We start from the raw sequence: 57,671 nt of genomic DNA on the forward strand, positions 1-57,671 counted from the left end.
CCAAAAAAAGAGGAAATACCCATGGCAAAGGCCAAGTTTGAACGCAGCAAGCCACACGTCAACGTCGGTACCATCGGACACGTTGACCACGGTAAAACCACACTAACCGCCGCTATCGCAACCGTAGCAGCAATCACCTCAGGTGGCGAAGCCAAAGACTACGCGTCTATTGACTCAGCCCCAGAAGAAAAAGCACGTGGCATCACCATCAACACCTCACACGTAGAATATGACACCCCATCACGTCACTACGCCCACGTCGATTGCCCAGGTCACGCCGATTATGTTAAAAACATGATCACCGGTGCAGCCCAAATGGACGGTGCAATCCTAGTCGTATCAGCGACCGATGGCCCAATGCCACAAACCCGTGAGCACATCCTGCTATCACGTCAGGTTGGCGTACCATACATCGTCGTATTCATGAACAAGTGCGACGTTGTTGACGACGAAGAACTGCTTGAACTCGTAGAAATGGAAGTTCGTGAATTACTAAGCGACTATGACTTCCCAGGTGATGACACCCCAATCATCCATGGTTCTGCTACTGAAGCCCTAAAAGGCTCACAAGAAAAATACGGCCAACCAGCCGTCGTAGAACTACTAAACGTACTAGACACCTACATCCCAGAGCCAGAGCGTGACATCGACAAAGCATTCCTAATGCCAATCGAAGACGTCTTCTCAATCTCAGGTCGTGGTACCGTTGTGACCGGTCGTGTTGAATCTGGTATCGTTAAAGTTGGTGACGAAATTGAAATCGTTGGTATCCGTGACACTCAAAAAACCACCTGTACGGGTGTAGAGATGTTCCGTAAACTGCTTGACGAAGGTCGTGCAGGCGAAAACTGTGGCGTACTACTACGTGGTACTAAGCGTGAAGACGTCCAACGTGGCCAAGTACTCGCTAAGCCAGGTTCAATCACTCCTCACACCAAGTTTGACGCTGAAGTATATGTGTTGAGCAAAGAAGAGGGTGGTCGTCACACACCATTCCTAAACGGCTATCGTCCACAGTTCTACTTCCGTACTACTGACGTAACTGGCGCAATCCAATTACAAGACGGTACTGAAATGGTTATGCCTGGTGATAACGTTGAGATGGGCGTAGAGCTTATCCACCCAATCGCTATGGACAAAGGTCTTCGCTTCGCTATTCGTGAAGGCGGCCGTACTGTAGGCGCTGGTGTTGTTGCTAACGTATTGAACTAAGATTTAACCTATCAGAGTCATCTGAGACAGTTGATCAGTTCGTGAAAAGCCATCCTTGAGAAAGGGTGGCTTTTTTTTTGGGTGGTGATAAATGCAAGTTGGCTGTAGGGTGCGCCCCGCGCACCGATTATTTGTTATATTCTAATGCTATCTACGGGCTGGCTATCTGTCGTAGATACGCTGTGGTAAATCAATCTAAGTGCATTAATTATTAATATTTTACGACATCAATAGAAATTAAGGTCATACCTCTTAGCAAAATCGATAATAAGGTAAAGAAATGAAACTTAATACTCCTGAGAAAGTATCACTGCTAAGCGGTTTTGATATTGACTTTGAATATGATGAAGTTAGAAATCTCGATAATTTCGATTATATTTTGGTGTTTAGTAAAGAGAGACTATCTACTAAGACAAGTTTTGTAGCAAAAGTATACGACAAGAAGAGTAGCTTCATGTTCGTCATACTTTTTTCTGATGTGGAAATTGAGAATAAAAAAATAACTCTAATATATGCTTGGTCTTGGGAAATTGATAACGAATTGAGAATAGTGTTTAATACGAATGACACTCATATGCGCGACTTTTGGTATGGATTCGATTTAGTACAACGTAAGTATACAGGTCATGGTAGAGCTTATTAAAATCAGATGGTGAGTTACGTTTTATCTTTACTCTTTGAAAGATTTTGAAAAACTAACGCGACCTACGCGACTGAGATAAATTGGTTTTGCGGTTATAGTTATTGTTGCGTGGAACGCACCCTACAAAAGCTCCACAAATTTGCAGATATGTGTAATAAAACTAGAATCAGGAATAATAATGCTAACCCTAGATTTACTCAATAAACAATCATCCGAAGCTCAAAGCATTATTCAAGCCGTTGCCAATATTGAAACTATTATCCAATCGCAAGATGCTTGGGGTTATCAGACAATAATAGAATTGCTTGCACAGGATAGTATTGATTTATTGGTCGTTTATCAAAGCGATAAAGTCGTTGGCTACTGCCTCTATCAAGTGGTTTTTGAGCAAGCAGAAATCCTGCGCATCGGCACGCATCCTGCCTACCAACGCCAAGGTATCGCCTCGCAATTTTTTGCGAAATTAAATGCAGAGCTAATGAGTAATCAGGTAGAGAGCTTATTGTTAGAGGTGCGCGCAGATAATGTAGCGGCTATTAATTTATATGAGCAGCAAGGATTGGCAGTGATTCATCGGCGGAAAGGCTATTACCAGATTCCTCATCACCCAGCCATTGACGCATTAATTATGCAGCGTGTGTATCTTTAATAGTCATTAGCAGCACACATACTATTGGATTAATAAGTATTATAAATGAGAACATGCCCTAGATTACTCGGGTATTGTTTTTTTGCACACTTCAATATCGAGCTCATAGTCACTATCTGCTTTCATTCGCTCAAGCACTTCAATACGTTCGCTTAACAGCTCTATCATGACATTGATATTGGCTTGTTGTTTTTTGACTTGTGCCAGTTTTTGCTGTGTGAGCGTCAGTTGTAAATCGATATCTAGCTGCCCATCATAATAGTCATTAAGACTGTCTCTGATTTCAGTAAGGGTAAAGCCAATGGCTTGTGCGCTTTTAATCAACTCAATACGCTCAATGCATTCGGGATGAAACTCAGTATATAAGCGTGAGCCGGCCTGACGTTTGCGAGACTTGAGTAGCCCTAGCTCATCATAATGACGTACGGTGTCTTTGGTTGTATTGGCTTTGATGGCCAGTTTTCCAATTAACAAAAATGATGTATCAGGAGCCATAATAACCTCGTAAGTAAGATGTTCGATTCGATTATTATCTACAATCCAGTTTGAGTCTGCACTTATAACTGTGGCTGCCAAGGCTCTGCGGTATCTAGTAACGATACGGCTAAAGGTTTATGAGAGTCTTTGTGCCATTTGACTGAACGGCTGGCTATCAGTGTGTCTAATTGGTTAAGAAATTCAGCACGTGGTAGGGTCGTTGCCCCCAAGCTCATCAAATGCTCATTGGGTAGTTGGCAGTCCACAAGCGCGACATTGCTTTGCGCGCATAAGCGCATCAAGCCCCAAAACGCCAATTTAGACGCATTAGAAGCACGGTGAAACATCGATTCACCAAAATAGATGTTGCCTATTTTTAGCCCATATAAGCCGCCGATTAGTTGGCTGTTATTGTCCCAAACTTCAATACTATGCGCAAAGCCTTGCGCATGTAGCTTGGTATAAGCTGCAATCATCTCATCATGAATCCACGTGTGCTCGCCCTCAGGCAAGCCGTCGCTGCGCGGCATACTACAAGAGTGAATCACTGCATCAAAGTCTTGGTTGAGAGTGAGTTGCCAACGTTCGCGGTGGGCTTGTTTGCGTAGGGATTTACTCGGTTGATAGTCAGTTGGCAGCATCACACAGCGCGGCTCAGGACACCACCAAGCGATAGGTTCGTCTTCATTAAACCAAGGAAATAAGCCCTGCGCATAAGCAGAAATCAGCGTTTCAGATGCTAGATCTCCGCCCACAGCGACCAGCCCAACCCCTTCAGGATCGACGGAAATAGGATTGGGGAAATCATAAAGCCCAAGACTTTTTAGAGTCTCAGGCTTTATATGAGCGTCAGTATCGATATGATTATCGACACTGACGCTTGGGTTAGCAGTTTTAGCAGAGTGGCTCATTTAGACTTCTTTATCAGCAGTGAGCGTTGATGCATAAGTATGATCGGTCGCCACGGTTTCGCCTAGCGAGTCTAGATATTTTTCTGCATCGAGGGCTGCCATACAGCCAGTGCCCGCAGAAGTAATCGCTTGACGATAGACATGATCTGCTACATCACCAGCGGCAAAAACCCCTTCAACACTGGTCTGTGTCGCATTACCATTGAGGCCACTGTTGACCACAATATAGCCGTCTTTCATATCCATTTGGCCTTTGAATAGCTCGGTATTTGGCTTGTGTCCAATAGCAATGAATACCCCAAACACATCTAGTTGCTTGGTGCTGCCATCGATAGTAGACTCTAACACCACGCCATTGACGCCCATCTCGTCGCCTACCACTTCTTTGACGCTATGGTTCCACTCGATTTTGATATTACCGTTTTTGGCTTTTTCAAACAATTTGTCTTGTAATATTTTCTCAGAACGTAGACCATCACGGCGATGCACCAGCGTGACTTCAGCTGCGATATTTGATAAGTATAAGGCTTCTTCAACGGCGGTATTACCACCACCAATAACCGCTACTTTTTGGTCTTTATAAAAGAAACCATCGCAAGTTGCGCAAGCTGATACACCCAAACCTTTGAATTTTTCTTCTGATGCCAAGCCCAAGTATTGCGCTGAGGCACCGGTTGAGATAATCAAGGCATCACAAGTGTAGTTGCCGTTATTGCCCGTTAATTTAAAGGGACGCTCTGTTAAATCGACATCATTGATATGGTCATAGACCAATTCTGTACCGAAGCGCTCGGCGTGCGCTTTCATACGATCCATCAATGCAGGACCCGTTAAGTCATGCGCATCGCCCGGCCAGTTGTCGACTTCGGTGGTGGTGGTGAGCTGTCCGCCCACTTCTAAACCAGTGACCATAACAGGTTTTAGGTTGGCACGCGCTGCATAAACAGCAGCAGAGTAACCAGCAGGACCTGAGCCTAGAATAATGAGTTTTTCGTGGCGTGGAGTAGGGTTGTCAGTTGCCATGTTTTTTCCTTGCTAAATATAAGAATGAAAAGAGCTAATAATCAATATGATAAGAAATAATCACCAAAAATATGCGTTAGTATAGTTTTTTTAATTGCTGTGTGATAATAACATAAGGGCAGACGGCAAAAAGTGCAAGTTTGCTAAAACAAACATGGGTATCATTAGAATTAAAGCATCTATAGGAATGCTTAACATGCGCAAACACAGCCTAAGAACGGCTGGGTATTTTAAAGCGTTTAGGTAAGAAGTTTAAGCGTTTTCTGTGAGTCATATCGGTTAAATGTGGCAGATTTTTGCCCAAATTGTCTATTAAGAGGTTTTCTTGCACGCTTTCTTTATAACACTGTCGCCACCGTCCCTATCTATTTGTTATTATAGGAGGTTATGCCCAGTGTCATGACGCTTGTCCGCGTCAATTATTCGATGGACAAACGATAGCAAATGACAAATAAGGGCAAGTGATAAAGCACATGTTTTATCTTATCAATGAGGCTAAACTCCTTTTTACACAAGGTTTAGCCTGATGCGCTTCATCATAAACACTGCACTAGGTAAATGCATATCAGCACTTTATATTGGTGCGTTATATCAGAATTTTATGTCAGCATGGTTAGGCTTAGTCATGCATTGGCGACCAATTAGTATTAATAACAAGGCAGATCTTACGTGATATCAGCACCGCTTATTGAGTATTTGAAAAAAGGAATATTTACCCTCCTTGGGTTGATACTGGCAGTTTATCTGTTTGTTATTTTACTGACCTATACCGGTAATGATTCAAGCTGGTCGCATATCAGTAGTGATATGACGACCATCAATAATATGGGTGGTGAGACAGGTGCTTGGTTATCTGACCTGCTTTATAGCTTTTTTGGCTTTGGCGCATGGTGGTTGCTGGCGTTTGTGGTCTATGAATCTATTCTTATTTGGTGGGACAATAAGCCGACGTTTTGGTTGCTGCGCTTGGTTGCTTATGTGTTTTTAATCCTAAGTGCGAGTGCTTTATTCGCGCAACTGGTCGCTTTAGTGCAGCAAGTAGCCGATCCGGTCGCCACAAGCCTCAAAGGGGTAGCGGGTGGTATTATCGGGCTTGAGCTGCAAGCGCGTTTGGCTCAATTATTATCGCAGTGGGGGAGTGTGATTTTTTTAACGGTGTTCGTGATTATCACCGCGACCTTTGCCTTTAATATTCATTGGCTGGCGATATATCAAAAAATCATGACCCTATCATGGCTTGGTTCTGGTGTAAGAAAGCAAGATAACGAGCGTGATAGTGTGCAGGCAACTAAAGAACGTCATCAACAGCGTGATGATGACAGTCGAACTGACGAAGAAGCCGCGCAAGCGGTAGCAGAGTATGAGCAGCTGCCCCTTGAGCTGCAAGCTACTGAGGACACTGCGCATAAGCAACAAGCAGATAATAGTGGTCGTTTCAGTCATGTACTGACTGATTTTTTAGCGACTTCTGGGTTAGGTGCTAGCGTCAAGGCTTCTATGGCAGCAGCGACGCCAGTATCCGCGAGGAATGATAGTCAGAGCGAGCATTTATCAAGCGCCGCCGTCACGCCTAGCAGCACCAGCGTAAATGCCTCTAGCACCTTTAGCGAGAACAAGGTATCTACTACCTCAAACCCTGTCACGACGTCTACCCGTAAAGTGGAGCCGAGCTTTGCTTGGAATGATGCCAATACCGTTGATGACCTATTGGCCAGCGACTTTGCTATTCACGATCAAAGTATTCAAGACAGTAATCAGTATTCTGACGCTGCTGCACCTACTTATATGAATCATACTGAGTCACCAACTGAGACCTCAGTAGCCACAGACGCGGTAACAGAAACGGCAATGCTAGAGACACCAACAGCAAGCTCTACTGTTAATTACCAACCAAACAGCGTCGAGCAGGCAGTTGTAGGGGCAGCAAGCAAGCAAATCGCGCCTCATCTTATGGATGAGCCTCAAGCTGCAACGTCAGATGACAGTCATACAACGCATGAAACGCATGAAACAGTTGATACATTGGCAGAGTCTTGGTTAGCAGAGCATGCGCCTGTTTCACCACCTTCTCAAGAAACAGAAGAAGATACTAATAAACCTGAACAGCCAGCACTAAAGCCAGCAGTAGAGAATACTTATGACGCCTCTGCTGGGTCATCAGACAAGTTAGCAGACAAGTTATCAAATGAAGAGCAATGGAAAAGCCCATTGTCAATACAAAGTCCTGCTCCAGAAGAGGATGATGTAAGTATCGTCGCACCAGTCGCTGATATGACCCCGACCAATACGCCACCGGCTAATCCTAAACTGCCGCCTACAGTAGAAACTACCGTCACAGCGCCAGCTATTGAACCGATAGTTGCGTCTAAACCAACGGTAAGCTTTGCCGTGCCAGAGGGTGATAGCGGTAACCATATTGCTGATATGATGCCAGAAGATGACAGTCGAGCTGACGACACTGACCTGCCTGTGATGCCTCATATTAGTGATGATGCCGCCTTTAGCCAAAAATCTCGTTCGATGCAAACGGCTGCCTATCGCAGTAGTCTGACGCCTATCCCTGAGATCTCTATTTTAGATAAACCAGATCCTGATCGTAAGCCCAGTTATACTATTGCTGAGCTTGAGCAATTGTCTGAGTTATTAGAGATCAAATTGCAAGAGTTCAACGTCAAGGCTGCTGTGGTCAATGCTATTCCGGGTCCCGTTGTCACGCGCTTTGAAGTGGAGCTTGCCGCTGGCGTAAAGGCCAGTAAGGTCACCGGTATTTCACGCGATTTGGCGCGTTCGCTATCAATGGCATCTTTGCGTGTGGTCGAAGTCATACCGGGCAAGCCCTATATCGGTATAGAAGTGCCAAACAAACAGCGCGAAATGGTGCGTTTGATTGAGCTATTGAATACGGAGAAATTCCAAGATCCTAAAGCTCAAATCAGCATGGCGATGGGTAAGGATATCGGTGGTAATGCTATTATTACTGACCTTGCACGCGCGCCGCATATGTTGGTTGCTGGTACTACAGGCTCTGGTAAATCGGTATTGGTCAACTCAATGCTACTGTCGATGCTACTCAAATATACGCCAAATGAGCTGCGTCTTATCTTGATTGATCCAAAGCAACTTGAGCTTGCCAACTACAACGATATTCCGCATCTGCTAACGCCAGTCGTCACCGATATGACCGAAGCGGCCAGTGCCTTGTCATGGTGTGTGGCAGAGATGGAGCGCCGTTATCAGCTGATGAGCTTATTAAAAGTGCGTAAGCTTAATGAGTTTAATAAAAAGGTCATTGCTGCTGAGAAATCGGGCAATCCGATGCTTGATCCTTTGTGGCGACCTAATGACAGCGTGAGTATCAGTCAAGCGCCGAAGCTAAAAACCTTACCGATGATTGTCATTGTCGCGGATGAGTTTGCCGATATGATTATGCAAGTCGGTAAACAAGCTGAAGAACTGATCACGCGCTTGGCGCAAAAATCACGCGCGGCAGGGATTCATTTGATGCTTGCCACCCAGCGTCCATCGGTCGATGTCATTACTGGTTTGATTAAAGCCAATATCCCCGTTCGTGCAGCGTTACGAGTGAACTCAAAAGTGGATTCGCGAACGATTCTAGACAGTGGCGGTGCCGAAGACATGCTTGGTAACGGCGATATGCTATTTTTAGGACCTGGTCAAATTGAGCCGGACCGTGTGCATGGTGCGTATGTCAGCGATGAAGAGGTCAACCGTGTTTGTGATGCGTGGCGTGAACGCGGTGCGCCGGATTATATTGATAATATGGCAGGCAACTTTGAACTGTCTAGTCCTAGTGGCGGTGGTAGTACGGCGAATGCCTCTGGTGAGGACGATGACCTTTATAACGATGCTGTGGCGTTTATTATGGAGACGCGAAAAGTCTCTGCCTCTAGTATTCAGCGCAAGTTTAGCATCGGTTATAACCGTGCTGCTCGTATCGTTGACTCAATGGAAGAGGCTGGCTTGGTCAGTTCGATGGGTAAAAGTGGTAAGCGTGAGTTATTGATGTAGCATTTAGATTATATTAAACAATAAAAAAGACGAGTCACGAGAGTGGTTCGTCTTTTTTAATTATCAGGTCTGACATTGAAAATCACATAGTGAACGTTAAAATATTTCATTGAAACTTAAAGGTTACTCCTGTATAAAATAGTGAACATTAGTTTTTTATAGCCAAATTGAGTGTGTCGTCATGGAGGACGCTGATAGTGCATATGCGAAGTATAAAAGGTATTAAGAATATAACGAGATTCTATGAAAAGTATAGACTTGGTGTTTTTAGTATAATTTTACTAGTCGTATTAGTGTTTAACATAGGGTTTTTGCCCTATTGGCTTTATGGTTTAGGACACAAATATATCGTTAGTCTGACTCCGATAAACACTCTATTCGGTGTCGTTATATTAGGCTTAATTCCTACGCTTATCGCTAGCGTAATTTTCGGTATCTATTTCTCTAAAAGGTATGATGAAAAATTAATGGCTAAATATTTATATTTTTTAGAAGATATTGCTTCGGGTGTTTATAGTGTTATTTTATTTTTATTAGCTGCGATCATATTAATTGATATGTTGAGCGTACCATTTTCAGATGCTTTTTATATTAGTATTTTTATTATGGGTTTAGGTCTTACGTTTTTTGAATCTTATTATAAATACTATTATAAATAACTGAATATGTCATTTATGAGTACATATGTATCGGAGTAGAACAATGGAAAATAAAATACATCTTGATAGTATTGCTAATAAGAAAATTGAATTTACTGGTTACCGACTTATCATCCTTAGTTTTACTGTCATATTAGCTGTTTTTTTAATGTTCGCTCTTCTTGTCTTTCCAGTTTTTAGTATATTAACTCTACTGTGGAGTATCATTGACTACTTTGCACTTTCATTAGAAAAGATAAAGGTTCTTTTATTAATACTGTTAGTTGTATTCTTCTATGGTTGCTGGTTTTATTTTAAAAGCAAGAATGAGCAAATAAGTGAAAAAACAAAAAGTACCGAAGCCGTGTTATTTCTTGGTCTGCTGATGACTAGTTTTTTGGTAGTCACCTTTGGTTATCTAAATATTTACATTATTGATTATAAGATTAATGATGTGACTTCTTACTGTATATTTTATGCTAATTTACATATCTATTTTAAGTTAAAGTCACAATGAGTTTATGCCTGATACCTAAATGAGAAATCATGAGAGATATAATTTTTAGAGGGTTGGCTATTTTGGTTGGCTTGCCAATGATGTTGCTAGGAGCTGTCTCACTGTTTGATCCAGAGGGTTTTGAGCTGATGTACTCTATAGGCTCTTTGGCGATTGGCATTATTTTGAGTTGGTATGGTGTCGTTGGAACAGTATTGCTTATAGGAGATAGTTTCAGCGGTTATAATGACTCTCATACAATATCGACTCACAATCAAGTATTTTTTGAAAAATTGTTGATATTTCTATTAATAACTATCTTCACCATAAGAGTGATCATAGATATTATCGATGGCAGAGCGAGTTGGTTAGAAGTCATCTACTTATCTACGGCTTTATTTATAGTCATTGCTATAGGCATGGCCAAAATAATGCAAATAGAATCCCTTGCGAAGGCTACCCTAGGGTATTGGTTAGTGCTTATTTTGAATTTTATTTTTACTATTATTATTTTGATTACGGCATTTTATAATATAGGTATCAATATATTCGGTAGTTAAGCCAGATAATAAACTTGAAGCATATGTTTAGATGAAAACTTTATGGAATTCTTTAATTACCAAGAAGTAGTAGGTTTGCACTGGCTACCTGTATTGTTTACGCGATACAATCAAGTAATCCATCCAGCAAGGACGCTACTATGTTTAAAGAATACACCCAATACGATGCCCTAGGTTTAGCCAAGCTTGTCAATTTAGGTGAGGTCAGTGCCAAAGAGCTATTAGACGCTGCGACTCATCAAGCCAATACACTCAATCCTAAGTTAAACGCGATTATTCATCGTTTTGATGAGCGTGCTTATGATGCCGCGCAAGCAGAATTGCCAGCAGGTGCATTTAATGGTGTGCCGTACTTACTCAAAGACCTATCATTTTATTTTGCTGACGAACCCATCACGATGGGCAGTCGTAGTGTAAATGTCGTGCCAGAAAACGATAGCGAAATCGTTAAACGTATGAAAGCGACGGGTGTCAATACCTTTGGTAAGACCAATACGCCAGAGTTTGGTTTAATCATCACCACTGAACCCAAAGCGCACGGTGCCACCCACAATCCATTCAAAAAGGGCTATAGCTCTGGTGGCTCATCGGGTGGTAGCGCGGCGGCGGTGGCGAGCGGTATCGTACCGATGGCAGGTGCTGGCGATGGTGGCGGCTCAATACGTTTTCCGGCAGCATGGTGCGGAGCGTTTGGATTCAAACCCAGTCGTGGACGTAACCCCATAGGCCCCTCATTCGGGGAAGGTTGGGAAGGGGCAGTTGCCGATCATGTGATTACTCGTAGCGTACGTGACAGTGCCGCTATGCTCGACGCTACCAGTGGCGCTGAGATTGGCGCGCCTTATGTGATTGCGCCACCTGATGGGACATTTTTACAAGCAGCGATGCGCGCCCCTCGGCAATTAACGATAGCTTTGCACCAGCAGCCACTAGTCGCCAATACCGTAGTAGACAAAGAAGTTTTGAACGTTCTGGAGCAGACGGCAAAGCAATTAGAAGCTATGGGACATCGAGTGGTACCTGCCGAGCCAAATATTAATATCGAGCAATTTTGGCATGATTTTTTAGTGGTGGTTTGCACCCATACCGCCTTTACCATTGATAATATTGAACGCACATTTGGCTCGGAACATATAAAGAATCTAGAGCCGCAAACCTATAACATGGCGATGTTGGGACGCTCGCTCTCTGCCGTTGACTTGGCGCATGCTAAGCAGGGCTGGCATGACAGTCAATATCAAACGGGTCTATTACTCGACATCTACGATATGATTCTGTGTCCGACCGTACCGACGCCTGCGGTTAAGCATGGCGTGCTACCACCAAGTCGTATGGATGAGATGCTCATGCGCAGCGCAGGCTTACTCAACAAAGGCATCGATATGGGTAAATATGCCTTTAGCTCAGGGATGATTGAAAAACTTAGTCAGCCTGTACTGGGCAAAATGGCCTTTACTTTGCTGGGCAACGTCACTGGACTGCCTGCCATGTCGTTGCCAGTAGGTATGAGCAAAAAGGGTTTGCCGATTGGGGTGCAGTTGATTGGGCGTATGAATGATGAGACGACGCTATTTAGTATTGCTGGCGAAATGGAGCGCGCTGGGTTGTTTACCAAAGCTGCTTTTGAAAAGTAATTGTATTTTTGCTATCGCTATGGCTTGAAAGTTGCTTAATCAAAGCGAAAGATATCCATTCCTAAGCTGTGGTGCGCCATACTTTGATGCACCACCGAGACGCGTTGACCAGCTCCTAGGGCAAAAAATAGTGGTAATAGATGCTCATCGCTCGGATGTATGCTTCGATAATTAGGATATTGCTGCCAGTCTAATGCTGCTGGGATGTCTGTTTTGAGCTGCTGGAGTAACCATAGCTTAAAGTCTTGTGCCGTCTCATCTATGCTATCAGCTTGCCAGCGTAGGGCTTGCAGATTATGAGTGATATTGCCTGAACCAATGACGAGGATTTGCTCACGACGCAGCTGCGCCAGTTGCGCGCCTAGCTGATAACAGGCAACACTGTCATAGTGCCGTGGCAATGATATCTGGACGACAGGCACATCGGCCAGCGGATAGAGGTGTATAAGCGGTGCCCAAACGCCATGATCGCAGACGCGCATCGGATTGACGCTACAGGCGATACCACGTGCCGTTAACTGCTGCGCTAACGATTCAGCGAGCGCTGGGTGACCAGCAGCAGGGTATTGTAGCTCGTATAGCTCAGGCGCAAAGCCCGAAAAGTCATGCCATGTCTTTGGTCTTGGGTTACTACTGATTTCCAACTTTGCCGACTGCCAATGCGCCGACATAATGACGACGGCACGTGGCTTAGGTAAGTTTTGCCCGATACGAGCCAAGGCGCTGGTTGTGGCCGATTGTTCAATCGCCAGCGTTGGGGCACCATGCGAGATAAATACTGCTGGTAGCTTGGCTAAATTGGGCGCAGTTAACTGCCCAGCCTGGACCTCTGCCAAAGCTGCTGTGGTGGTAATAGGCTTATGCAGCTCTTGGTGATGTGACTCACGTTGCTGATGCGCATAAGGGGCGTTCGATGTCGCTCGTTTTGGGTATTTCATGTTCCGTTTATTAGGGCGCGCGCCCATTTTTCAATCGCTTTGATGAGGTATCTTTTTTAAGCAAACCGTTATCCATTAATATAGCATTCATGCTATTTTTAATGGCTATAATTTTCAGTAGCTAAGATTTTTGATATTAAAGCTTTCAATTGCTTAAGTTTTCAATTGTTAAGGTTTTTAGTTGCCACGATGATAAGGGTGGTTGTGATTGATGCTCATCGCCCGATATAGTTGCTCCATCAACACCACCCGTACTAATGGGTGCGGCAAGGTCAGCGCGGATAACGACCATTTCACATCAGCTTTTGCCAATACGTCCGGCGATACGCCATCAGCGCCACCTATGACTAGGGCGATATCATCGCCTTGCTGCATGGCACCGGCCAATTTATCGGCCAATCCTTCTGTCGAGAGCATCTTTCCTTTGACATCCAATACCCATAACTGCTCACGTCCCGCTGCATTATGAGCGGCTAATATCGCCTGACCTTCTTGCTCGCGGTACTGGGCGAGATTGGCATTCGAAGGGTTTTTGGCACGTTTGGCGGCGGCAAGCTCAACAATTTCTGTGCTGAGCATTGGCTGGATACGTTTAAAATATTCATCAAAACCCGTCTGCACCCAGCTCGGCATCTTGTTACCAACCGTCAAAATTCTTACTTTCATAATACATACCATGTCAATAATTGAGAAAATGTAACAAAAAATTTTTAAGGTTAAGTTGCCGTAACAAACAACCCTTTTACAAAGCTTTTTTTATGCTTTACTAGCATTCGACAAACAGTTGTTCTTTACTTCATTGTTATCTTGAGAAGTAAGGAGTTATTGTATAATGTCTTTATGCTATTTTTTTAATGCATCATAAGTTCAATTGAAAATTTTTTTAACGAAAGGAGTCGTTTATGAATCGTACTATATCGAGTTTACTTACCTTTACCGCTGGTGCTCTGCTATCTACCTCTGTTTTTGCTGCCTCTTTAAATGGCTCGCAATGGCAAACCATTGATGACAAAACGGGTGAAAAAAAGGCCATCATTCAGCTGAGTGAGAGCAATGGCAAGGTGTCAGGAAAAATAATCAAAGTACTCAACAAAGAAAATGCTAAAGCCGTTTGTACTAAGTGCCCTGGCAGCCTTAAAAATCAACCTGTTGAAGGTTTGCAAATTTTATCAGGCCTAAAAGCCGATGGTAATAATAAATGGAGCGATGGCAAGTTAGTAGATCCTGAATCTGGCAAAACGTATTCTGGCAAACTTACGTTAAGTGACAACGGTCAAAGTCTAGACCTGCGAGGCTATGTTGGCTCGCCACTCTTTGGTCGTTCGCAGACATGGAAACGCATCAAGTAAAGGTTAGGCTATCGATCAGCTAAACCATTTAGCAAGACTATAATTCAGAAAGCTGTAATTTCAGAAAGCTGTAATTTCAGAAATAGTCTCGTTGAGTATAAATTTAACAACAAAGGATGGCCGATCAAATTGGCTATCCTTTTTTATGTCTGTATCTTTAACAAGTTGCTATTACTATTCACGACATTTACTACTGCACGACATTTACGGCTAACGACATCACATAAGTGGCGCGATGGTTTGCGAGACTTTGTCTTCTGTATGTTGGCTATTATCACTATCGCTTGGTCTAGGAATAATCGTCAGCTTAGCGTCAGATTCAAAAACGATGGCCTCTACATCATCGAAATTATTAATGCCTTCAGAACGCATAGCACACTCGATTTCTTGACGCGTCAGGCGCTCAGCATTCATAGCATCTGGCAAAAACTGCCCTTGATAAAAAACGATGCGCGGCTCTGACAAAATAAAACTGCTAAATTGCGGTGAAATAGAGGCATATTTGGTGACCAAAAACTGTAATAGGTATAGAACCAAAATAGAAGCCATGCCTTCGATAAGGGGGATTTCTTTGAGCAATATGGTACTGGCACCCAATGAGCCAATCATCACGGTGACGACCCAATCAAAGTTATTGAGCTGAGAAGTGGAGCGCTTACCAGAGATTTTGGTGGTCAGCACGATTAGGATGTACACCATCACAGTGGTCAAAACGATGCGTCCAAGCTTGTCTATGTTGTCAAAAAATAGCATGTCCATAGTGTCAACTCCTATCAATAATACAAAGTAGTTCAATGTTAAAGGCTAGGGCGTGTCTTCAATCTGAAGGTTACGCTAGCTAAAACTAGCGTAACGGAATTCACACCCTAATAGTGAAAAAACTTTGTAGTACGTTGTAGAGAGTCAGGCGTGTTCAAATTCAAAGGGTTTTGCGTTTGGGATCAAGCAGACGATTCAGCGCCCAAATACTGATACGCGCACTGATAAAAGTCAGTACCAGTATCATGACTAAAGCAGAAACTAGCGGTAGAGGTTGCTGCATAGCCATCTCGACCAAGACTTCACGGTTCACCGCGTCGAATAAAAAGAACCAGATGCCTAAGAAATAAATAGCAGTCAATAACCAGACCACCGCGACCCCGCTTAACGTCAAGCGATTGATTTCACTTTTATTCAGGGCGCGCTGTTGATGTTTAATAAATTTACTGACCGCAATATAAGCGCCAATAATGATAGAGAGTACGGTGACCAATTGCGAGTTTAGGGCAAGTTTGGTCTGAATCATCATAAATATCGCACTGGTAAGAATATAACCTACCGTAAAAAAACCAACATATTGTGTCAGTTTAGGCGACGTTAATTTGCTGCTTTGTGGCGACCCAGTGTGTGCAGATTGAGTAGTAGACTTGCTGAGTGGCGTGGTCTTACGGGACATAAGCTGACCTTTATAAAGGTAAAACACTGACTATCGATAACAGTGCAAAATAAGGCAATAAAAATGTGCGATAAATCAATAGAGAAGGTTGAGCGCTATTTGTTAGAGCTATTTATTTATATTACTTGATAAAGACCAATCATTGCTGAGCGGTCCAGTCGAGCATTGCATCCAATACCGGTCTGGCGGTAGTAGCATTTAACGCCTGTTCGGTATTGATAAGGCCAACGACGACATAATCCTGCCCAGACAAGCCTTTGACATATCCTGCCATCGATGTGACGTTATTTAAAGTGCCAGTTTTTATCCACGCGCGACCGATAGCGTCTGACTCAGGCAAGCGCTCGCCATGAGCGGCAATGGTGCCACTGACCCCAGCGACGCCTAACGAATTGACATAAGCATCGAAACTAGGATGGCTATAAGCATAGGTTAACAACTCGCTTAAATTAGCGGCCGTGATGGTACAGTCGCGGCAGAGTCCTGAGCCATTGGTCAGATAGGGTGGCGGGGTGTTCAGATGACTCTCCCACCACTGATTTATCGTTTGTAATGCTGCAGGATAGTCTGTAGCAGCAGGTTTGCCAAACTGATATAAGCTGCTTGTCTGCTTGCTCATGGTTTTATTATCTACGGCTTCAACGCTACTTGCTTTGGTTGTACTGTTAACCATAGCAGATTGATTATAAGCGCCAATCGATAGTGCAACTTGCTCGGTCATGACATTGTTAGAAAAATGATTAATATCATAAATCTGCTGGGTTAAAGTTAAAGACGGATAACTGACCAGCGGCAAAGGTGACATCGATAACGCTGCCAGACCCTGCGTCGACTTGCTATTTTTTGCGGTCTGATAAGGCGTTTCTTGTGAGATGACCTTGCCACTTAGGGTGTTTCCCAGTGCTTGCCATTTGGCCGCGATGACCCGTGCCGCAAAGTCTTTGGCGTCAGGATAGGCGACATAAAAAACATGCTCGCCGCAGCTGTCTGGTAGGTTATTATTTAACGCCAGCTGTTCTGATTGCCACTGCGGTGCTAGGCTATAACGGGCTTGGCCACAGGAGGCTGTGCGCGTGTTGATCGTAGTTGGCAGCTGATAATCGGCCAATTTTGGTGTGTAGTCGAGGCTTGCTTGCCCATTATCTAACGGGTAGCTCTTGATACCTATCGTACTAAAATTCACCAAAAACCCATCAGGGCTGGCATTATAAGGACGTAGGGGCGCATTATCAAAGGCTGCCGGATCCTTACTCACATGATTAAAGACCGCACTATCAATAATAATATCACCGTCGATATGGCGAATACCCGCTGCTTGTACGCGATAGAGTAGCTGCTGTAAGCGCTCATGGGTCATCTTTGGGTCGCCACTTCCTTGAATGATTAAGTCCCCATGCAAACGGTCGCCGATGATAATGCCGCTATGATACACGCGTGTATGCCAGACAAAATCAGCACCAAGTGTGTCCAAGGCAATAAAACTGGGAACGAGCTTCATTGTGCTGGCAGGTGTGCGAGGAATGTCGGCTTGATGATTGATCAACGGTGAAAATGAAATCTTGATAGAGGTGTTTTTTGTAGACCCAGTATTTGTAGGCGCAGCGTTTATCGCAACGTCGCTACCTTCATTGCTACTGCCATTATTGCTACTACCATTATTGACAGATGTTGAGGTATCATCCGGCAGTATCGATGGCGCACTCTCTAAACTTTGATAAGTATAAGGATCATCGGTATAAGCGTGTAGCTGTTGCTCATGCTTTTGGATTGTCTGTTTCTCGATCGTTAGCAATGGACTCTGATAGACGGTTGTGTTTTGCTTGTTAATATGATCATCACTATGCTTGTCACTATTAGTGATTTTGCTGCTATTGATAACCTGAATGGGCACGGGTAAGCGACTGGCATTTTTATCACCCACTGGGGTGATGACCATACTGATATCCGCTGCGGTTAAATCGGCTCGCGCTAGCGCGGCTTGAATGGCTGCTGGTAGAGCCGCTTGTGCATAGAGCGGCGATGCCATAATAGCTGCCAACAAGGCCAGCGTGGAGAAGCTTTTGCCAGACGGCATAAACAGTCTCAGATATTTCGCAAGCGATTGATGTTTGGTGGTAATAGCAGGGTCATTAGAGGGTTTAGAAGTGAGTAGCATGAGCAGTCTGTCATCAGGTAAAAAATCAGACTATGGTAACATGAGTTGCTGTTTTCGCGTAGCTGTAGCGAGCCCCTCTCAACATCAACACGCTCTAACGTACATGTAAAAATGCCATTGCTGTCATGATAGCATCGTTATACGCATCGTGGCTTCCCAATTTGGGAATCTGATAATGCGCTAAGATATTGCCCAGCTGTTGTGACTGAGTGGGGATACCCTGCGTGCGATCGCCCATACGCCGACTGTATAAATGCCGCACATCAATGACTTCGTTCGGTAATGTCGTGCCCATATAGCGTTTCACCAAGGGATTCAAAAACCCCGTATCTATTTGTGGGCAGAACCCCACTATCGGTCGATTATTAATAAAGGGTAGCAGTAATGCCAACATCTCATCATAGCTCATGCCATGCTCGACATCAGCGGTACGCAGACCATGAATCACGATAGTATCGCGGTCAGGCATCACTGGCGGTCTGCAAACCAGATGCATGCCATTACCAGTATCGATAGTATTGCCATTGATATGAATCGCAGCTATAGACAGTAAGTGGTGCTTTTTTGGATTGAGTCCAGTCATCTCACAATCAATCGCTACCCACTGCTCAGGTGCTGATGGAGCAAACATCGTTGCTAGCTCTGGACGCTGTAGCTGCTTCTTTTGCCACGCGCATGATAACTGTCGAAACCAACCCATATTCGTCGATCGTCCATTCAAGAAATTTCTAGTTGATAGTGCTGTCTGAGCTGCGCCTTAAAGCTTTTGACCACAGCCAGACACTCTTTTAATAGATCGCGCTCGAGCGCTGATAACGTCGTCGGATTGACTTGCCGTGCATGTTTGTCATCGGTAGAGAGCGCCACCGATAAACGCTGCGCCATAAAAAACTCTAACGCCTCTAATAAAGTGTCGGCACGTTCTTGGGTTAAGGCATGACTGCTTACCAAGGCCTTTAGACGACCTTTAGTGCTAGGCACGTGTAAGACATCATTCTCTAATGCCAAAGTGCGAATACCATGAACCAGCGGAAAGATACCGGCTTTTTTTAAGTCAATATCTTGTGCGCTGGGCTTACCGCCTAGCAGGGGCACGAACTTTTGCCACCACTGATTGACATCACCAAACTGTAAGGCGGCACGGGCGAACTGACGGACGAACATTGGATCAGATTGCCTATGCGCTGTTTTTAGATGGTCGCGTATTTCAGTGAGTAGCGACTCATCGCCGCAGACATATTCGCCGTCCAGTATGGCGGACAAATAAATACTGTGCATCGGATCGCTGTTTTTAAACCACAAACTGAGGTTTGCTTTGAACTGTTTTAACGGCTGGCGCCACATCGGATTGGTCATCATGATATTGCCATCACATAACGGATAACCAAGGTTTGTCAAGTGATTGTTAAAGGTATCAGCGAACTGCGCCAAGTCAGGATGGGTAAAGCCATCACGGATAATTAAGGCATTATCTTGGTCAGTACGCATGATTTGCTCGCCGCGACCCTCTGAGCCCATGACGATTAAGCAAGTATTTTCCACAATGTCTTCAGGAACGATAAGACACCAGAGTTTGGTGAAAACTTGAGCGTTGAGCGTCTGTACCATGCGGCTAATATTGCCAATTTTGACACCGTTTTGATGTTGCGCGCGTATATAGCGACCGATGAGCTCGACTGCCGTATCTAGGCTCGGCAAGTCTTTTGCTTGCCCGATTTGAATACTAATGAGCTGCGAATGATGCCCAATATGGGCGAGCATATCGCTTTGTCCCAGTACGCCTGCGACGTCTCCATTGCTGTCAATCACAGGGAGCCTATGAATACGGTAGCGGGTCATGGTCAATAGCGCATCGCCAATCTCGTCATCAGCCCTAATGGTACGCAGATTGAAGTTGGCATAACGCTGGCAAAGGGTAGTGGCAGGGTCTTGCTGTTCGCTCACGGCACGGCAAATATCGCTATCGGTCAAGATGCCGAGCAGATGACCGGTGCCATGTGATGTTTCTTTTATATTTTCTAAATGATTTAAGGGTCTTATCAGTACATGTTTTAGCCCCGCTTTGGTCATAGTATGAGCGGCTTCGTATAAGCTATTATTGGCATCGACAATGTGTACCGGCAATAGATTGACATCAATCACTGGCTGCAGCATGATTTGCTGTACTTCTTGCTGATCATTATAGCTATCAATATCTAAGCCTTGACTACTACGACGCTGTTGTAAGGCTTTTAACCGTTCAGGCAATTTGTCTGACAATAACTGGCGTACCAAATGGTTTTGCGCACTGATTTTGTCCACGGCCGTACCATCAACTTGTAGCAGTAGAGTGTCTTCAGCCGCACGGAACTGGTAGGGTGAGGGGTTGGTAGTATTTATGTCTGAGTCTGCTACCGATGTTTTCTCTGTTAGCGATTTGGGCAGACGCCGACTATCGAACCAGTCGTTGCTATTCAAGTGGTCAGAGTGATTGCTACCCAAGTAGGAAGCGACAAACTCACCATCAAGCAGTTGCTCAATTTGCCCTTTGATGACCACATAAAGATACTGCATGTCTTCAGTAGCCAAGCTTTCATTTTTGGCAAGATAGCGAATTTGGGTGTGCTTTCTGATGCTTTGCCGTTCAGGTAAACGAAAAACATCAAACGGTGGCTGGGTAAAATCAAGATGGGGCATGGCATCATCCTTGATGGCATATTCAATAGTAGACGCTTTACTATAGCACTATTAAAGCAAAAAACCTCCAATAACCATATTATTGTTGTGGTTATTGGAGGTTGCTATGTAGAGGTGGATATATTTTTTAGAACTTACTGCTTTAAGGACTACTGCCGTTAAAGGTGAATGCTGTTAAAGCGACTGTTATGCGCCAAGCAACTGACGAATACGACTGATGGCCTCACGGCTCTCTTCGACACTGGCAACCAGTGCAATACGCACATAACCTTGACCGGGGTTGTTGCCATTGACCTCACGTGACAAATAGCGCCCAGCTAAGGCGTGGATATTGGTCTGCTCGTACAAGGCTTTCACAAATGCCTCGTCATCGCCCGCGAACTGCTCGGGGACTTTGACCCAAAAGTAAAATCCCGCTTCTGGCATCCGCAGTGCTAACAGTTCACCGAGCTCGGCCATCCATAGGGCGAATTTTTCTTGGTACAGCGCGCGGTTGTGCTCGACATGTTTCTCATCTTGCCACGCTGCGATAGACGCCAGCTGATGAGGGATGGGCATCGCGCAGCCCTGATAGGTGCGATATTGCAAATAAGCATGCAAAATCTCTGCATCACCAGCGACGAAGCCCGAACGCAGACCGGGTAAGTTGGAGCGTTTTGATAATGAATGAAACACCACACAGTTTTTAAAGTTATGACGACCCAAGGCTGCACAAGCTTGCAGGAGTCCAATCGGCGCGGTATCAAAATATAGCTCGCTATAACATTCGTCACTGGCAATGATAAAGTCATATTGGTCTGACAGGCGAATGAGATACTCCCAATCATCCATCGTCATGACCGAACCTGTTGGATTGTTCGGACTACACACGAATAACAGCTGTGTTTGCATCCATACTTCTTTCGGTACAGCGCGATAATTGCCTTTAAAATCATTGTCTAGCGTGCAAGGCACAAAGTAAGGCGTTGCTTGCGCCAGTATCGCAGCACCTTCGTATATCTGATAAAACGGATTGGGCATGACCACAGTAGGCGATAAGCCAGTCGATGAGCTAGGCGATTGTTGGTTTTCTATGCTATCTGTTGTCTTAGCCTTATGATCAACAACCGCTTGCACAAAACTAAAAATCGCCTCACGCGTGCCCATGACGGGCAATACTTGCGTTTTGGCATCGACGTGATTTAAAAAAAAGCGCCTCTCAAGCCAGTGAGCAATGGTTTGGCGTAGCTCAAAGAGGCCATTAGTGTTTGGATAACGGCTCATTTTGTCCAAGTTTTCACGTAGGACGTCCAGCACAAATTCAGGTGGCTCATGTTTCGGCTCACCAATACCGAGCTTGATTTCACTGTGGTTATGGGCTGGCGTACTATTAGCAAGTAAAGTTGCCATCTTAGCGAAGGGATAAGGATGCAGAGCGTTCAAGTTGTGATTCATAAGTAGGGTAACTATAATAGACAATTAATAATAAAGTTATAAAGAAAATTTACATTCGAGCAGTGTAGCACTTCCCTTATTTTTTGTCTTTTTCTTATCGCTGCTAATTTATCGTCTCTTAAATAAATGCTAATTAGAAATTATTCATTGATTGAAGCGACAGGCAAACCTAAGAAGATTGCAGGCATTATCGTAAGTTTGGTGCTTTATAGCTGCTTGGTGCTTTACAGCTGATAGCATCTGTAAAAACTTGACTAGCAAGGAAGGCGAATGCCAGTACTACATTTAGTACACTAAGTGAGCTTGATACCGCTAATCACATTTTTGGGATTGGCATGATAATAATATAAAAGTAACTGTCAGTGTTAACGACAGATTATGCTGAGGATAATTTGATATGGCTAGTGTCTCAAAGACTGATGATCTCAATGCCAAAGATATCAATAACAAAAACTTTGATAATAGTACGCCGCGCGCAGAGTTGTATAGGCAATTAAAGCAGCGTGAGCATCATTGGTGGCAGGCGCGTCAGCATCTGATTCGCCTAAAAGAGCGCCAGATGTTTTGGTTCGGTGAGAACAGCTTTATGATGTGGCTGCTATGGCAACTGGTCAGCTATGTGGTCGTAGCGATGGTACTGATGTCGCTCAGCAAGCTATTAAATATCTCGCTGCCGCTATGGCAGTATGTGGCTTTATTTGTGCTACAAACGCTGATTTTTATCGTTATGCTGGCTTTTAAAGGTCGATTGGCCAATAACTTGCAACGCCGAATCAATAAACAAGAGCTACTGCGCGAAGAGGCGCTGAATGAGATGACTATCTTAGCCGCTGACAGTCTGTATCTCGATGTGCATGCAAAAGCACCTATCTCTTTAAAAGCACTCTATGAGCATTACGATGCCCAGTTTCATCTCTCAAGCTTGCAATGCTTGCTCAAAAAGGAGGTTGATGCGGGACGATTACTCTTGGGGGAGCAGCAGCTAGAGGCAAATATATTGCCACCAGATTTGGCTGATGATGAGCTCAACGAGCATGCTAGCGAGATGATATATAAAAGCATCATATAATCAATTCTATAGTTGAATCACTATCAAACCAATACCGTACTGCTGGGATAAATTTTGCGCAGCCTCTGTCAGCGTAGACACAGCACGCAAGTAAAATTTGCACCAGTAACACTGATAACATTAGCGTATCGATTTTATGTCGAATTGACTATATATAAATTCGCTACATCGTTATCCTCGCTAAGCATGCTAATGCATCGCTTGCACTCGGTTTCCTTGTGTCAAAGTTACTTGAATTCAATTATACAAAATTAAAAATGGATTAATGACTTGGTGCTAAAAAGTCTAAACTTATCCAGCACCAATCCACTTTTCACCTTAAAAATTTTTTCACCTCAGAACTTCAATCCCAATCAATCAACGACACTTGTCAAATTCATGGATCGTTCATATTTTTAACTCTCTATACCATCTTAATCTTCAGTACCGTTTAACTTTCAACATTGTCGCTACGTAAGCTAAGACTCGTTATCAGTGCCGTTTTTAAGGTTTCGAGCTTATCGGCTGATAAGGGTTCGTCATTTCGGTCACTTATATAAAACATATCCTCTGCACGTTCGCCCAAAGTGGTAATACGGGCTGCATGCACCTCAATTTGTTGCTGCAAAAATATCTGACCGACTCGTGCTAATAGTCCTGGCTGATCGAGGGTTTCTAAGCTCATAATGTGCTGATCTGAAGCTTCATTAAACTCAAAATTAATCGTCGTCGCCACTTCAAAGTGCTTGAGCTGGCGCGGGATACGTTTGTGCGTCAATTTTGGCACTGTCGGGTTTTTGAAGGCATCGATCAGTCGCTGTTTAAGCTCTTGTTGGCTGTCTTCATCAACCAGTAGCGTGCCACTACGATCCAGCAGCACATAGGAATCCAAGGCAAAGTCACGGGTGGCAGTAATGATTCTTGCATCCAATACGTCTAGATTCATCTGATCAAAGACTGCCATGGTAACTGCAAACAAGTTGACCTGATCTTGGGTATAAACGAAGACTTGCACTGCATCTAGCGCCAGCTCACGATGTTCACGTAACACGACTAATGGCGGGCTATTGGCATCAGAGGCACGACCAATGGGTGGATGGTCCAAGATGGCTTCGGTATGCCATAAAATATCTTCAGCAATCTCGCGCAAAAAGTATTCATCGCCCAAATCATCCCACAATCTAAGTACCTCATCGCGGTTCATATGTTGATTATCGACATTGTCTAACATGACCAATGCTTGCTTACGCGTGGCACTAATCATGTCTTGGCGATTGGTCGGTGCATCGATATCAGCACGCAAAATACGGCGCGTTTGCGAGTATAACTGTTTCATAAGGGTCGCCCGCCAGCTGTTCCATAACTGTGGATTGGTGGCATTCATATCGGCGACGGTCAGCACGTACAGATGATTGAGATGAGTGACGTTGCCTACTAAATCTGCAAAGAGTGTCACGACTTCTGGGTCTGAGATGTCTTTTTTCTGCGCAGTCATCGACATTAATAAGTGATAGCGGGTCAGCCAACCAACCAAATTGGCATCAGCGACACTCATGCCGTGTGCCAAGCAAAATTCAATCGATTCAGTCTCACCAAGCAAGCTATGATTGCCGCCGCGGCCTTTGGCAATGTCATGGAACATCGCTGCCAATACCAAAATCTCTTTGCGCTCAATACGCTGAAAGATAGCGCTGACCAGCGGGAAGTCTTCATAAAAACGCGAATCGGTGAAGCGGTGCAAGATACGAATTAAAAATAAGGTATGCGCATCAACGGTATAACGATGAAATAAATCGTATTGCATCAGGCCGGTGACTTGAGAAAAAGCAGGAATATAATTGCCCAAAACCCCATAACGATTCATGGTGCGCAGGCGATGAAACAAGTAATTCTGTTCTTTTAGATTGGCTAAAAACAGCGCTTGGTGGTTAGGGTTGTCACGGTAAGTCTGATCGATGCCACGCGCGGCGATTTTTAGCGCTCGCAAGGTATGGGTACGGACGTTTTTGATGCCATATTGACCCATGAGTAAAAACATCTCTAAAATCGACTCAGGATGTTGGGCAAAAACGCGATGATGCGCCATGGCAATTTGTTCGCCGACTTGGTTAAAGCGCGCGTTTATGGGTTGCTTTTTTGGACGCTCATCATCAGGCAGTTGCGGCTCGATGATGGTCTCATAATAGTGATTGGTCAGCATCTCAGACAGCGTCGATATCTGCATGGCACAGCGATAGTAATCGCGCATAAAACGCTCAACGGCGGCGTTAGGCTGATCGTCTGGCTGCGCTTCATAACCCATCAGTTGGGCGATATCACGCTGATAATCAAAAAGCAGCTTGTTTTCATTGCGCCCAGTCAATTCATGCAAATGATGACGTATTTGCCATAGATAGCCTTCGGCAAAGCTCAGCTCGTCAAACTCTTTTTCGGTCAAGAAGTTCTGCTGCACCAAGTCATAGAGCTTGCTCACTCGAAAGTAGCGCTTGGTCACCCAGCCGATGATATGAATATCACGTAGACCACCGGGGGCCGTTTTAATATTAGGCTCAAGGTTATATTCTGTGGCATTGTGCTGCAAATACCGCGCTTTGGCCTCTGCAATCTTTACCTCAAAAAATGCACGCGGCGACCACTGTTTGTTGACGATCTGAATAGGCACGTCTTGCAAAGCCTCATTACCAATGAGCAACCTTGCTTCGAGTAGTGCACTGGCAATGGTATGGTCAAGCGCTGCTTCCACGCCATCACTGACACTACGCACGGATAAGGCAGGCTCAAGTCCGATATCCCACAGTAACGCCACCAAGTTATCAATCTTGCTACTGGCATCAGGACCAATCTCATTGGGAGCCAATAATAGAATATCGATATCGGAATATAGGGACAGCTCGCCGCGCCCATAACCACCAGTGGCGAATAACGCCAAATCGGTCTTATCCAGCTCAAACCATTTAAACAGGGCGATAAGTAGACTGTCTATAGCACAGGCGCGTGCCGCCACCAGTTGACGAATATTGATACCACGCTCAAGCGCGCGGCTGATATCTTCATTTATTTGGGTTAACCATTCAGGAATGCCGAGTAGGCTTTTTTCCGGCGTTTTTGCAGGCGTCGTTGGCAACAGTGACGCCGTAGGTGAGGAAAAGGAAGGCAGCGGCGTCAGATCGATCGAGGCGGCATCACAAGTAAACATGAGTGTTATCCCGTTAACAATTTAAAAAGGTGGATCATTGAAGCCAATAACTTCTTGGAGTTATAAAACTGAAAAATCGATAAGCACAATACGACGGTATCGTTGTCGATTGAGTTAAGAACATGCTCTAATAATAGCGCAAAAAAAAGACCGCCTAGGCGATCTTTTTTTGTACTACTGAGTTAAAAAGCTTAAGTCTTCTTCGGGGCGCGTTGTAAACACCTCACAGCCGTTATCAGTCACGACCATGGTATGCTCCCATTGCGCCGACAGCTTGCGATCTTTGGTAATCGCTGTCCATTCGTCTGGCAAGATTTTGGTCTGCCACGTACCTTGGTTAATCATCGGCTCAATGGTAAAGGTCATGCCCGTTTTTAACTCAAAACCGGTGCCTTTTTTGCCATAGTGCATCACTTGCGGCTCATGGTGGAACTCATTGCTGATGCCGTGACCGCAGAATTCGCGCACGATACTAAAGCGCTCAGGTTCGACCACTGCTTGAATTGCAGCACCAACGTCACCCAAACGAGCGCCATTTTTGACCACACTCATACCAGCATAAAGTGCATCTTGTGCCACTTTGCAAATACGCTGCGCCATGATAGAGCCGTTACCAACGATCCACATTTTTGAGGTATCGCCATAATAGCCATCTTTGATCACGGTCACATCAATATTGATGATATCGCCATCTTTCAATAGCTTGTTTTCAGTTGGAATGCCGTGACAGACGACATGGTTGACTGAAGTACAAATGGATTTTGGGAAGCCATTATAGTTAAGCGGCGCAGGGATAGCTTTTTGCACATCAACGATATAATCGTGAGCAATTTGGTTAAGGGCTTCGGTACTGATGCCAACTCTTACGTGCTCGTCGAGCATTACTAGGACATCGCTTGCAAGCTTACCGGCCACGCGCATTTTTTCTATGGCTTCTGGGGACTGGATAAGGGATTTTTTAGTCATCATTGTGGTACTTATAGTTATGGGTTTTATGTGGTCAATTATAGCATAAATCGACAACATGCTGTTTGAATGCAAGTCATTGACTATTTCAATCATAGTGATATTAAACGACTTTATATGCACATATATGACTATATAGTCATCAATATAGGACTATTAGCATAAAAATTCCATTGAATATTGCAAAACCGACTCTAGGTGCTCTGAGCACAGGTCTTCTGTTAATGACGATGCAAACTACTTCGGCGCAAGCGGCTGGACAGTATTATAACTGTGCCAATGCTACTGGATGTGAGCTAGTCAGTAGCAAACACTGGACGTCAAATCACACGGATACCAAGTACCCCGTTGTATTGGTGCATGGCGCTAATGGATTTAATAGGCTGTTTGGGGTACTCGACTACTTCTATGGTATTCCACAAGCTTTGATAAATGGTGGGTCGAATGTATTTGCAACTAAAACCTCTGCTATCCACAACAGTGAGTTTCGCGGTGAACAATTATTGCAACAAGTCAAAATTATCAGTGCCATCTCAGGCAGCCCTAAAGTCAATTTACTTGGTCACAGCCAAGGTGGTATCGACATTCGCTACGTTGCTGCAATGCCGACCAGCTATTGTGGTCAACCCGCTGATACTGAGGTTAATGGCATTAAGTATTACTCATTTAGTGGTGTTGGCCAGATAACCAATGGTCTTGATCCAAGTGATTATCTGTTAGCTACTACAGGACTTGCGTTTGCTGGCGAGCCAAATGATGGTTTAGTGTCTTCTTGTTCAAGTCGTCTTGGCTATGTCATCAGAGACAATTATAAAATGAATCATTTGGACTCTGTCAATCAAGTAGTAGGATTGACCGCTTGGGGGCAGCCTAATCCAAAGTCTCTTTATACTACTCAGGTTAATCGTCTCAAAAATGAAAGTCTGTAACACTATCAAAAGCTTGTTGGAATATAAAGCATTAACATGAATGACTATTAAAGCTATAAAAGCAATTATTTATTAATTAATGACTGAAAAGTCACTAAAAATCGCCCCGTATATTCTAAAAAACGATTGAATGTTACAGAAGATAGTAGTATGGTAATTTTGGTTGCTAAATGATTTAGCAATAGTTTCTTTATAACTTTTGCAGTAAGTGCAATATAAGTTTATATAAAGGAACTGCCAAACTTTAACGATAACAAGGATGTTGTTATGACTAAAAAATCCTCTCTTTCCTCAGCTATCACACCCAGCGCATTTTTACCTTCACTTGGTGCTATCAGTGCCGGTTTGCTCTTAATGGCACTACAAACCACATCAGCCCAAGCTGCAGGGCAATACTATAATTGTGCCAATGCTAATGGGTGCAAATTGGTTGATAGCAAGTATTTCACTTCTAGCTACACTAAAACTCAGTATCCGGTCGTCATGGCTCATGGGCTTGGCGGTTTCACTACGTTGTTTGGCGTCATTGATTACTTCAATGGTATTCCTGAAGATTTGATGAAAGGCGGCTCAGAGGTATATACCACCAAAACATCAGCGGTCAATAACAGTGAGATTCGTGGCGAGCAACTATTACAGCAGGTCAAAACCATCACTGCCATTTCAGGTAAACCTAAAGTCAATTTATTTGGTCATAGTCAAGGCGGTATAGACATTCGTTATGTCGCTGGCGTTGCGCCAAAATACGTCGCTTCAGTAACGGCAGTTTCAAGCCCAGAGCAAGGGTCAAAAACGGCAGATTTTATCAAAAACGTCCTTGAACCAAACAATGACACAGGTGAGCCATCAAACGTCACGACACAGCTGGTATCAGGGGTGTTTAATTTGATTGGCGGCTTTACAGATGTGGGATCAGGCATCAGTTTTAAAGAGATACAAGCGCAAGATGGCTGGCAAGCAGTTATGGCTCTATCGACCGATGGTGCCGCTCGTTTCAATGCCAAATTCCCTGCTGCCATGCCAACCAGTTATTGTGGCCAGCCGACCAGTACGGCTGTCAATGGCATCAAATACTACTCATTTAGTGGTGTTGGACAGATAACTAGCGTACTCGATCCTAGTGACTATTTATTAGCAGCAACGGGTGTACCGTTTGCAGGAGATTCTAATGATGGCTTAGTATCTGCTTGTTCAAGTCGGCTTGGTTATGTGATTCGTGATAATTATCGAATGAATCATCTAGATTCAGCCAATCAATTGTTGGGCTTGACTGCATGGGGAGAGTCTGAGCCGAAATCTATTTATCGTACTCAGGTAAGTCGTTTGAAAAATGCTAATTTATAAATACATCGTAGGTATATTATTACTGTGATTATGCATAACCTGTCATTAATTTTTATATAAAATTTTGCATACAACAGCACATATATAAACAGGGTCAACACCGTTGGCCCTTCTGTCGTATATTAGTATGCTATACATATCTCAATTGATTTATTAACTAAGATATTTTTATTATGTCAAACAATCGCCGTTTACCTTATGTTCCCATCATTATTATCGCTGTCATCATCGCTATCACTGTAGCGGTTATCATGTGGTTTAAACCTGACCAAAGCGCTGTTGCGTCTTCTGATGCCAACTCTACAGAAGTAAAAAATAACACCAATAGCACAACGAGTGATAGTTCCGATTCCGACAGTGGGACGGCGATTTTATCTGGTCAAAATAACACTCAGTTCACCACAGGGCTTGAGAACTTACCGCGCTCTTTACAAGGCACTGAAGTAGATGGTGAAATCATCATTGATGAAAATAAACAACTGGTCGTTACCGAAGGTCTGCGGCGCTTATTTGATTATTTCTTGTCGGCGCTTGGTGAAGAAGAGGAAGCCGTCATCTATGCCCGCGTTGAGAGCTATATTCGCAGCCATACGCCAGAGCCTGCTGCCAGTCAAGCGGTCGCTATATTTGACCAATATATTGCCTATCTAAAAGCCATTCCTGAGATAGAACAGCGTTATGGTAACCTGCAATTGCAAGCGACTAAAAGTGGCGAGTTGGATTTGAATGCGGTGACACAGCAAAAGCAAGACGTCAGTAAGCTACGTCAGCAGTATTTTTCCAAAGAAACCATCACCGCCTTCTTTGGTACAGAGGATGACTATGATGATTATAGTATGGAGATGGTCAGAATCAACCAAAATACCCAGTTGTCTGATGCGCAAAAAGAGGCGGCAAAACAAGACTATATTAGCCGCATGCCGGACAACACTACCAAGGCCAATATTGCACAACAAGCCAATCTAAATGAGCTAATGACTCGTACTGAGCAGATGAAAGCCAAAGGCGCAAGCCCCGAAGCACTATACAATATGCGTCGAGAGCTGGTCGGTGCGCCTGCAGCAGCGAGACTGGCACAAGTAGATCAAGAAGACGCCAATTTCGATCAGCGTTTTGATCAATACCAAACACAAAAGCAGCGCCTATTGAGCCAAAATGCGGACAAAGCGCAGGCACAAACCCAAATCAATCAGCTCGAGCAGCAGCTATTTAACGATACCGAGCGCAAGCGCTTGGCGGGTTATGCGGCGATGCAACAACAAAATGCTGCGGCTGCCCAATAATTCCTAATAATTAGATACGGGGCGAATGATTATTTGGCAGTGAGATGTTCGATAAATAACAGCTTGATCGATCAGCGGTTGATAAGTTGATAAGTTGATAAGCCAAAAGTAACAAGCAGACTCGCCATCACACAAAAGTGTTAGCAGCTTATGGCGCTGCTAACAAGACCTATTAGCAAATCACCTGTATAGTTGGCACAAACCACGTCTCAATCTATACCTAATCTATCATGACAGTCATATGGCAGTCATGCATAATAGCGCCCATGTGCTGGTCAATGAATAAAGTGCTGGTCAATGAATAAAGTGCTGGTCAATGAATAAAGTGCTGGTCAATGAATAAAATAATCAAACAAGCGCTATAAAGCTCCGCACATGTCTATAAAAATTTGCTTAAACCTTTTAGGAGATACTATGAAAAACATGACTAAAATAATGATGGCTGCGACACTTGCGGTAGGTACATTGGCTGCAGGTTGCCAAACTACCCCTAGTGTGACCGCGCCTGTGACTCAACCAATTACTGTTGATGCACTACAAGCATATAACTGGCAGCTTGTCGATGCCAAACGCAGCAATGGTGACAAAGTCAGCCAATTGTTTTTTGACCCAATCAAACCATTAACGCTAAAATTCTTCAAAGACGGTACGAGCAACCGTGTCACCTTTGCTAATACTTGTAATAACATGGGCGCTAGTTATAGCGTCGTAAATGACAATGTGGTGTTAAGTAATGTAATGTCGACTATGATGGCATGCCCTGAGCCACAAGCAAGCTTCGATACAGCAACTATGGCGACGGTACAAGGCAAATACAGCATCAATAACAATGCGAATAACGTGCCTATCTTGACTATCCGTAATGCCAATCAAGTGGCGTACTTTAAAGCTGTCGCAAAATAATTTGCCAATTCAATGACGCAACTTAATCAGTAATTCCTGTCTTTGATATGCCTCACTATGTAGTGGGGCATTTTTTTATCCAAAATATGCTGCCGTTTGCGCTACACTAAGGTCATCAACTTTTGTAGTGATGGATTGTTGGGGTCGATTAATCCTCTTTGCTGTTATATAACCTTAGCTTTTACTCAAGCATATTTACCGCACCATTAAAACCCTATTGGACTTTATTTCATGTTAAAACCGATTGTTTTGAAACCGAATAGTAATGTACATTACCTAAATAAAATAATCGTCATAACGGCTATCACTTTTTTAACGGGGATGGTCCTAACAGGTTGTCAGACATTGCCGAACATGACCGCACCCAATGCTGCTGTTAATATAATGACGAACAATCCGCTGACAGCCCGCATGCCAGCAATAGATCGGCAAGGGTATATTGCTTATGTTGAGGAGCAAGGCTTTGGCGCTGCAAAGATATCGACACTCTATAGTATTCGCCCTGATGGTAGCGACCGCCAATTGATTGATCAGCTCAAGGGTTATATCTATGCGCCAGCGTGGTCAGCAAATGGTCAAATGCTGGCCTATAGTAAACAAGCGCCGCGCCAGCATCCAAAGATTTATATCTATGACCGCAAAAGCAATACCCAAAATCTGGTGGTAAATGCTGAGGGCAGTAATTTGTCAGCATCATTTTCGCCTGATGGTCAAAAACTCCTCTACAGCTCAACCGTCGGCGGCAATGCCGATATCTATGAGATGCGCCTAAGCGACGGTAGTACCAAACAGCTAACCACCTTACCGAGTACGGAAGTGCAGCCAAGCTACGCCAGCGACGGGCAAAGCTTTGTTTATACCAGTGATAAGGTCCGCGCTGGTCGCCCCAGTATCTATCGCTATCGTTTTGCCACAGCCAATGCAAGCGTGATACCGACAGCGGGCTATGCAGCCAGTCCGCAACTGAGCTTAGATGGTCAACGCTTGGCCTACCTTAATGGTCGCAAGGCGGCGGTGATGACGCTGGCTACTGGGCAAGTTATCAATCTAGCCGAAACGGGTCTTGATGAACCCGCTCGTCTGTCACCTTCCGCGCAGTATGCCGTCTATCCCACCAAGCTTGCACAAGTGGGCAGTCAAAATGGCGGCAGCTTGGTCATTCATTCATTAACAGGTAATACAAGCTATGCCATTGGCAGTAAGACGGGAGGCGTCGTACGCTCACCCATTTGGGGACGGTAAGAGTAAAACCTATGTATTATGTAATGGAATGTATATATAATCACTGACAAAGAAACATAAGTTGATTGTATAGCCTGCATTTTAGAGGTGGCTTAGCCATCGCTTAAATTCATTAAAGCCAATGCGCTTATAGCCATATCGCCTGCCATTCAAAATAGAATAATCAAGCTATGGGTAAAAAATCTGGTATAAGCAAGCTGACAGAACGAATCTGAGTGGAGCAAAGTTGAGTAAATTGTAACCACATACTGCCAAATTGTATAACCGAGCCATTAATATGTTGGATTAAGCGAGTAATAGGAGAGAGCGGTTCATGCAAGAGTCTTTTTTAGTCTTTATCACTAAAATCAGTTTGTACCCCACGATTGTTTTTACGGGGCTTGTGATGTTCGTGACTCTATATTGGCTGGTGTCTTTACTTGGCATGGCGGATATGGATAGCGTGGATTTTGGTGAGGCAGATAGTGATGTCTCCCCCTTGTCATCGCCTGGCTTTTTTACCGGTCTCATGCTCAAATTTGGTCTTTATGGCGTGCCTTTAATTATCATACTAAGCTTGATTAGCTTAATCGGTTGGCTGCTAAGCTACCTATATACCAGCTTTTTACATCAATATTTTGACTCTGGTCTTTTGTATTACCTATTCGGTACAGGGGCGCTCATTTTTGTACTGGTCGTCTCCATGTGGTTGACGGGCATTATCATTTCACCCATTCGCAAAAATATCGCTAAAATTCCCAAACGGAATGCGTCTAGCAATATTGGCAAAATCGCCGTTGTGCGCACCCTGAGTGTGACCGACAAACATGGCGAAGCAGAATTAAACGATGGCGGCGCAGGATTGATACTTAAAATTCGCTCAGACACTAATGATGATTTGCTAAGACAAGGCGATAGAGTGGTATTGATAGAGTATTTAGACGAAGCCAATACCTATCGAGTCGCTTCTGTCAAAGATGAGTAACTGTCACCAATAATGTAATCGTGATGGCTATTAATAGTCGCTGTTAGCGTAGATTAGACGTGCAGAGTAAATAGACGGCAACGGTTAATGAATAATGATTCAGTAAGATAAAAATAAACTATTTTTAAGAATGGTCGTAACGGTTTTAAATTCGCTTGTGGTTGATTCAATATAATTGAGATACAAGAAAAGTGAGTGCAAGTCCTACGAATAGTAGGCTGAGCGCGTTTAATGCCGTATCTGATTTATGTAGGATTGACTATAGAATGTTTTAATTAAAGGAATGGATATGGACATACTCATTATCGTCGGCGTGGTTGTGGTGCTGGCGTTTGTTTTTATGATGGTAGCACTTTTGATGCTCAAAGCCTTTTACTTCAAGGTTGAGCAAGGCAAAGCACTGATTATCAATGGTGTGAGTAAAATCGCCGTACGTTTTGATGGTGGCTTTGTTTGGCCTATCATCAATAAAAAAGAATTGATGAGAATCTCACTCATCACCTTAGAGGTTGATAGACGAGGTAAAGAAGGACTGATTTGCGCGGATAATATGCGTGCGGACATTACTGTTGCATTTTATTTGCGAGTCAATGAAACCGAAGAAGACGTGTTAAAGGTTGCCAAATCGGTTGGGGTTGAGCGCGCCTCTGATAAAGTCGCTGTCAATGAGCTGTTTAACGCTAAGTTCTCAGAAGCACTAAAAACTGTGGGCAAGCAGATTGATTTCGTTAAGTTGTTTGAAAATCGCAGCGAGTTCCGTGACAGTATCGTCCAAGAAATCGGTAACGATCTGAATGGCTATGTCTTAGAAGATGTGGCGATTGATTATTTAGAGCAAACGCCGAAAGCCTCACTAGATTCAAGCAATATCTTGGATGCTGAAGGTATCAAAAAGATTACTCAGCTAACAGCCTTCCAAAACGTCATCACTAACGAGCTTGAGCGTGACGAAGAGTTGGCCGTTAAAAAGAAAAACGTTGAGACCAAAGAGGCAATGCTGGAGCTTGAGCGTCAACAAGCCGATGCCGAAGCCAAACAGCAACGTGAAATCTCTTCTGTCATTGCGCGTGAGACAGCTGAGACGCGCAAAATTGAAGAAGAAGAGCGCAAAAAGTCTGAAACCGCGATTATTTCAGTTGAGCAAGACTTAGCGATTCAGCGCGAAAACCAACAACGTGAAATTGAAGTGGCTGGTCAGAACCGCTTGCGTGCGGTTGTGATTGAAGAAGAGAAAGTCACGCGTGCTCGTGATTTAGAAATCGTCTCACGTGAGCGTGAAGTTGACTTACAACGTATCGAAGCTGAACGCGCAATTGAGCTTGAGAAAAAAGAAATCGCCAATGTCATTCGTGAGCGTATCGCGGTAGACAAAACGGTCGCGCAAGAAGAAGAGCGTATCAAAGAAGTCCGCGAAGTGAGCGAAGCCGAGCGTTCTAAACAGACGCGCGTATTGGCAGCCGAAGCAGACGCCGAAGAAATCAAAGTACGTCAGGTCAAAAAAGCCGAAGCCGAAGAGCTGTCGGCCAAGCACAAAGCCGTCGAGATTACCACGCTGGCTGCCGCTAATCTTGAAGCCTCAGCCAAAGACTCGGAAGCCAAAATTAAAATGGCGGAAGGTATCAAGGCTGAAGAGTCGGCACACGGCTTTGCCGAAGCGGCTATTCAAGAAGCCAAAGCGTCCTCGCTTGAAAAAGAAGGCATTGCCAAAGCCAACGTTATCAGAGCAACTGGTCAAGCCGAAGCGCAATCAGAGCGTGAAAAAGGCATGGCTGATGCTGAAGTTATCGCGGCGCGCGGCGAATCCAACGCCAAAGCTGAGCGTGATATCGGGCTGGCAAATGCTCAAGTTATCGCCGCTCAAGGCGAATCAAATGCCAAAGCGGAGCGTGAAGTGGGACTGGCAAAAGCGGAAGTCACCCGTGCGCATTTCCAAGCCGAAGCCGATGGTCTGGTCGAAAAATTCAATGCGATGGGCAGCATGAGCAAAGAAGCGCGCGAGCACGAAGAGTTCCGTATGGGTCTCGAGACTGCGCTGCAAGAAGCCATGGCGTCTATCGAAGCTGGTAAAGAGATTGCCAAAGAAAACGCTGAAGTCTTGGCGGTTGCGCTCCAAAAAGCCAAAATCGATATTGTTGGCGGTGAAGCGCACTTCTTCGATAACTTTGCCAAGTCACTGTCTATCGGTAAAGCCATCGATGGCCTAGCGGGTAAATCAGACACATTGAGCGGTATCATCAATACGATGATGGCCAATCAAGTGATGACTAAAGCGAATAAGCAGAATGATGATGAAACGGCTTAGTATCATCGTTATTCGACACGACTGATTTATTATCAGCAAGATTTGACCCATAACTTTTTCATTAATAAGCAGTCTGTCACTTAGGTGGCGGATTGCTTTAACCAACTCAATCTAAACGCTTTAACAGAACAGTAGTTAATGACTACTATTAACCATGAGTTGGCTAATCTAAAAAAACAAGTAGTCAATGCTGGTTTTTTTAGATTAGCCAAGTGCTTATTTAATTCAAAACTTCCTTAGATTTATCTTATTGCCCAAAAATACAAATGGACGAGCAACGATGGCGGACACCCAAAACGCAACCAATCCAAATAATACCAATAGTCATAATCAATCCGAGCAAACGGATCAAGCGGTCGCCTCAGGCAATGCTTATGAGCTTATTAAAAAGCGTCTTACTGAGCAGGGCAGTCGTCTAGAGCAGCAAACGGCCAAGCTGAACAATGCGCGCTTGCAAGAGTTTGGCAGTACCCAAATGCAAGTCATCGCTCGCACCCGCATTCGCACCGAATATAACTGTGTGGCGCAAGACATGGTGCAAGTCGGTGATTATATGCTATTCGGCTACAACGTCTTTATGGGTCTCAAACGCGCGAGCAATATCAAAGATGTGTTGTCGCTATATCGATTGATAGATCCTCCTAACAAGAATGTTGGTGATAATAATAGTGAAAGTGCTGCCGATATTGATAATGGTGAAAGCACGGCACATACTGAAAGCGCTACAGATAACAATGGGAGCCGCGAACACACTGAGCAAGAGTATCAGCTAGAAGAAGTGGATCTAAAAAATACCTTCTTAGATCAAGAGGCCTTTGTTCAAGACTTTAATGAGCTGTATCGATATTATAAGCAAACACGGCTGATTCAGCTGACTGTCAAAGACAGCAAGCTGCTATTGGCGTTTCAAATTGGCGAGCGTATCACTGATATTCGCGTCTTTCGTTTTGCGTTAGATTTTAGTCAAGGCACACCTGAATCGGCTCAAATTGCCTACGTAGACAATCGAGGCGAGCGTGATATCGAGTTGCCGCCTGCTTACGATTTTGATTGGATTGAGACCACTCGCGAGCAGATGATTAATGGCAAGTATCCGCATATGAATATCTTAGATACGGTATTTGTAGAAACCGTCGGCGGCGATTTGACCATTAAAATTGAGGACAATACGCAGTCAGGGCAGGGTATCTATAGTGAGCCTGTAAATGATCGCACCCAGTCGCTGACCGATGCCGAGATTGCTTATGCCAAAGTTGGCAGTTTAATACTGCTCAAGATACTGCCGTATCGCGAAGACAGCTATCGCTATTTTGTTTATAACACCTTGACCGAAACGGTACTGCGTTTAGACGCAATTGGACAGTCGTGTGTGCAGCTGCCTGAGGATCACGGCATTATATTTCCGGGTGGTTATTATTTACAAACGGGCGAGTATAAGCTGTTTGATGCCAATAATGTCGGTGCCAAAGACTTAAAGTTTAAACGTAAAATCGTATCGCCCAATGGCGAAGATGTGTTGTTTTTATTCTATGATGTCGCTTTAGGTGTCACAGGTCTGTTTCCCTACAACCTTATCAAAAAGCAATTGGCAAACCCCATTTATTGTAATGGTATGGCGCTGGCAGAAAATGGGCGCTTGGTGCTGTTTAGTGACCAAAGTGAGCCGTCACGCATTCACCCGATGCAGATATGGCATACCCCTTATGCCTCTCCTGAGTATGTCAGTGAATTACCTGAAAGCACGAGCTTCTATGGCAAAATTGGCAATAAAGAATTGGTGCGCGGCATCTCAGATCTCTATAGCATCACCCGCCTCATTGACAATCAAAGCGTGTCACAAAAGCTCTATGAAGAATTAGCCGACAATACCAGCCGTCTCTTTGATAGCTATTACTGGCTGTCTGAGCCTGAGCTGAGTGAAGTCGCCAGTAGTATTAAGGAAGTGACGGCGACGGCTGAATTGGTCATTGATGAGTTCGCCAAAGTACAAAGCATCCAGAAGCAAACCCAAACGGCATTGGCCGATGCCGACACGCAGCAAAATGAGATTTTGCGGCAGATACGCGTCACCACCTTTGAGTCTGCCAGTGATTATGTCGATCAGCTGTCAGCATTAAGACGGCAAAAGGGCCGTTTGGTTAGCCTAGAGGATTTACGCTATTTAGATAGTGATAAATTAGAAGCGTTGCAGACTCAGCTAGCAACAGCAGAGAGCGAGCTTGCCGAAAAAACCGTGCTGTTTTTAAGCGGGGAAGAGGCACTCTCAAGTTACGAAGGTATATTGATCGATGTCAGTGAGCGTTTACATACCGCAGAAACCAATGCTGAATTAAAACCTGTGCTAGAAAAAATTGACGAGACAGCGCAAGGCTTAGATTTGTTGACTGAGCTATTAGGCACATTAGATGTTGCTGATGCTACGGTACGTACCCAAATTATCGATGATATATCGACCATTTATGCGAGTCTCAATCAGAGCAAAGCCAAGCTTAATCATAAGCGCAAAAATTTAGGATCGGCTGAAGCAGTCGCGCAGTTTGGCGCGCAGTTCAAGCTATTTGGTCAGTCGATTGCTAATGCCTTATCCATTGCCAATACGCCTGAGAAATCAGACGAGCAAATGGCAAAATTGCTGGTGCAGTTGGAAGAGTTAGAAAGCCAGTTCGCGGACCCAGAGAGCGGTAGTGGCGATCAATTTTTAGCCGACATCATCAGCAAGCGTGAAGAGATTTACGAGACTTTTGAGAATCATAAGCAGCAATTGCTCGATGCCCGCAACCGCAAAGCGCAGAACTTAGGCGATGGCGCGCTGCGGATGCTTGAGAGTATCAAAAAACGCACGCAAAGCACAGGCGTCACCGGCTTTAAGGAAGAGGAAGCGCTCAATACGTATTTTGCTGCCGACGGACTGGTACAAAAAGTACGTAATATCGCCAAAGAGCTGCAAGCGATGGGCTTTAGTGTCAAAGCTGATGACATCGATGCGCGCCTAAAAGCCATTCAAATCGAGAGCTATAAGAGCTTAAAAGACAAGTCAGACTTGTTTGAAGATGGTGGTCAGATTATCAAACTGGGTAAGCATCGTTTTTCGGTTAATACTCAGCCTCTTGATTTGACCTTATTGAGTCGTCAGCAGTCAGATGGCAAGCGCGTGCTGAACTTGCATCTAACGGGTACAGATTATTATGAAGTGCTTAATAATGCTGAGCTAAACGCCTTGCGCCCGTATTGGGACATGAATATCGCCTCCGAGTCTGACAAGGTGTACCGCGCCGAGTACTTAGCCTATAGCATTATCGAAAGTGCCAAAAATAGCCAAGACGGCCTGACTGAAACGCGCCTATATCAAGCATACGATGCGACCATCATTACCCTTGATATTAATGGTGATATTGATAATGACAGCCCATTGTCTAAATTGGTCAAAGCTTACGCCACCCCTCGCTATCAGCTCGGTTATGACAAGGGCATTCATGACCATGATGCCACGCTATTATTGATGCAAATACTACCGACATTGCGTGAAGCAGGGCTACTGATTTATACCCCGCAAGTACGTGCCTTGGCACAGTTGTTTTATTGGCAATTGAACCTCGTGCAAGCGCTTGGCTTAGACGCCTTACGTCAGTTTGGTTATGATAATTGGCTGAATGAATCAGTGCTGACGCGTGCGAGCAACTGGACAGATAGAGCCGCTACCGCTGAGCAACTGCGCCGTGCACTGGGTAGCGACACAGCCAAATCTCTGCTCGTTGAGGACATGAGTCAAATCATGCATCAGTTTGTCACCGCTCATAATGATGACAGTATTGGTGTTAATAAAGGCAGTAGCGTTGATAACGGCGCTAGTAAGCAGTCAAAATCAGGCTTGGATTCAAAGCTAGGTTCTGAAAATAGCGATATTCATAACGCTAACATCTTTAAACCAAGCTATGTGCAGCTTGCCAGTGAGTATCTGGTGAGCGTCATAGGGCAGGCGAGTATCTCTGATAGTGGCGTAGATGCCAAGATAGACTGGCAAACGAGTCAACAAGCGCAGCAGTTGTGTGAGCAGTTAAGCCAAACGTTGAATAGCGCTGCCGGCAACACGCAAAATACGACCAGTTTTGAGCAGCTACAGTCTTCAATCGGCAAGCTTGGCTTTCAGCCCAAATCGGCCTATGAGCTATTGGCAACATGGTTTCATGCGTTACTTGATAAGACCTATGGTGATACTGAGTCGGCTAACGTACTGGCAAATGATGCGAATGAGGAAGGCGCGGCCCTCACTGAAGAGCAGCTTGCTGAGAGTCAAGAAAAAGAAGCACTACGCAAACAACAGCTAGAAAGTGGCCGTCATTATGTGCCCGAAGCGATTGCGGTCTTACTTACCCAGTTAAATGATACCCAGCGTGAAGCCTTGGTACAGCGCCTCATTGATTCAGGTATTAGTTTCGATAAGAGCGCCACTGGCACGCCATCTACACTGTCATTCTCAGCCACAACCTCGCTGACCAGCCTCAACAATCCGCTCAATCAAGTGCAGAGCTTTGAGCGCAGCACAGGTAAAGTATCGCTTGAGATTCAAATTAATAACTTACTAGGTGAGCATACACGTATTCATCAGCAGACCTTGACCTTTGCGGTCGATGACTTCTTAAATCGTCTGCATCACCATGATACCCAAGTCATCCCTGCTTACAGACGCTATCTAGCCATGCGCTCAGAGATTTTGCATGATTCAAAAGAGACGTTGCGACTGGACGAGTTTATGCCGCGACCACTGTCCTCCTTTGTGCGTAACCGTCTGATTAATGAGAGCTATTTGCCGTTAATTGGTGACAACCTCGCCAAACAGATGGGCACGGTCGGCGAGGATAAGCGTACCGATCTGATGGGTATCCTAATGATGATATCGCCACCAGGTTACGGTAAAACCACCTTGATGGAGTATGTGGCCAATCGTCTCGGCCTTATCTTTATGAAGATTAACTGTCCATCACTCGGTCATGATGTCACCTCATTAGATCCCGAAAAAGCACCTAATGCCACCGCCCGAGAAGAGCTGAATAAAATCAACTTAGCCTTTGAGATGGGCAATAACGTCATGCTCTATCTCGATGATATTCAGCATACGCATGCGGAATTTTTGCAGAAGTTTATCTCATTAGGTGATGGCACGCGCCGTATCGATGGCGTCTGGCAAGGCAAAACCAAAACCTATGACATGCGTGGCAAAAAGTTCTGTGTGGTCATGGCGGGTAACCCGTACACCGAAAGCGGTGAGGCCTTTAAAGTCCCTGATATGCTCGCCAACCGCGCCGATATCTATAACTTGGGCGATATTATGAGCGGCATGGAAGAGGTATTTGCGCTCAGTTATATTGAAAACTCACTGACCTCTAATACCGTTCTCGCACCACTGGCCAACCGTGACTTAGCGGATGTTCATCGTTTGATTAAAATGGCAAAAACGGACAATGCCAACCTCGCCCAAGCACAGAGCAGCGAGCTGACGTATCCGTATAGCACTTCAGAGGTTAACGAGATTATCGCTATCTTGCGCCATATGTTTAGGGTGCAAGAAGTCATTCTTGACGTTAATCAAGCCTATATTGCCTCAGCATCACAAGATGATAAATACCGTGTCGAGCCGATATTTAAGCTGCAAGGCAGTTATCGTAATATGAATAAGATGACCGAAAAGCTATCGGCGGTCATGAATGAAAACGAGCTGAACCAGCTGATAGACGATCATTATTTGGGTGAGTCGCAGCTATTGACCCAAGGCGCAGAGAGCAACCTTCTAAAGCTTGGCGAGATGCGCGGTGTGTTGACTGACGCAGAAAAAGAGCGTTGGGCACAAATCAAAGCCGACTTCTTACGTAATAAAGCCATGGGCGGTGAAGACGGTGATACTGGCGCGCGTATCGTTGCCCAGTTGGTCGACTTGGCTAGTGGCTTCAATACCATCAGTAGCCAGTTTGAGACATACTTAACGAAAAATGACCCAGAGCAAATCGCCCGCTTACGACAAGCAGGACAACAAGCACAACTCAATGCCCAGTTAGAAGCACAGAAAATCCTTGCCGATAGCGTCATTAACAATGCCAAAGTCGTCAGCGACAGTATCGACCATAGCTTTGAGAAAAGCGTGAGTCAACTGGTACAAATATATAAGCACAATCACAATACTGAAAAGGCGGAAGGCGAGTATCTCAAACAAAATCAAGGCGCGCAAAAAGCGCTGATGATGCAGCTGGTGGATGCTGTTGAGCAACTGGCACAAAAAATGGCTGATAGCTTGTCTAATAGCTTAACAGAGAGCCTGCTTAAGAATGATGAGAACCAAACGGCAGACAGCGATACGCTTGATGTTCATCAACAGACCGCGCTGATGGCAACAGCTCTTAAAGAAGCGCTTACGCCACTGACGATGCGGATGGATGAGAAGCTGGCAATTGATAGCAGTACCGATCAATCCGGCAAGCTTATCGTCAATAGCCTCAACAGGCTAAACAAAATCTTTGATGACTATGATTGATACTGACGATTAACGCTTATAAGCAATAATGATAATTAGAACTTATAATTAATAGGCTATAGCGATAAGTTATTGATGTATAGTCGTGGCAGTTGATTCGACTATGTTAAACAAACCAATGAGAAAAGTATGGCGCACAAAAAGAAAAACGTCCGCAAAAAACTCTGCCCTGTCTGTGAGCGCGAATTTAGTTGGGCGAAGAAGTTGGATAAAAACTGGGAGAGTATGGTCTATTGTTCCGACCAATGCCGCCGCGTAAAAAAGTATGAAGGGTTAGATCATCAAAAGTAAGAATTTAAATCTAAATTTCGCGTTGGTTGTAGGCTGGGTTTTTAACCCAGCCTTTTATACTATATTCAGTCCAATATGAAAAAGATACAGCGGGACTGGGATGCTTAGTTTTTAATATGATTTTTGCAGCCTCTGTCGGCATAGGCACAGCAAGCCAGAAAAATTTATACCAGTTTCGCGTTATTAAATAACGTATCCATTTTATTTAGTATTAACTATACAAAGTGACGCAGGGAAGCTCATGGCACACAAAAAAGCAAACCTACCGCAAAAAGTATGCCCAGTCTGTCAGCGCCCATTTACGTGGCGCAAGAAGTGGGAAAAGGATTGGGAGCAGGTGATTTATTGTTCTGAGCGCTGTCGGCGGAGTAGAAACGATTTAAACAATAAGAATCATTAGATTTCATGATAAGTTTTGGACAGTTCGAGTATGCAAGTTGATTTAGTCTGTGTTTACAAGCCGTAGAAAGAAATTATAAGATAGGCATACTCAGTATAGCTTCTCTAGTAAGGTATTTAGCACATTTACCTTGAGCATGCATGCTACGCCACAATTTCCCTACTTCGCTTGAAACACTATTCCAAATTATTTTGCTATCATCTTTAGATTTGCTAGACAGCATGTAAACAGAGTCTGTAAAAATTTGATTACCTTCTTTCACAATAGACTCTCTATTCAATGCCCTTTTTCCTACTCTTGGTATCAAAATATCGTTAATATTCGCACTTTTAAAAATTTTAGATTGTTGCTTATTATTTAAAAATAAAAAAGGCTCTTTTAGATCCGTAGTATGAATAGATTCTAAATCTAGGTGGTCAAAATGTAGTTTACTATGACTCCCACGTACTAAAGAAGAGTTTAAGTCGCCTATTGTCTTACAGTTGCTATCTACCAAACTATTAATAATTTTTAGTTTATGGTGATACTCGAAGCATAAGCTTTTCATAGCTTCATTTCTAGTTACTAGAATTTGGTCAGTGATTCCACCAAAAGCGTCCATTTTCTTTAGACTTATTCTGTGTTTAAACTCATTCGATGATCTTTTATGAGCTATAACAGCATAGGATTGAACTTCAGTCTTCTCATATATACTATCATCCAAACTTATCACCGATAAGCTGTCAAAACTATTGATAAACTTCTTCCGTTGAGGAAAATATTTCTCAAAAGCTACAAAAGGTGCGGAAATTATAAACATCAAAGAAGATTTACAGTTCATTGATGACATTACTTTGTCTAAGAAGGCTATATCTAACTGCTTGAAACTTGAATTAGAGTTTAGTTCTAAGAAGTAATCGAAACTATAATTAGTTTTTTTCCGACAGAAAGGAGGGTTACTGATATATAAATTTTTTTTGTTTGAAGGAAGATGTTCATTCAAATAGAAATTTTCATCCAAAACATCAGCAAGGATAGGTTTATGTAGTTTACTTAATGTTCTTTCTAGTTGTTTAAACCTATCAACATCAATTTCAACCAAAATTCCATTTGATATCGGTAGTAACGCCGAAAGGTTACCCAAACCAGCCCCCAAGTCAGCGAAAAAATCATATTTATTTGGAAGAAGTGATACTAAAGACTGCACAATATGAGGAGGAGTATCAACCTGACCCAAATCTTTATCTGACTTGCTCAGATTACCCATAAGTTCCATGTTCAGTCCAAAATTTGTTTTTTAAGTATAGTTGGCCGTATAATATATATTTAATATTAATTAACAATTGTATGTTAATTCGGGTAAAGTAAACTAGATCTCTATTCATTATGTTGCTCGTACAGAAATATGTTCTTCTTGTTCGTTAAGCTTAATGAACATAAACTGTTTGAAATTCATTTCATCAGCACTGTACCATTTTTTACATGGTATCGGCTATAGTAAAATTTTAGGGCTTTAGCATGGAGCAAACAATCACAAATCTTGACGAACTAGATCACTACCTAGGAAGTGACAACTATGAAGACATTCTTGAAGATGAAGAAGCGAGAATTATTGCTAAGCATCGTTTCTTAGTATCTAAGGGTTTAAGTCATATTAAAATTAGAGATATTGAAAAATGGCTTAAGACATTTCAAAATAAACTATCGCATAGATTTATTTCAGTTTTTTTGTTGCAGAGCATTACTTATAGAAACTATGAAATGATGGAAAGTGCCTTTGCTAGAAAAATATCTAAGGATATTAAAAATATTTACGAGGAAGTAAGTCCTTATAAGAGTGATAGCCTTGAAGAATGGTTGAGACTAATAAGATACTCCAAAATAATAAGTTCACATTCGTTTGCCAATATACATTTTTATTGTATAGATAAGAGAACTAGTAGTGTGACTCAATCGAGTAACACTATTCTAAGACGACTATCATCTAAAGTCATAAATCATCTACGTATACTTCAAAATATCGATGAAGTGAAAGAAAGTATAAAAGCTAAAAATATGGTAGTTTTTATAGATGATTTCTTAGGATCAGGTACTCAAGCTGCAAAATTCTTTAATGATCATGAAATTTTTGAACTTATTGAAATTGATGATGCTAACCAAATGCCGTTAATATATATGCCTTTGATGGCAACAAATACTGGTATAGACAACTTAAAATCTGAGTTCCCTAATCTAAGAGTTTTACCATCTGAGATAATAGAAGAAGACTCTAAGTTATCAAAGCATCATTCTTTAAGCGATTTCTTACAAACATTTGACTTGGATATAATGAAGATAGATATCGAAGAGCTTTTCATAGAAATGCAATCCTCTTACAGTTTTATAAGAAAAAATGCTTGGTTAGGATGGACAAATGCTATGCTTTCCATCGTGTTTGAATGGGGTTGTCCTAATTTGACGGTGCCATTAATTTATCATGATAATAATAAGCCAACTACAGAAAACCCTGATGGGTGCAATGTAATGTATCCACTCGCTGCTAGGAGAGTGTAGGTTATGACAACTGTTGAAAAATTACTCACTAATTTATCTGTTGCTCGTACTGAGTTTAAAGTAAATAACAGAAGCGTATTATCAAGCTTCGTTAAACCACCATTTTTTGAGCAAGTAAACATTTTAAATTACGAACATTCAATTGCTTTAGTAGGTGGTCGAGGATCTGGTAAAACAATGTATTTAAGGTATTTCTCACATTGGACTCAGTTCGGTGATGGTGTGAACGCTCAAATAGATGATTTAAAAAATATAGTTCTCTACTGGAAACCAGATACTATATTCTCTAGAGCAATAGAAAGGCGTGATTTGAGCCCAATTTTAGAAGACGCCTTTTTTCAATCTTTAATAACCATAGAAATAACCAAAGAAATCATTGGTTTAATTCGGAATACAATTAATCATTTTCCATTAGAAGCAGAAGAGATAAATCTAGAGAAGGAAGTTATTGCACTGATAAGTCGCATATATGATATTGAAGTTAATGATATAAAAAATGTAGTTTTTGAACTTGACCTGTTGTTTCAGACAATATATAGCAATATATTGTCTGGAAATATGCTGAAATCATTAATACCAAATTTATTAATAAGGACAATTCTAGAAAAATTGAAGAGCTACTCATTATTTAGTAACACTTCGTTTAAAATTTATATTGATGAATTTGAGAACTTTACTTTGAATCAGCAGGCTTTCATAAATGCGTTAAGGAAGCATTCAGATGGTTTTATAAGTTGGAATGTCGCCTATAAGGCTCACGCCGAGATATCTAATTATGTACACACAAATAGTCAGAATAGTGAACAGCTTCAGAAACAGAATGATTATAGAGAAGTTAATATTGATCAAATTATTGAGGATTCTAACAAGTTAGATATTAATAATTTCTTTTCTAAAATACTGATGGTAGCTATTGATAAGATAAAATATTCTGAATGTAGTTTTGAACAATCTTCTGAAAATGTAAAAAATATGCTTGTTCATCATACTGTAAGTAGCATAATCAAATCTTATTCTAAGGAAAATAGTGGCTTTCTAAGTCGTTTATCCAAGGAACTCCGTACTTCGGACGATGGCTTAGAAGAAGAGTTAGTTCAGAGAGTCTTGCTAAAACCTGATCTAGCCGTGGCATTGGTAGCTATAAAAGGGCAAAGAAACTTTAAACCAAACTCAATCGATAGATATTTACTAAACAACCTATCTGACGCCGAAGAAAAAAGTCTAGAAGAGAAGATTCGTCACTATGCTCCATCAGGTGTATTTAAATTAAATATAACTTCTGCTTATAATAATATTCCAATCTATAGTGGATTTGATAGGTTTATGATCCTTAGTTCCAGCAATGTTAGACATTTTCTTGAACTTTGCTATCAAACATTTCAACTTCATCTGAAATCAAAAGATGGACAACAAAATTTAGAGTTGGATGATTTATTTAATATATCGAACGATACGATGCATAAAGCTGCAAATATAACTAGTGCAAAGCTGTTGAACGAAGTAACTTCGTTTGCTCCAATGGGACAAAGATTGAATATAATTGTTCAGAGACTTGGTGAGTTGTTTAGAATAAAGCATCAACTAACTCCAATAACAGAACCAGAAATCAACCATTTTGGTATAGTGACAGATTCTTTAGACGAACAAATGCAGAAAGTTTTAAACCAAGCTCTATGCTGGAACGTACTTATTCAGCATGAAGTCACTAAAGAGAAGAACAATATTGATATTAATAAATACGATTACCAACTCAATCCTATTTACGCTCCTGCCTTTGGTATCTCATATAGAAAGATGCACAAGAAAAAGTTCTCTTCTGAAGAGTTAGATATTCTATTTAATGCTAATAATGAGCAATGGATAAAGTATAGAGACTCGATGGAAAAAAATAATAACAGCATTAGCTTCAAAGCTGATACACAAGCGGAGCTATTTTAATGAAATGCAGCAATTGGTATGAACATAAAGAAGGTGATAACTGGTGTAGTATTCTAGATGAGATTGACTGTCTTATAGTTGGTAATCACTATGAGATTGACGACAGATGTAAATTCTTAGGTGGCAAATTTGAAGAATATAATAAAAATATATATGTATTCAATGTTATATATCTTCAAACGGGAACTCCTAAATTCTATCTAGATAACGAAGAAGTATCAGTTACTGATTTGAATAAATTTATCCAAAGTAAAGAAGACAGTCAATCACATCTATTGATTGACATCTCTACATTTGATCTTCCTGAACTTTACCATTTTTTAAAGTCATGTAATGATATTTTGACTTTTGCGCATATAGCTTATTCTGAACCAAAAGGATACGCTGAAGGTAATACAAAAGATGGATCGAATCTACAAACTAATAGTTTTTTATCAGAAGATGGTAACGGACTTGACTATCTTAGCTTTTGTGAAATCCTTCCACATAAAGATAAGCGATATTTAATTAGCATAGGTTATGAGTCGCACAGATTAGCAGGTTTTCTCGGTTCTGATGAAATTAGGATTGAAGACAATAAAGCTGTGATTATTGGGATACCTCCTTTTAATGTAGGATGGGAGAATCACACTATTAGGAATAACTATCAGATATTAGATACGCATAATGCAGATATTCATATAGCGCCAGCAGATGATCCAGTCCGTACTTATTTAAGTGTTTTCGAAGCTCATCAAGAGTTAAGATCATCAGAAAACCTAGTGTTAATGCCTATAGGCCCAAAACCACAAGCATTGGGAATGATTTGGTTTGCAATAGATAAGAATACAGGACCAGTTGCTGAAGTTGGCATTCAGTATGATTTCGTTCAAAAAGTGCAAAAAAGAACTTCTGGCATTAGCAAAGTCCATGTTTGGGACTTTAAATTTAGATAGTATGCTTTGGTTGATTGCTGACAAATTAGTAGTGGTGTTTTGCTAAATGCGTACACTTACTTCAACAGACTTGATTATCTTCAATATCGAACGATTAAAGTCTGCTAATAGAAAGTTTTCAACGGTCTACAGATTCAGATTTAACCACCTCTCAGCAGTCTTTATATCCCAGCCTTTATGCTCAGCATAGCTTTCTAGCTGATCGGTACTGATTTTACCGACGTTGAAGTATTCACTATCAGGATAATAGTAATAAAAACTATCACTTAACGAGCATCTCTTTTGGCAAAGATATTAGCAACCAATGCACCACTAAAGTTATGCCAGACACTAAAGATGGCACTAGGCAGGGCAGCGACAGGATTAAAATAAGTCGCCGCAAGGGCAGCGCCAAGTCCAGAGTTTTGCATGCCCACCTCAATCATAATGGCGCGGCGTTGTTTCTCAGTGAAGCCGGACAAGCGAGCGATTACATATCCCAAGGTGTAACCCAGCATATTATGTAATGCTACGACGACAAATACGATAGCACCACTTTCTAAAATAGTGGCTTTAGACACGGCAACCACTGCGGCTATAATGATAGAGATACCCAATACCGACACCATCGGTAATATCTCGGTGACGAACTCGATCTTTTTACCCAAAAATTTGTGGAAAATAACCCCTAATAATATCGGTAAAATAACGATTTTAGTAATGGTTAGCATCATACTGGCTAAATCAATATCAATCAATTGACCGGCAAAAATATTTAACAGAATAGGCGTCAAAAAAGGCGCAAGTAGGGTGGATATAGAAGTAATGGCAACACTTAGCGCCACGTCGCCTTTGGCTAAGAACGTAATCACATTACTAGACGTACCACCGGGGCAACAGCCAACCAAAATAACCCCAACAGCGATCAAAGGATCAAGATTAAAGATGACGGTTAGCAAGTAAGCAATCAAAGGCATTAAGGTAAATTGTGCCAACAGCCCAACCAATACGGGCTTTGGTCGCTTAATGATTTCTACGAAGTCTTCCGTCTTCAAAGTCATGCCCATGCCAAACATGATAATACCTAAGATAGGCACAATCAAAAACGCCAACGAGGCAAAGAATGCAGGAAAAATAAATCCTAAGACAGCACTGACCAATGCCCAAATTGCAAAAGTTTTGCCAATCCAACTGGACAGTAGAGCAATTTGATTCATAACCTTTCTTCCTGAAAATCATAGTAGGCAATAACTTAGCACGTATGTAGTCAGGAAATGATAAAAGTATTTTGCTATCAAGGTAGCGATAAGTTTGCTGACGTGGAGCAGGCTATTATTTTATAAAAAAATGGCTTACTCATATTAAATAAGTAAGCCAAAAATAACTATCAGATGTTTAGGGATTGACTAAATTTCATCCCTACAAATTCGGATTCAACCACTTCTCAGCCGTTTTCATATCCCAACCTTTACGCTCAGCATAACTCTCTAACTGATCACGGCCGATTTTTCCGACGTTGAAGTATTCACTATCAGGATGCGAGTAATAAAAGCCGCTGACCGATGAGCCCGGCCACATTGCATAGCTTTCCGTTAATGTCGTACCGATCGCATCGGTAGTACCTAACCATTCGAATAGCTTACCTTTTTCCGTGTGTTCCGGACAGGCAGGGTAGCCAGGCGCAGGGCGGATACCGACGTATTTTTCCTTGATCATCTCATCATTGGTTAAAGACTCATCAGCTTGGTAGCCCCAATAGTCTTTACGGATCAGCTCGTGCAAATGCTCCGCAAAAGCTTCTGCCAAACGGTCTGACAAAGCCTGCACCATGATAGCGTTATAGTCATCACCAGCCGCTTTATACTTTTCAGCGAGTGCTTCTGTACCCACCATCGATACCGTAAAGCCGCCCAAGTAATCAGTACACGACTCTGATGGCGAGATAAAGTCCGCCAAGCTAAAGTTCGGCTTGCCGCTGGCTTTGTCGCTTTGTTGGCGCAGATGCTCAAACTGATATTCTGCTGTGCCGCCCTCAGTCGGCGCTTGATCATAGACGGTGACAGTGTCGGCAGCCGTGCGACGGGCTGGCATCAATTTAAACACGCCCTTTGCCACGACTAACTTTTCATCAATTATCTTTTGTAGGATGTCCTCGGCATTACCAAACAGATCACGAGCCGCTTCACCAACCACATCATCTTGCAAAATTTGGGGATATTTACCTGTGAGTCCCCAAGAGATAAAGAACGGTGTCCAGTCAATATAAGACAACAGGTTAGTGATGGGGTAGTCGTCAAATATTACTTGCCCTAACTTATTAGGGACAGGCGGCGTATAGTTTTCCCAATCGTATTGAAAGCCAATCTTAACCGACTCAGCGTACGATATCTTAGCGGCTTTGGGCTGGCGCTTGGCCAGACGCTCACGCACTTTAATGTATTCGGCGCGAGTATCATCAATTAACTGTACACGGTTCTCTTTAGAGAGCAGCTTGGTGACCACGCCGACTGCACGTGAGGCGTCGGATACATAGATGACGGCATCGTTTTGATATTGCGGCTCGACTTTGACCGCAGTATGCGCTTTAGACGTCGTTGCCCCGCCAATCATCAGCGGTAGGGTCATGCCGCGTTCTTGCATTTGCTTGGCGACATAGACCATCTCATCGAGGCTTGGGGTAATCAGACCCGATAGCCCGATGATATCGACTTTTTCGGCAATAGCGGTATCGAGGATCTTATCACACGGCACCATCACGCCTAGATCGACGATGTCATAGCCATTACAGCCGAGTACCACGCCGACGATGTTTTTGCCGATATCATGGACGTCGCCTTTGACGGTCGCCATAAGGATTTTACCTTTGACCTCGCCTTCGACTTTTTCCGCTTCGATGTACGGGTTCAGCCACGCTACCGATTGTTTCATCACCCGTGCCGACTTGACCACTTGCGGTAAGAACATTTTACCCGAGCCAAATAAATCACCGACGATATTCATGCCGTCCATGAGTGGCCCTTCGATGACATCGAGGGGTTTGGGGTACTTCTCCCACGCTTCTTTGGTATCGGCTTCGATAAAGGTAGTAATGCCTTTGACCAATGCGTGCGCGATACGGGCTTCTACCGTGCCTTCGCGCCAGCTCATGTCGACAGTGCTGTCTTTTTTCTTACCACCGTCTTGGTAGTTTTCAGCGACCGTCATCAGGCGCTCAGTGGCATCTTGACCGGTTTCGCCTTGATTGCGGTTGAGCATCACGTCTTCGATGGCATCGCGTGCTTCTTTAGGGATGTCATCATACAGCTGAAGCATGGCAGGGTTAACGATACCCATGGTTAAGCCATTTTGAATTGCATGATAAAGGAATACGGAGTTGATGGCTTCACGAATCGGATTACCACGGAAGCTAAACGAGACGTTAGAGACGCCGCCCGATACCATGGCATTGGGCAGGTTATCGGTAATCCATTTGGTCGCATTGATAAAGTCTGCGCCATAATTGTTGTGCTCAGTGATACCGGTGGCGACCGCAAAAATATTCGGGTCAAAGATGATATCTTCTGATGGAAAGCCGACTTCATTGACCAAGACATCATAGCTGCGCTGACAAATCTCAGTTTTACGCTCATAAGTATCGGCTTGTCCGTCTTCATCAAAGGCCATGACGATAATAGCGGCGCCGTAGCGCATACACAGTTTGGCGCGTTCAACGAACTCAGCATGACCTTCTTTTAAGGAGATAGAGTTGACGACAGATTTGCCCTGTGTGCGCTTGAGACCTTCTTCGATGATGTCCCATTTAGACGAGTCAATCATTAAGGGTACACGGCTGATATCCGGCTCGCCTGAGACCAAGTTGACGAAGTGAATCATCGCCTGCTTGGAGTCGAGCATGCCTTCATCCATGTTGATATCGACGATTTGCGCGCCGCCTTCGACTTGATCGCGGGCAACATCAAGTGCTTCCGTGTAGGCTTCGGTTTTAATCAAACGTAAGAACTTCTTCGAACCGGTGACGTTGGTACGCTCACCGACGTTGACGAATAAGCTCTCAGGCGTGATGGTAAAGGGCTCAAGTCCAGATAAGCGGCAGGCAGGCGCAATCTCAGGAATTTCGCGCGGTGGATATTTTGCCACCATATTAGCGATTTGGCGGATATGCTCAGGCGTCGTACCACAGCAGCCACCGACGATGTTTAAGATACCTGCTTTGGCAAAGCCCTCTAGCAGGGCCGTGGTTTCCTCGGCTGTTTCATCATACTCACCAAACTCATTCGGCAGACCGGCGTTCGGATGCGCGGAGACATAGGTATTGGCGATATTAGACAGCGTTTGAATATGCGGACGCAGGGCATCAGCACCAAGTGCACAGTTAAAACCGACGGTTAAGGGCTTAGCATGGCGAATCGAGTTATAAAAGGCTTCTGCCGTTTGACCAGATAGTGTACGACCTGACGCATCAGTAATCGTCCCCGAAATCATAATCGGTAATTCAAAACCGATATCATCAAACACCCCTGTCACTGCAAAGATGGCAGCTTTGGCATTGAGCGTATCAAAAATAGTCTCGATTAGGATGAGGTCGACACCGCCTTCCATGAGCGCCAGTGTGGCTTCACGATAATTAAGCACCAACTCATCAAAGGTAATGTTACGAAAAGCAGGGTCGTTGACATCAGGAGATAGCGAGCAAGTTCGTGACGTTGGCCCTATGACTCCAGCGACGAAGCGTGGCTTGTCAGGCGTCTTGGCAGTGTATTCGTCAGCCGCTTCACGGGCAATCTTGGCAGCCGTCTTGTTCAATTCTGGCACCAGATACTGCATATCGTAGTCGGCCATCGACAGCCGCGTACCATTAAAGGTATTGGTCTCGATAATGTCTGCGCCAGCGGTCAGGTGGTCGCTATGAATCTCTTTGATCATCTGCGGCTGCGTGAGTACCAACAGATCGTTATTACCGCGTACGTCCTGCTCAATATTAGCGAAGCGCGCCCCGCGATAATCAGCTTCTTCCAGCTTATAATTCTGGATATGCGTGCCCATCGCGCCATCGAGCATCAAAATCCGTAAAGCCATTTGCTTGGTAATACGCTCGCGAGCGGTGAGCTGCTGTGCCTTGTAAGGAAATACCTCAGGCGGCGTTAGGACAAAATCGTTCGGAGTGGTGTTATCGTCAGCTGAGGTATTATCTGCTTGAGTAGCGGTTTGTAGTGTCATAGAAGGACTGCTTATATCGTCAATATTATGATAGGGAAGAAGAAAAGCGTTGGGAGCCATTCAAAGTAATAAATAAAAATTACACGCTTAAAAAGAGAGAAATATACGTTATTTTAGCATGAAAATTCGTCGTCTCGAGGGATTGTAGCGATTGCTGTTTTGGCGATACCAAAGCGTGATGTTGTCTCCTCAGCATTCGCTTGCTCATGCTACTACGACATGGACTAAAGTGTATGACATAAAATACTAGGGGACAAATGAATATCATTTCGCTTAAAGATTACATAAAGCTTTGTTTTTAAAATTAAAGTCTATTAAGCCACCTAAAAGACTGACATAAATTACATACTCATGACAAAAATAGCGTAAAAGTGAACTAATAAGGATGCTCTATATGTTAATTTGATTTCAGAAGTATTGACTTTTAGTAAGAACTGCTTACAAGCAAATGTTAATTATTTTTATTTAGTAATCATTATTAATACTTACCTATGCCAGTGCCAGCGAATTTTAAGAGTTAATTATCTACTCGTAAATTAGTAATACAATAATCAAGAATGATTCAATCATTAAGGACAATGTTATGAAAATTACCAAAATTGCTACTATCGGTACATTAGCGCTTTCGATCGCGGGTTTAACGGCTTGTAATAATATGATGCCTACTAAAAGCGCAGAGATGAAAGCACCCATGCATAGTCAATCTATGGCAAAAATGAATGTGGTACAAATTGCCCAGAGCAACCCGGACTTCTCGCTATTAGTTGAAGCAGTACAAGCGGCAGGCCTTGCGAGTGCATTGTCTGACCCTAATGCCAACTATACGATATTTGCTCCAACCAATGCCGCGTTTATGCAAGCATTGGCCGAAACCAAAATGACCAAAGCTCAGTTATTTGCTAATAAGCCACTGTTAACCAAAATCTTAGGCTATCACGTGATCAACGGCAATATGGCGATGTATGCCAAAGATGTGAAGCCTGGCAATGTCATGACCTTGAGCAATGATACCTTGATGGTGACCCCGAAAGGCCAACTAATGGATGAGATGGGTCGTACAACTAATATCGTCAAAACAGATATTGCCGCTACCAACGGTGTGGTGCACGTGGTTGATAGAGTATTGATGCCAAAATAACTTTTGATGTCATGATTGTTGACAGCAATGTTTATTAAAAGCAGTGCTTATTGAAATCAGTACTTATTAAAAGCAGTGCTCACTTTTTGTCTTTTTATATGATGACGCTGGTACTCGTACCAGCCATCGTTTGTGCAAGCTGATTATTAAAGATATTTTTAACGCTAATCTTTACTTCAATTTTTGTTTAAACGTTACTTTATAAACGTTATTTTATCAATAATGGGGTAGTACACGTGATCAATACAGTGTTGCTACCTAAACAAGCATGAATTGCAGATTAATCAGTTAAAATCGTATTTATTGATATAGCAGAACTAATTTTAATACATGTTTAGAGTTGGCCAGTTGATTACTGAGACTTATTAATCGCTGACTGTTATCTTCATTAATGCACAAGTCACTTTAATAAGCCGCTTTATTAACTAAGCCCATAAACTAATTAACATCTACAAGGATATACCCATGTTAAAGAAGAATTTACTATCTATCGCCGTCGTTACCGCAGCAATGTCACTAGCCGCTTGTAATGACAAAGAAGCTGTTACTGAACCGGTAGAGCCTGAAGCCACGACTGAAACAATGGCTGAGCCTGAAGTCATGGTTGATCCATCTGCAGAAGCAGAGCCTATGGCTGACCCAATGGCAGATACCATGGCGACTCAAACGATTGCTGAAATAGCAGCGGGCAATGAGAACCTAACTATCTTGACCGCAGCGCTTCAAGCCGCTGGCCTTGATACTATGTTGATGGAAGACACCAAATACACCGTATTTGCTCCAACTGACGACGCTTTTGCTCCAGTACTAGAGAAGTTAGGCGTGACTAAAGAAGAGTTACTCGCTAACACCGATCTACTCAAAAAAGTACTTCCTTACCACGTAGTAGCTATGGAAGTTAAAGCCGCTGATATCCCTTATGGTACTGATATCAAAACCGCTAACGGCGCAACGATTTCTATCAGCGATGCTAATGTCATTACTGATGCGACCGGCGGAACGGCCAACATCACTGGTACTGATATAATGGCGACTAACGGTGTGGTACATACCATCGATGCCGTATTAATGCCTGAGTAAGTTGTACTATCTGGCTTATGTTTAGGTAAGTATAAGTACTTTTATACGCCGACTAACATAAGCTACTAGCAATACCTAAAAAGCCTAGCCGCTGCGCTGGGCTTTTTTTGTGCATGCATTTTTTTGTCCATGCATAATGCCATGATGCTTCTGTCATTTAACCATATAGTCAAAATACCCTAAAAGCGCGACGCTATCAGCAGTGTCTCATGGTTCGATATTACTTTTCACTAACTATAGATGCTTACACTCATAAGAAAATACGCTCAAAGCCGTTATTAAAGCTATGTTTGCCTTTACTGTTTTTTACTTTAATCACTCCAAACTTATAAACCAAAAAGCCCGAGACAATGGTCTCGGGCTTTTTTATTTTTGCTTAATAAGAGTGAACAGTAGGCACATCAAAGAACGTTATTTATGCTCTTTACGTAGTGGATCTGCTGTCATTCTTTGTTGCTCTTTTAGATGACGCTCTTCCCAATAAGGGGCGTTTTTGATACCGAATTTAGCAGGATCAAAACTATAGCGTTTCACGCCAGCTTTACGCTGTGCTTCGTAGTCTTTAAGCATGGTAAGCGTAGGACGAGCCACAATGAAAATCATAAGAATACCCACGATATTCAACCAAGCCATAAGACCTACACCGATATCACCCAATACCCAAACATAACCGGCAGAATTAAGACCACCGTAGGCGACCATAACCATGATTAAAATTTTGACCAATAATAGGCCCGTTTTATGAGCACCACGACCGATAAAGCGTGTCAAATAAGTGACGTTGACTTCAGCGATATAGTAGTACGCTAGGATAGTCGTAAAGGCGAAGAAGAATACCGCAAGAGCGATAAACGAGTTACCATAAACCCCATATACTGATTCCATAGCCATTTGCGTAAATGCTGGAGAGCTAATTTCTGTAGCTGTATCTATATTGCTGACAATAAATTCTCCATCAGCTGCAGTTGTACACTTATTTGCCACAGTACACTGAATGTTATACATGCCAGTAGATAAAATCATAAAGGCCGTAGCAGAACAAACCAGCAACGTATCAACGTAGACTGAGAACGCTTGTACTAGACCTTGCTGTGAGGGATGCTCAACTTCAGCAGCAGCAGCAGCGTGAGGGCCCGTACCTTGACCGGCTTCGTTAGAGTAAATACCGCGTTTAACACCTAAATAAATAGCAGCACCAAAAC

The 57,671-nt window shown here is 43.2% G+C and carries 42 protein-coding genes and 1 pseudogene (1 of these 43 running past the window's edge); 25 read left to right on the plus strand and 18 right to left on the minus strand.

Going from position 1 to position 57,671, the window contains the following annotated elements; all coding sequences use genetic code 11:
- Window positions 1-21: 21 nt before the first annotated feature.
- The 3 genes from tuf to rimI all read left to right on the plus strand — a co-directional run bounded on the left by tuf (window position 22) and on the right by rimI (window position 2,504).
- Window positions 22-1,212 carry an elongation factor Tu gene (gene tuf / locus W293_RS0108910; RefSeq protein ID WP_025652105.1) on the plus strand — a complete coding sequence of 397 codons (1,191 nt, stop codon included), beginning with the start codon at window positions 22-24 and terminating at the stop codon, window positions 1,210-1,212.
- Window positions 1,213-1,492: 280 nt separating this feature from the next.
- Window positions 1,493-1,855, plus strand: coding sequence for a hypothetical protein (locus W293_RS0108915; protein WP_025652106.1), 363 nt, complete (start codon window positions 1,493-1,495; stop codon window positions 1,853-1,855).
- A gap of 178 nt (window positions 1,856-2,033) precedes the next feature.
- Entirely contained in the window at window positions 2,034-2,504 is a 471-nt protein-coding gene (gene rimI / locus W293_RS0108920; protein WP_025652107.1) for a ribosomal protein S18-alanine N-acetyltransferase, read from the plus strand.
- A gap of 63 nt (window positions 2,505-2,567) precedes the next feature.
- Here the strand turns inward: rimI and W293_RS0108925 are convergent, their stop codons facing one another.
- The 3 genes from W293_RS0108925 to trxB form a co-directional block, all read right to left on the minus strand.
- Complete coding sequence (locus tag W293_RS0108925; protein ID WP_025652108.1) at window positions 2,568-2,999, minus strand: MerR family transcriptional regulator; 432 nt, start codon at window positions 2,997-2,999, stop codon at window positions 2,568-2,570.
- Window positions 3,000-3,061: 62 nt separating this feature from the next.
- A complete protein-coding gene (gene aat, locus W293_RS0108930) occupies window positions 3,062-3,892 on the minus strand; it encodes a leucyl/phenylalanyl-tRNA--protein transferase (protein WP_025652109.1) in 831 nt (276 codons plus the stop codon).
- Window positions 3,893-4,915, minus strand: coding sequence for a thioredoxin-disulfide reductase (trxB, locus tag W293_RS0108935; protein WP_025652111.1), 1,023 nt, complete (start codon window positions 4,913-4,915; stop codon window positions 3,893-3,895). It abuts the gene before it with no gap.
- Between the two features lie 669 nt (window positions 4,916-5,584).
- Here trxB and W293_RS0108945 point away from each other — a divergent pair.
- From W293_RS0108945 to W293_RS0108965, 5 genes are all read left to right on the plus strand, one after another.
- Window positions 5,585-8,944: a DNA translocase FtsK gene (locus W293_RS0108945; RefSeq protein ID WP_025652112.1), complete on the plus strand. Its 3,360-nt coding sequence runs from the start codon at window positions 5,585-5,587 to the stop codon at window positions 8,942-8,944.
- A 203-nt stretch (window positions 8,945-9,147) separates the two neighbouring features.
- Complete coding sequence (locus W293_RS0108950; RefSeq protein ID WP_025652113.1) at window positions 9,148-9,603, plus strand: hypothetical protein; 456 nt, start codon at window positions 9,148-9,150, stop codon at window positions 9,601-9,603.
- A gap of 43 nt (window positions 9,604-9,646) precedes the next feature.
- Window positions 9,647-10,099 (plus strand): hypothetical protein, encoded by a 453-nt coding sequence (locus W293_RS0108955; protein ID WP_025652114.1) that lies wholly within the window; start codon window positions 9,647-9,649, stop codon window positions 10,097-10,099.
- A 29-nt stretch (window positions 10,100-10,128) separates the two neighbouring features.
- Window positions 10,129-10,638, plus strand: a complete 510-nt coding sequence (locus W293_RS0108960; RefSeq protein ID WP_025652115.1) for a hypothetical protein — start codon at window positions 10,129-10,131, stop codon at window positions 10,636-10,638.
- Between the two features lie 140 nt (window positions 10,639-10,778).
- Entirely contained in the window at window positions 10,779-12,272 is a 1,494-nt protein-coding gene (locus W293_RS0108965) for an amidase (RefSeq protein ID WP_025652116.1), read from the plus strand.
- Between the two features lie 35 nt (window positions 12,273-12,307).
- On the opposite strand, the gene W293_RS0108970 is transcribed toward W293_RS0108965, so the two are convergent.
- Together W293_RS0108970 and rlmH are read right to left on the minus strand one after the other, a co-directional pair.
- On the minus strand, window positions 12,308-13,210 hold the full coding sequence (locus W293_RS0108970; RefSeq protein ID WP_025652117.1) for a DODA-type extradiol aromatic ring-opening family dioxygenase: 903 nt from the start codon (window positions 13,208-13,210) through the stop codon (window positions 12,308-12,310).
- 177 nt (window positions 13,211-13,387) lie between these two features.
- Window positions 13,388-13,876 carry a 23S rRNA (pseudouridine(1915)-N(3))-methyltransferase RlmH gene (rlmH, locus tag W293_RS0108975; RefSeq protein WP_025652118.1) on the minus strand — a complete coding sequence of 163 codons (489 nt, stop codon included), beginning with the start codon at window positions 13,874-13,876 and terminating at the stop codon, window positions 13,388-13,390.
- 236 nt (window positions 13,877-14,112) lie between these two features.
- On the opposite strand from rlmH, the gene W293_RS0108980 reads away from it, so the two are divergent.
- Window positions 14,113-14,559 (plus strand): DUF2147 domain-containing protein, encoded by a 447-nt coding sequence (locus W293_RS0108980; RefSeq protein WP_025652119.1) that lies wholly within the window; start codon window positions 14,113-14,115, stop codon window positions 14,557-14,559.
- A 219-nt stretch (window positions 14,560-14,778) separates the two neighbouring features.
- Here W293_RS0108980 and W293_RS0108985 read toward each other — a convergent pair whose 3' ends face one another.
- From W293_RS0108985 to dapC, 6 genes are all read right to left on the minus strand, one after another.
- Window positions 14,779-15,318, minus strand: coding sequence for a DUF421 domain-containing protein (locus W293_RS0108985; protein WP_025652120.1), 540 nt, complete (start codon window positions 15,316-15,318; stop codon window positions 14,779-14,781).
- Between the two features lie 160 nt (window positions 15,319-15,478).
- On the minus strand, window positions 15,479-15,994 hold the full coding sequence (locus W293_RS0108990; protein ID WP_025652121.1) for an ABZJ_00895 family protein: 516 nt from the start codon (window positions 15,992-15,994) through the stop codon (window positions 15,479-15,481).
- Between the two features lie 139 nt (window positions 15,995-16,133).
- On the minus strand, window positions 16,134-18,149 hold the full coding sequence (locus W293_RS16345) for a D-alanyl-D-alanine carboxypeptidase/D-alanyl-D-alanine-endopeptidase (protein ID WP_084212303.1): 2,016 nt from the start codon (window positions 18,147-18,149) through the stop codon (window positions 16,134-16,136).
- A 94-nt stretch (window positions 18,150-18,243) separates the two neighbouring features.
- Window positions 18,244-18,849 (minus strand): 3'-5' exonuclease, encoded by a 606-nt coding sequence (locus W293_RS0109000; RefSeq protein WP_025652122.1) that lies wholly within the window; start codon window positions 18,847-18,849, stop codon window positions 18,244-18,246.
- 17 nt (window positions 18,850-18,866) lie between these two features.
- Window positions 18,867-20,825 (minus strand): DUF294 nucleotidyltransferase-like domain-containing protein, encoded by a 1,959-nt coding sequence (locus W293_RS0109005; RefSeq protein WP_025652123.1) that lies wholly within the window; start codon window positions 20,823-20,825, stop codon window positions 18,867-18,869.
- Between the two features lie 186 nt (window positions 20,826-21,011).
- Complete coding sequence (dapC, locus tag W293_RS0109010; RefSeq protein ID WP_025652124.1) at window positions 21,012-22,259, minus strand: succinyldiaminopimelate transaminase; 1,248 nt, start codon at window positions 22,257-22,259, stop codon at window positions 21,012-21,014.
- A gap of 397 nt (window positions 22,260-22,656) precedes the next feature.
- Here dapC and W293_RS0109015 point away from each other — a divergent pair, with 397 nt between their 5' ends.
- The gene (locus W293_RS0109015; RefSeq protein ID WP_025652125.1) at window positions 22,657-23,328 is read left to right on the plus strand and encodes a hypothetical protein; all 672 of its coding nucleotides are present in this window, start codon (window positions 22,657-22,659) and stop codon (window positions 23,326-23,328) included.
- 430 nt (window positions 23,329-23,758) lie between these two features.
- Here W293_RS0109015 and glnD read toward each other — a convergent pair whose 3' ends face one another.
- Window positions 23,759-26,503, minus strand: coding sequence for a [protein-PII] uridylyltransferase (gene glnD / locus W293_RS0109020; RefSeq protein ID WP_025652126.1), 2,745 nt, complete (start codon window positions 26,501-26,503; stop codon window positions 23,759-23,761).
- A gap of 174 nt (window positions 26,504-26,677) precedes the next feature.
- Entirely contained in the window at window positions 26,678-27,469 is a 792-nt protein-coding gene (gene map, locus W293_RS0109025) for a type I methionyl aminopeptidase (RefSeq protein WP_413771499.1), read from the minus strand.
- Between the two features lie 224 nt (window positions 27,470-27,693).
- Between map and W293_RS0109030 the strand changes: the two genes are divergently transcribed.
- From W293_RS0109030 to W293_RS17025, 10 genes are all read left to right on the plus strand, one after another.
- Entirely contained in the window at window positions 27,694-28,398 is a 705-nt protein-coding gene (locus W293_RS0109030) for an esterase/lipase family protein (protein WP_025652128.1), read from the plus strand.
- 267 nt (window positions 28,399-28,665) lie between these two features.
- Window positions 28,666-29,742: an esterase/lipase family protein gene (locus W293_RS0109035; RefSeq protein ID WP_025652129.1), complete on the plus strand. Its 1,077-nt coding sequence runs from the start codon at window positions 28,666-28,668 to the stop codon at window positions 29,740-29,742.
- A 173-nt stretch (window positions 29,743-29,915) separates the two neighbouring features.
- Window positions 29,916-31,025, plus strand: coding sequence for a lipase secretion chaperone (locus W293_RS0109040; protein ID WP_025652130.1), 1,110 nt, complete (start codon window positions 29,916-29,918; stop codon window positions 31,023-31,025).
- 414 nt (window positions 31,026-31,439) lie between these two features.
- Window positions 31,440-31,928: an META domain-containing protein gene (locus tag W293_RS0109045; RefSeq protein ID WP_025652131.1), complete on the plus strand. Its 489-nt coding sequence runs from the start codon at window positions 31,440-31,442 to the stop codon at window positions 31,926-31,928.
- A gap of 354 nt (window positions 31,929-32,282) precedes the next feature.
- A complete protein-coding gene (locus W293_RS0109050) occupies window positions 32,283-33,170 on the plus strand; it encodes a Xaa-Pro aminopeptidase (protein WP_227502357.1) in 888 nt (295 codons plus the stop codon).
- A gap of 313 nt (window positions 33,171-33,483) precedes the next feature.
- Window positions 33,484-34,134, plus strand: coding sequence for an OB-fold-containig protein (locus W293_RS0109055; RefSeq protein ID WP_025652133.1), 651 nt, complete (start codon window positions 33,484-33,486; stop codon window positions 34,132-34,134).
- A 289-nt stretch (window positions 34,135-34,423) separates the two neighbouring features.
- On the plus strand, window positions 34,424-36,436 hold the full coding sequence (locus tag W293_RS0109060) for a flotillin family protein (protein WP_240990838.1): 2,013 nt from the start codon (window positions 34,424-34,426) through the stop codon (window positions 36,434-36,436).
- Between the two features lie 280 nt (window positions 36,437-36,716).
- On the plus strand, window positions 36,717-42,959 hold the full coding sequence (locus W293_RS0109065; protein ID WP_025652135.1) for a DNA repair ATPase: 6,243 nt from the start codon (window positions 36,717-36,719) through the stop codon (window positions 42,957-42,959).
- A 129-nt stretch (window positions 42,960-43,088) separates the two neighbouring features.
- On the plus strand, window positions 43,089-43,250 hold the full coding sequence (locus W293_RS17020) for a DUF2256 domain-containing protein (protein WP_084212304.1): 162 nt from the start codon (window positions 43,089-43,091) through the stop codon (window positions 43,248-43,250).
- Between the two features lie 241 nt (window positions 43,251-43,491).
- Window positions 43,492-43,650, plus strand: coding sequence for a DUF2256 domain-containing protein (locus tag W293_RS17025; RefSeq protein ID WP_084212305.1), 159 nt, complete (start codon window positions 43,492-43,494; stop codon window positions 43,648-43,650).
- A 73-nt stretch (window positions 43,651-43,723) separates the two neighbouring features.
- Here W293_RS17025 and W293_RS0109080 read toward each other — a convergent pair whose 3' ends face one another.
- Entirely contained in the window at window positions 43,724-44,905 is a 1,182-nt protein-coding gene (locus tag W293_RS0109080) for a hypothetical protein (protein ID WP_025652136.1), read from the minus strand.
- Between the two features lie 242 nt (window positions 44,906-45,147).
- On the opposite strand from W293_RS0109080, the gene W293_RS0109085 reads away from it, so the two are divergent.
- From W293_RS0109085 to W293_RS0109095, 3 genes are read left to right on the plus strand one after another with little or no spacing between them, the layout of a single operon-like run.
- Window positions 45,148-46,182, plus strand: coding sequence for a hypothetical protein (locus W293_RS0109085; RefSeq protein WP_025652137.1), 1,035 nt, complete (start codon window positions 45,148-45,150; stop codon window positions 46,180-46,182).
- Window positions 46,183-46,185: 3 nt separating this feature from the next.
- A complete protein-coding gene (locus tag W293_RS0109090; RefSeq protein WP_025652139.1) occupies window positions 46,186-48,120 on the plus strand; it encodes a hypothetical protein in 1,935 nt (644 codons plus the stop codon).
- On the plus strand, window positions 48,120-49,055 hold the full coding sequence (locus W293_RS0109095; protein ID WP_025652140.1) for a hypothetical protein: 936 nt from the start codon (window positions 48,120-48,122) through the stop codon (window positions 49,053-49,055). The genes W293_RS0109090 and W293_RS0109095 overlap by 1 nt, the downstream gene beginning before the upstream one ends.
- 126 nt (window positions 49,056-49,181) lie before the next feature.
- Here W293_RS0109095 and W293_RS17250 read toward each other — a convergent pair.
- From W293_RS17250 to metH, 3 genes and pseudogenes are all read right to left on the minus strand, one after another.
- Window positions 49,182-49,313: pseudogene (locus tag W293_RS17250) on the minus strand (vitamin B12 dependent-methionine synthase activation domain-containing protein); the annotation flags it as partial.
- 8 nt (window positions 49,314-49,321) lie between these two features.
- A complete protein-coding gene (locus W293_RS0109100; RefSeq protein ID WP_025652141.1) occupies window positions 49,322-50,251 on the minus strand; it encodes a bile acid:sodium symporter family protein in 930 nt (309 codons plus the stop codon).
- Window positions 50,252-50,453: 202 nt separating this feature from the next.
- The gene (metH, locus tag W293_RS0109105; protein ID WP_025652142.1) at window positions 50,454-54,251 is read right to left on the minus strand and encodes a methionine synthase; all 3,798 of its coding nucleotides are present in this window, start codon (window positions 54,249-54,251) and stop codon (window positions 50,454-50,456) included.
- Between the two features lie 583 nt (window positions 54,252-54,834).
- On the opposite strand from metH, the gene W293_RS0109110 reads away from it, so the two are divergent.
- Window positions 54,835-55,389 (plus strand): fasciclin domain-containing protein, encoded by a 555-nt coding sequence (locus W293_RS0109110; protein ID WP_025652143.1) that lies wholly within the window; start codon window positions 54,835-54,837, stop codon window positions 55,387-55,389.
- Window positions 55,390-55,854: 465 nt separating this feature from the next.
- The gene (locus W293_RS0109115; protein ID WP_025652144.1) at window positions 55,855-56,469 is read left to right on the plus strand and encodes a fasciclin domain-containing protein; all 615 of its coding nucleotides are present in this window, start codon (window positions 55,855-55,857) and stop codon (window positions 56,467-56,469) included.
- Between the two features lie 411 nt (window positions 56,470-56,880).
- On the opposite strand, the gene W293_RS0109120 is transcribed toward W293_RS0109115, so the two are convergent.
- Window positions 56,881-57,671, minus strand: partial view of an alanine/glycine:cation symporter family protein gene (locus tag W293_RS0109120; protein ID WP_025652145.1) — the 3' portion only. Its footprint extends 778 nt past the window's final position; 791 of the gene's 1,569 nt are visible here — the last part of the coding sequence; its start codon lies off the right edge, out of view; it ends in the stop codon at window positions 56,881-56,883.

The organism is Psychrobacter sp. TB67 (assembly GCF_000511065.1).
Lineage (GTDB): Bacteria > Pseudomonadota > Gammaproteobacteria > Pseudomonadales > Moraxellaceae > Psychrobacter > Psychrobacter okhotskensis.

What these genes read in the sequence shown, in the direction of transcription:
- W293_RS0108970 (WP_025652117.1), bottom strand. Translation starts at nt 13,210, where the DNA reads ATGAAATACCCAAAACGAGCGACATCGAACGCCCCTTATGCGCATCAG.
- W293_RS0109090 (WP_025652139.1), top strand. Translation starts at nt 46,186, where the DNA reads ATGACAACTGTTGAAAAATTACTCACTAATTTATCTGTTGCTCGTACT.
- W293_RS0109060 (WP_240990838.1), top strand. Translation starts at nt 34,424, where the DNA reads ATGGACATACTCATTATCGTCGGCGTGGTTGTGGTGCTGGCGTTTGTT.
- W293_RS0109085 (WP_025652137.1), top strand. Translation starts at nt 45,148, where the DNA reads ATGGAGCAAACAATCACAAATCTTGACGAACTAGATCACTACCTAGGA.
- glnD (WP_025652126.1), bottom strand. Translation starts at nt 26,503, where the DNA reads ATGTTTACTTGTGATGCCGCCTCGATCGATCTGACGCCGCTGCCTTCC.
- W293_RS0108965 (WP_025652116.1), top strand. Translation starts at nt 10,779, where the DNA reads ATGTTTAAAGAATACACCCAATACGATGCCCTAGGTTTAGCCAAGCTT.
- W293_RS0108925 (WP_025652108.1), bottom strand. Translation starts at nt 2,999, where the DNA reads ATGGCTCCTGATACATCATTTTTGTTAATTGGAAAACTGGCCATCAAA.
- W293_RS16345 (WP_084212303.1), bottom strand. Translation starts at nt 18,149, where the DNA reads ATGCTACTCACTTCTAAACCCTCTAATGACCCTGCTATTACCACCAAA.
- W293_RS0108915 (WP_025652106.1), top strand. Translation starts at nt 1,493, where the DNA reads ATGAAACTTAATACTCCTGAGAAAGTATCACTGCTAAGCGGTTTTGAT.
- map (WP_413771499.1), bottom strand. Translation starts at nt 27,469, where the DNA reads ATGACTAAAAAATCCCTTATCCAGTCCCCAGAAGCCATAGAAAAAATG.
- trxB (WP_025652111.1), bottom strand. Translation starts at nt 4,915, where the DNA reads ATGGCAACTGACAACCCTACTCCACGCCACGAAAAACTCATTATTCTA.
- W293_RS0109115 (WP_025652144.1), top strand. Translation starts at nt 55,855, where the DNA reads ATGTTAAAGAAGAATTTACTATCTATCGCCGTCGTTACCGCAGCAATG.
- W293_RS17020 (WP_084212304.1), top strand. Translation starts at nt 43,089, where the DNA reads ATGGCGCACAAAAAGAAAAACGTCCGCAAAAAACTCTGCCCTGTCTGT.
- W293_RS0109080 (WP_025652136.1), bottom strand. Translation starts at nt 44,905, where the DNA reads ATGGAACTTATGGGTAATCTGAGCAAGTCAGATAAAGATTTGGGTCAG.
- rimI (WP_025652107.1), top strand. Translation starts at nt 2,034, where the DNA reads ATGCTAACCCTAGATTTACTCAATAAACAATCATCCGAAGCTCAAAGC.
- tuf (WP_025652105.1), top strand. Translation starts at nt 22, where the DNA reads ATGGCAAAGGCCAAGTTTGAACGCAGCAAGCCACACGTCAACGTCGGT.
- W293_RS0109110 (WP_025652143.1), top strand. Translation starts at nt 54,835, where the DNA reads ATGAAAATTACCAAAATTGCTACTATCGGTACATTAGCGCTTTCGATC.
- W293_RS0108985 (WP_025652120.1), bottom strand. Translation starts at nt 15,318, where the DNA reads ATGGACATGCTATTTTTTGACAACATAGACAAGCTTGGACGCATCGTT.
- W293_RS0108960 (WP_025652115.1), top strand. Translation starts at nt 10,129, where the DNA reads ATGAGAGATATAATTTTTAGAGGGTTGGCTATTTTGGTTGGCTTGCCA.
- W293_RS0109030 (WP_025652128.1), top strand. Translation starts at nt 27,694, where the DNA reads ATGACGATGCAAACTACTTCGGCGCAAGCGGCTGGACAGTATTATAAC.
- W293_RS0108980 (WP_025652119.1), top strand. Translation starts at nt 14,113, where the DNA reads ATGAATCGTACTATATCGAGTTTACTTACCTTTACCGCTGGTGCTCTG.
- dapC (WP_025652124.1), bottom strand. Translation starts at nt 22,259, where the DNA reads ATGAATCACAACTTGAACGCTCTGCATCCTTATCCCTTCGCTAAGATG.
- W293_RS0109045 (WP_025652131.1), top strand. Translation starts at nt 31,440, where the DNA reads ATGAAAAACATGACTAAAATAATGATGGCTGCGACACTTGCGGTAGGT.
- W293_RS17025 (WP_084212305.1), top strand. Translation starts at nt 43,492, where the DNA reads ATGGCACACAAAAAAGCAAACCTACCGCAAAAAGTATGCCCAGTCTGT.
- W293_RS0108950 (WP_025652113.1), top strand. Translation starts at nt 9,148, where the DNA reads ATGCGAAGTATAAAAGGTATTAAGAATATAACGAGATTCTATGAAAAG.
- rlmH (WP_025652118.1), bottom strand. Translation starts at nt 13,876, where the DNA reads ATGAAAGTAAGAATTTTGACGGTTGGTAACAAGATGCCGAGCTGGGTG.
- W293_RS0109050 (WP_227502357.1), top strand. Translation starts at nt 32,283, where the DNA reads ATGACCGCACCCAATGCTGCTGTTAATATAATGACGAACAATCCGCTG.
- W293_RS0109015 (WP_025652125.1), top strand. Translation starts at nt 22,657, where the DNA reads ATGGCTAGTGTCTCAAAGACTGATGATCTCAATGCCAAAGATATCAAT.
- W293_RS0109035 (WP_025652129.1), top strand. Translation starts at nt 28,666, where the DNA reads ATGACTAAAAAATCCTCTCTTTCCTCAGCTATCACACCCAGCGCATTT.
- W293_RS0109055 (WP_025652133.1), top strand. Translation starts at nt 33,484, where the DNA reads ATGCAAGAGTCTTTTTTAGTCTTTATCACTAAAATCAGTTTGTACCCC.
- W293_RS0108990 (WP_025652121.1), bottom strand. Translation starts at nt 15,994, where the DNA reads ATGTCCCGTAAGACCACGCCACTCAGCAAGTCTACTACTCAATCTGCA.
- W293_RS0109065 (WP_025652135.1), top strand. Translation starts at nt 36,717, where the DNA reads ATGGCGGACACCCAAAACGCAACCAATCCAAATAATACCAATAGTCAT.
- W293_RS0108955 (WP_025652114.1), top strand. Translation starts at nt 9,647, where the DNA reads ATGGAAAATAAAATACATCTTGATAGTATTGCTAATAAGAAAATTGAA.
- metH (WP_025652142.1), bottom strand. Translation starts at nt 54,251, where the DNA reads ATGACACTACAAACCGCTACTCAAGCAGATAATACCTCAGCTGACGAT.
- W293_RS0109100 (WP_025652141.1), bottom strand. Translation starts at nt 50,251, where the DNA reads ATGAATCAAATTGCTCTACTGTCCAGTTGGATTGGCAAAACTTTTGCA.
- W293_RS0109040 (WP_025652130.1), top strand. Translation starts at nt 29,916, where the DNA reads ATGTCAAACAATCGCCGTTTACCTTATGTTCCCATCATTATTATCGCT.
- W293_RS0109000 (WP_025652122.1), bottom strand. Translation starts at nt 18,849, where the DNA reads ATGGGTTGGTTTCGACAGTTATCATGCGCGTGGCAAAAGAAGCAGCTA.
- W293_RS0109095 (WP_025652140.1), top strand. Translation starts at nt 48,120, where the DNA reads ATGAAATGCAGCAATTGGTATGAACATAAAGAAGGTGATAACTGGTGT.
- W293_RS0109005 (WP_025652123.1), bottom strand. Translation starts at nt 20,825, where the DNA reads ATGCCCCATCTTGATTTTACCCAGCCACCGTTTGATGTTTTTCGTTTA.
- aat (WP_025652109.1), bottom strand. Translation starts at nt 3,892, where the DNA reads ATGAGCCACTCTGCTAAAACTGCTAACCCAAGCGTCAGTGTCGATAAT.